49 protein-coding genes and 4 tRNA genes (1 of these 53 running past the window's edge) are annotated in these 57671 nt (G+C 56.4%); 46 read left to right on the top strand and 7 right to left on the bottom strand.

Features of this window, described 5'->3' with window-relative positions:
* The 13 genes from CE153_RS01100 to CE153_RS01040 all read left to right on the top strand — a co-directional run.
* Positions 1–95: the 3' portion of a pyroglutamyl-peptidase I gene (locus tag CE153_RS01100; RefSeq protein ID WP_099594860.1), read on the top strand. 595 nt of this gene lie to the left of the window's left edge; only the last 95 of its 690 coding nucleotides appear in the window; the start codon falls outside the window, past its left edge; its stop codon occupies positions 93–95.
* Positions 96–243: 148 nt separating this feature from the next.
* Entirely contained in the window at positions 244–1719 is a 1476-nt protein-coding gene (locus tag CE153_RS01095) for a cell division protein (protein ID WP_099594859.1), read from the top strand.
* A complete protein-coding gene (locus CE153_RS01090) occupies positions 1712–3052 on the top strand; it encodes a C1 family peptidase (protein ID WP_099594858.1) in 1341 nt (446 codons plus the stop codon). The genes CE153_RS01095 and CE153_RS01090 overlap by 8 nt, the downstream gene beginning before the upstream one ends.
* 176 nt (positions 3053–3228) lie before the next feature.
* A complete protein-coding gene (locus CE153_RS01085; protein WP_099594857.1) occupies positions 3229–4362 on the top strand; it encodes a 3-deoxy-7-phosphoheptulonate synthase in 1134 nt (377 codons plus the stop codon).
* 144 nt (positions 4363–4506) lie between these two features.
* On the top strand, positions 4507–5691 hold the full coding sequence (locus CE153_RS01080) for a 3-deoxy-7-phosphoheptulonate synthase (protein ID WP_099594856.1): 1185 nt from the start codon (positions 4507–4509) through the stop codon (positions 5689–5691).
* 60 nt (positions 5692–5751) lie between these two features.
* On the top strand, positions 5752–6459 hold the full coding sequence (gene mtnN / locus CE153_RS01075) for a 5'-methylthioadenosine/S-adenosylhomocysteine nucleosidase (RefSeq protein WP_099570990.1): 708 nt from the start codon (positions 5752–5754) through the stop codon (positions 6457–6459).
* Positions 6460–6641: 182 nt separating this feature from the next.
* The gene (locus CE153_RS01070) at positions 6642–7988 is read left to right on the top strand and encodes a sensor histidine kinase (RefSeq protein WP_099594855.1); all 1347 of its coding nucleotides are present in this window, start codon (positions 6642–6644) and stop codon (positions 7986–7988) included.
* A 64-nt stretch (positions 7989–8052) separates the two neighbouring features.
* The gene (locus CE153_RS01065; protein ID WP_099570988.1) at positions 8053–8757 is read left to right on the top strand and encodes a response regulator transcription factor; all 705 of its coding nucleotides are present in this window, start codon (positions 8053–8055) and stop codon (positions 8755–8757) included.
* 322 nt (positions 8758–9079) lie between these two features.
* Positions 9080–10210 (top strand): phosphate ABC transporter substrate-binding protein PstS, encoded by a 1131-nt coding sequence (gene pstS / locus CE153_RS01060; RefSeq protein WP_099570987.1) that lies wholly within the window; start codon positions 9080–9082, stop codon positions 10208–10210.
* A gap of 200 nt (positions 10211–10410) precedes the next feature.
* A complete protein-coding gene (gene pstC / locus CE153_RS01055) occupies positions 10411–11364 on the top strand; it encodes a phosphate ABC transporter permease subunit PstC (RefSeq protein WP_033500779.1) in 954 nt (317 codons plus the stop codon).
* Positions 11364–12359, top strand: a complete 996-nt coding sequence (pstA, locus tag CE153_RS01050; protein ID WP_180753356.1) for a phosphate ABC transporter permease PstA — start codon at positions 11364–11366, stop codon at positions 12357–12359. Before pstC ends, pstA begins: the two co-directional genes overlap by 1 nt.
* 41 nt (positions 12360–12400) lie before the next feature.
* The gene (gene pstB / locus CE153_RS01045) at positions 12401–13180 is read left to right on the top strand and encodes a phosphate ABC transporter ATP-binding protein PstB (protein ID WP_003836065.1); all 780 of its coding nucleotides are present in this window, start codon (positions 12401–12403) and stop codon (positions 13178–13180) included.
* A 330-nt stretch (positions 13181–13510) separates the two neighbouring features.
* Positions 13511–14404, top strand: coding sequence for a metal ABC transporter solute-binding protein, Zn/Mn family (locus CE153_RS01040; RefSeq protein ID WP_099594854.1), 894 nt, complete (start codon positions 13511–13513; stop codon positions 14402–14404).
* Between the two features lie 131 nt (positions 14405–14535).
* Here CE153_RS01040 and CE153_RS01035 read toward each other — a convergent pair whose 3' ends face one another.
* Entirely contained in the window at positions 14536–15924 is a 1389-nt protein-coding gene (locus CE153_RS01035; RefSeq protein WP_099570984.1) for an NCS2 family permease, read from the bottom strand.
* Positions 15925–16326: 402 nt separating this feature from the next.
* Here CE153_RS01035 and rplJ point away from each other — a divergent pair, with 402 nt between their 5' ends.
* From rplJ to CE153_RS01005, 5 genes are all read left to right on the top strand, one after another.
* Positions 16327–16848: a 50S ribosomal protein L10 gene (gene rplJ / locus CE153_RS01025; RefSeq protein WP_099570983.1), complete on the top strand. Its 522-nt coding sequence runs from the start codon at positions 16327–16329 to the stop codon at positions 16846–16848.
* A gap of 112 nt (positions 16849–16960) precedes the next feature.
* A complete protein-coding gene (gene rplL, locus CE153_RS01020; RefSeq protein ID WP_003836061.1) occupies positions 16961–17341 on the top strand; it encodes a 50S ribosomal protein L7/L12 in 381 nt (126 codons plus the stop codon).
* 264 nt (positions 17342–17605) lie between these two features.
* The gene (locus CE153_RS01015) at positions 17606–19027 is read left to right on the top strand and encodes an FHA domain-containing protein (protein ID WP_442861957.1); all 1422 of its coding nucleotides are present in this window, start codon (positions 17606–17608) and stop codon (positions 19025–19027) included.
* An 8-nt stretch (positions 19028–19035) separates the two neighbouring features.
* The gene (locus CE153_RS01010; protein WP_099594853.1) at positions 19036–22656 is read left to right on the top strand and encodes a helicase; all 3621 of its coding nucleotides are present in this window, start codon (positions 19036–19038) and stop codon (positions 22654–22656) included.
* A 74-nt stretch (positions 22657–22730) separates the two neighbouring features.
* A complete protein-coding gene (locus CE153_RS01005) occupies positions 22731–22934 on the top strand; it encodes a hypothetical protein (RefSeq protein WP_180753364.1) in 204 nt (67 codons plus the stop codon).
* Positions 22935–22962: 28 nt separating this feature from the next.
* Here the strand turns inward: CE153_RS01005 and CE153_RS01000 are convergent, their stop codons facing one another.
* The 3 genes from CE153_RS01000 to CE153_RS00990 form a co-directional block, all read right to left on the bottom strand.
* On the bottom strand, positions 22963–23652 hold the full coding sequence (locus tag CE153_RS01000; protein WP_099594852.1) for an SAF domain-containing protein: 690 nt from the start codon (positions 23650–23652) through the stop codon (positions 22963–22965).
* Between the two features lie 139 nt (positions 23653–23791).
* The gene (locus CE153_RS00995; RefSeq protein ID WP_099570980.1) at positions 23792–23974 is read right to left on the bottom strand and encodes an FmdB family zinc ribbon protein; all 183 of its coding nucleotides are present in this window, start codon (positions 23972–23974) and stop codon (positions 23792–23794) included.
* A 97-nt stretch (positions 23975–24071) separates the two neighbouring features.
* On the bottom strand, positions 24072–24734 hold the full coding sequence (locus CE153_RS00990) for a 5-formyltetrahydrofolate cyclo-ligase (RefSeq protein ID WP_099594851.1): 663 nt from the start codon (positions 24732–24734) through the stop codon (positions 24072–24074).
* A gap of 94 nt (positions 24735–24828) precedes the next feature.
* Here CE153_RS00990 and CE153_RS00985 point away from each other — a divergent pair, with 94 nt between their 5' ends.
* The 16 genes from CE153_RS00985 (at position 24829) to CE153_RS00910 (ending at position 39536) form a co-directional block, all read left to right on the top strand.
* Positions 24829–25452, top strand: a complete 624-nt coding sequence (locus tag CE153_RS00985) for a GNAT family N-acetyltransferase (RefSeq protein ID WP_236824424.1) — start codon at positions 24829–24831, stop codon at positions 25450–25452.
* 101 nt (positions 25453–25553) lie between these two features.
* Positions 25554–26753: a hypothetical protein gene (locus CE153_RS00980; RefSeq protein ID WP_099594850.1), complete on the top strand. Its 1200-nt coding sequence runs from the start codon at positions 25554–25556 to the stop codon at positions 26751–26753.
* Positions 26754–27006: 253 nt separating this feature from the next.
* Positions 27007–27300 (top strand): co-chaperone GroES, encoded by a 294-nt coding sequence (groES, locus tag CE153_RS00975; RefSeq protein ID WP_099570978.1) that lies wholly within the window; start codon positions 27007–27009, stop codon positions 27298–27300.
* Between the two features lie 480 nt (positions 27301–27780).
* A tRNA-Tyr gene (locus CE153_RS00970) sits at positions 27781–27862 on the top strand.
* A gap of 1 nt (position 27863) precedes the next feature.
* A tRNA-Thr gene (locus tag CE153_RS00965) sits at positions 27864–27935 on the top strand.
* A 5-nt stretch (positions 27936–27940) separates the two neighbouring features.
* Positions 27941–28014: transfer RNA gene (locus CE153_RS00960), tRNA-Met, on the top strand.
* Positions 28015–28066: 52 nt separating this feature from the next.
* Positions 28067–28237 (top strand): 50S ribosomal protein L33, encoded by a 171-nt coding sequence (gene rpmG / locus CE153_RS00955; RefSeq protein ID WP_003807891.1) that lies wholly within the window; start codon positions 28067–28069, stop codon positions 28235–28237.
* Positions 28238–28343: 106 nt separating this feature from the next.
* A complete protein-coding gene (locus CE153_RS00950; protein ID WP_099594849.1) occupies positions 28344–29543 on the top strand; it encodes an FAD-binding protein in 1200 nt (399 codons plus the stop codon).
* A 29-nt stretch (positions 29544–29572) separates the two neighbouring features.
* The gene (locus CE153_RS00945) at positions 29573–31069 is read left to right on the top strand and encodes an APC family permease (protein ID WP_099594848.1); all 1497 of its coding nucleotides are present in this window, start codon (positions 29573–29575) and stop codon (positions 31067–31069) included.
* A 30-nt stretch (positions 31070–31099) separates the two neighbouring features.
* Entirely contained in the window at positions 31100–31420 is a 321-nt protein-coding gene (gene fdxA / locus CE153_RS00940) for a ferredoxin (protein ID WP_003836048.1), read from the top strand.
* 79 nt (positions 31421–31499) lie between these two features.
* Positions 31500–32654 (top strand): succinyldiaminopimelate transaminase, encoded by a 1155-nt coding sequence (gene dapC, locus CE153_RS00935; protein WP_099594847.1) that lies wholly within the window; start codon positions 31500–31502, stop codon positions 32652–32654.
* A 102-nt stretch (positions 32655–32756) separates the two neighbouring features.
* Positions 32757–32948: a hypothetical protein gene (locus CE153_RS00930; protein ID WP_180753353.1), complete on the top strand. Its 192-nt coding sequence runs from the start codon at positions 32757–32759 to the stop codon at positions 32946–32948.
* 370 nt (positions 32949–33318) lie between these two features.
* On the top strand, positions 33319–35361 hold the full coding sequence (locus CE153_RS00925) for a right-handed parallel beta-helix repeat-containing protein (RefSeq protein WP_099594845.1): 2043 nt from the start codon (positions 33319–33321) through the stop codon (positions 35359–35361).
* A gap of 1 nt (position 35362) precedes the next feature.
* Positions 35363–36502, top strand: a complete 1140-nt coding sequence (locus CE153_RS00920) for a glycosyl hydrolase family 8 (protein WP_099594844.1) — start codon at positions 35363–35365, stop codon at positions 36500–36502.
* The gene (locus CE153_RS00915; protein ID WP_099594843.1) at positions 36499–38088 is read left to right on the top strand and encodes a glycoside hydrolase family 43 protein; all 1590 of its coding nucleotides are present in this window, start codon (positions 36499–36501) and stop codon (positions 38086–38088) included. The genes CE153_RS00920 and CE153_RS00915 overlap by 4 nt, the downstream gene beginning before the upstream one ends.
* Entirely contained in the window at positions 38085–39536 is a 1452-nt protein-coding gene (locus CE153_RS00910) for a carboxylesterase/lipase family protein (RefSeq protein WP_099594842.1), read from the top strand. Before CE153_RS00915 ends, CE153_RS00910 begins: the two co-directional genes overlap by 4 nt.
* 647 nt (positions 39537–40183) lie before the next feature.
* Here the strand turns inward: CE153_RS00910 and CE153_RS00905 are convergent.
* Positions 40184–40271: transfer RNA gene (locus CE153_RS00905), tRNA-Ser, on the bottom strand.
* Between the two features lie 234 nt (positions 40272–40505).
* Here CE153_RS00905 and dinB point away from each other — a divergent pair.
* From dinB to rpsI, 8 genes are all read left to right on the top strand, one after another.
* Positions 40506–41810, top strand: coding sequence for a DNA polymerase IV (gene dinB, locus CE153_RS00900; protein WP_099594841.1), 1305 nt, complete (start codon positions 40506–40508; stop codon positions 41808–41810).
* 67 nt (positions 41811–41877) lie between these two features.
* Entirely contained in the window at positions 41878–43242 is a 1365-nt protein-coding gene (locus CE153_RS00895; protein ID WP_099594840.1) for a CapA family protein, read from the top strand.
* An 81-nt stretch (positions 43243–43323) separates the two neighbouring features.
* Positions 43324–44313, top strand: coding sequence for a D-2-hydroxyacid dehydrogenase family protein (locus tag CE153_RS00890; RefSeq protein WP_099594839.1), 990 nt, complete (start codon positions 43324–43326; stop codon positions 44311–44313).
* A gap of 66 nt (positions 44314–44379) precedes the next feature.
* Positions 44380–45018, top strand: a complete 639-nt coding sequence (locus CE153_RS00885; RefSeq protein ID WP_099571169.1) for a YigZ family protein — start codon at positions 44380–44382, stop codon at positions 45016–45018.
* Between the two features lie 32 nt (positions 45019–45050).
* Positions 45051–45722: an AbrB family transcriptional regulator gene (locus CE153_RS00880; protein ID WP_099594838.1), complete on the top strand. Its 672-nt coding sequence runs from the start codon at positions 45051–45053 to the stop codon at positions 45720–45722.
* A 68-nt stretch (positions 45723–45790) separates the two neighbouring features.
* The gene (gene malQ / locus CE153_RS00875; protein ID WP_099594837.1) at positions 45791–47953 is read left to right on the top strand and encodes a 4-alpha-glucanotransferase; all 2163 of its coding nucleotides are present in this window, start codon (positions 45791–45793) and stop codon (positions 47951–47953) included.
* Positions 47954–48282: 329 nt separating this feature from the next.
* Positions 48283–48732 (top strand): 50S ribosomal protein L13, encoded by a 450-nt coding sequence (gene rplM, locus CE153_RS00870; protein WP_003836021.1) that lies wholly within the window; start codon positions 48283–48285, stop codon positions 48730–48732.
* Positions 48733–48752: 20 nt separating this feature from the next.
* Positions 48753–49244 carry a 30S ribosomal protein S9 gene (gene rpsI, locus CE153_RS00865; protein WP_099570970.1) on the top strand — a complete coding sequence of 164 codons (492 nt, stop codon included), beginning with the start codon at positions 48753–48755 and terminating at the stop codon, positions 49242–49244.
* A gap of 88 nt (positions 49245–49332) precedes the next feature.
* On the opposite strand, the gene glgX is transcribed toward rpsI, so the two are convergent.
* Positions 49333–51780, bottom strand: coding sequence for a glycogen debranching protein GlgX (gene glgX, locus CE153_RS00860; protein ID WP_099594836.1), 2448 nt, complete (start codon positions 51778–51780; stop codon positions 49333–49335).
* Between the two features lie 316 nt (positions 51781–52096).
* Here glgX and CE153_RS00855 point away from each other — a divergent pair, with 316 nt between their 5' ends.
* Positions 52097–52498, top strand: a complete 402-nt coding sequence (locus CE153_RS00855) for a VOC family protein (RefSeq protein ID WP_099594835.1) — start codon at positions 52097–52099, stop codon at positions 52496–52498.
* 170 nt (positions 52499–52668) lie between these two features.
* Here CE153_RS00855 and CE153_RS00850 read toward each other — a convergent pair whose 3' ends face one another.
* The gene (locus CE153_RS00850; protein ID WP_236824418.1) at positions 52669–53799 is read right to left on the bottom strand and encodes an ROK family transcriptional regulator; all 1131 of its coding nucleotides are present in this window, start codon (positions 53797–53799) and stop codon (positions 52669–52671) included.
* A gap of 217 nt (positions 53800–54016) precedes the next feature.
* On the opposite strand from CE153_RS00850, the gene CE153_RS00845 reads away from it, so the two are divergent.
* From CE153_RS00845 to CE153_RS00835, 3 genes are all read left to right on the top strand, one after another.
* Positions 54017–55285: an MFS transporter gene (locus CE153_RS00845; protein ID WP_099594833.1), complete on the top strand. Its 1269-nt coding sequence runs from the start codon at positions 54017–54019 to the stop codon at positions 55283–55285.
* Between the two features lie 73 nt (positions 55286–55358).
* Complete coding sequence (locus CE153_RS00840; protein WP_099594832.1) at positions 55359–56399, top strand: NAD(P)-dependent alcohol dehydrogenase; 1041 nt, start codon at positions 55359–55361, stop codon at positions 56397–56399.
* Positions 56400–56438: 39 nt separating this feature from the next.
* Positions 56439–57410, top strand: a complete 972-nt coding sequence (locus CE153_RS00835; protein WP_099570965.1) for a helix-turn-helix domain-containing protein — start codon at positions 56439–56441, stop codon at positions 57408–57410.
* The last annotated feature ends 261 nt before the right edge of the window (positions 57411–57671 follow it).

Below are 57671 nucleotides of genomic sequence, written 5' to 3'. Positions count from 1 at the left end.
CGATTGCGCAGCAAATCACCGCAGGCAACGATGTGATCCGCGAATCGGTGCGTTATTTTCTGCAGCCATCCTCAAGTGAGATCCTGCTCGGCTGAACGGCGTCGGCGTTTCCTCGAACGATTTCTGTGCTCTCTGTGAGAATTATGCAACTGCCGTGTGCCGAACGTTTTTCCTGCGCTAAAGTTCAAGACGGACAGGCGCGGGCAAGATGCGCGATGAAAGGGAATTCGTGAAAGGAATACCATGGTTGAGCAGTTCCCAATCGTGTTGAGGGGGTATGACAAGGAAAGGGTCGATGAGGCGTTCGCTTCGGCTCAGGAGACGGTGAACCGTCTGCGTGAGCAGGTCAAGACCGACGATCAGACCATCCTTGAACTGCAGGCACAGCTGCAGGAAGAGAAAAACAAGAAGGCCAACCCGAATTCGTTCGCATCTCTGGGCGCCAATGCGCAGCAGATGCTCGCCAGCGCGGAACAGACCAGCGCCGAGCTGCTTGACCGTGCCAAAAAAGACGCTTCCGCGGCACGTGCCACGGTGCAGCTGCAAGCCGAAACCCTGCTGAACAATGCCAAGCTCGACGCCAAGCGTATTCTCGACGAGGCTAACGCCAAGGCCGAAGCGGTGCTGTCGAAGGCTAACAACGATGCCGACACGTTGAGGTCCAACGCCCAGCGCGAAGCGAACCAGCTGCGTGGCGAAGCGCAGAAGGCCGTGGTGGCGCAGCGCCAGACCGTCGACTTGGAATTGACGAACTCTCGTGAGGAGCACGACAAGCGTCTCGCATCGGAGCGTGCCACGCAAGAGCGCGAGCTCGCCGACATGCGTGCCGAAGCCACTGAGCAGATTGCGGCACAGCGCAAGAACGCCAATGACGAGATCAACCGCATGAAGAGCGAGACCAACGACCAGATCGAATCCGCGTTGGCCGAAGCCAACAAGAAGCTGGCCGACGTGCGTGAGCAGGTGTCCAAGATGATGACGGACGCGCAGCGCCGTGCTTCGGAAATCACGGATACCGCCAAAGCCAAGGCGCAGGAGATCACCGACGAGGCCGAAGTGCATCGCACCAAGACCATCAGCCAGGTCAATGCCGAAGTCGAGCAGATCCGCGCCGATATTTCCGCCCAGCAGGATGAGGCCACGAAGAAGGTCAACGAGCTGCTCGCCGATTTGGACGAACGCCGTGAAACCGCCAAGAAGCAGTCCGACGAGCTGATCTCCGAAGCGCAGCATACGCGTGATGAGGCCGAGGCATACGCTTCCGACAAGCGAGACGCCGCCGACAAGCAGGCTGCCAGCATTCTCAAGCAGGCTACCGAAGAGGCCGACGAACAGGTCAACGAGCGTCGTGAGGCAGCTAAGAGCGAATTGGAGGGCGTGCAGAAGCGCATCGCCGACCTGCAGACCCGCGAAGCGCAGATCACGCAGCGTGTCAGCGAACTGCGTGCCATGTTTGCCAACGCGTTCTCCGGTTTCGGTGCGAACGGCCTGTCCGTGGTCAATTCCATCGACGGCGAACAGCATGATTCCGCAGCTGAAGCTGAAACTCCGGAAGAATCGTACGACGAGGGCGAGCCCGTTGAGAACGAACCGGAAGTGACCTTCGACGAAGACGTTGTCTCCGACGAACAGCAGAATAATGACGACTTTGAAGAACCGTCCGAAGACGAGCAGTCTGACCAGGGCGAGGAAGCACAGGAGGAGCAGAACAATGACTGACATCACGCCGTTGAGCGCTGATGCATTGGCAACGCTGGTTGAGGATTTCGAAGCCAGCGACCGCAACCGTATGGCCATGAACGCGGTCACCGCGGCGGGTATCAACAAGGTGGCGCGCAACTATGACCGCGCCCGCCTCATGCAGCGCAGATTCTCCACCATTGTCGACAATGGCACCGCCACCCATCAGGATCGTTCCGGCCGTTGCTGGCTGTTCAGCTCGCTGAACGTGGCCCGCTTCGTGGCCAAGAAGAACATGGGTCTGAAGGAATTCGAGTTCTCCCAGAACTATGCCATGTACTACGACAAGCTTGAGCGCGTCAACTACTTCCTGCAGGACGTGGCCGAACTTGTGAAGGCCGGCGAACCGTCCGACTCCCGTCTGATTCAGCATCTGCTCGCCGACGTGATGGGCGACGGCGGTCAGTGGACCATGGCCATGAACGTGTATAAGAAGTACGGTGCCGTTCCGAAGGATCTGTTCCCGGAAACCGAATCCTCCAAGAACACCGGCGAAATGAACGTGCAATTGCGTCGCCTGCTGCATACCGCCGTCGCGCACATGTATGCCGATCCGGCTTCGATTGACTCGGTGATCGCCGAAGCGACCGCTGCCGGCCACCGCATTCTGACAATCCACTTGGGTGAGCCGCCGAAGAGCTTCGACTGGGAGTGGACCGACAAGGACGGCGAGTTCCACCGTGACGGTGAGATCACGCCTGTGGAATTCTGGCAGAAGTACGTCGGTTCCGCCGATTTGGAAAGCTACGTGTGCCTGGTCGACGATCCTCGTCAGGAGCATGCGAAGGGCAAGAAGATCGGTATCGAGCACTTGGGTAATGTGGCCGGGGGAGACCCGACCGAATACCTGAACGTGCCGAACCAGTTCATGAAGGATTGCGTGCGTCAGATTCTCGAAGAGCAGGGCATTCCGGTATGGTTCGGTGCCGACTGCCACCCGATGATGGATCGTGAAAACGGCGCTTGGGCCACTGATCTGTTCGAATATGGCAAGGTGTATGGCGTTGATTTCGACCTGAACAAGGAAGATCGTGTGCGTTTCGCCGATTCCGCAATGAACCATGCCATGGCGTTCGTCGGTGTGGACGTGGCCGAAGACGGCACGACCACCCGTCGTTGGCGCGTGGAGAACTCCTGGGGAGACAAGATCGCAGACAAGGGTTACTTCACCATGAGCGACGACTGGTTTACCGAATACGTGTACGAGGTCGCTGTGCCGAAGGCGCTGCTCCCTGCCGAATATCAGGCCGCTCTTGACGAGCCGGCCACCATGCTCCCCGCATGGGACCCGATGGGCGCTCTGGCTGACTGATACGTAAACCGACAAGCCGATTGACGAATGCCGACTGCATGGGACTTCGCAAAAAGTCCAGCATGCAGTCGGCATTCGTGTTATTCCACCTTTATCCGTTAAGGTAACTTCGGTGATTGTCATTCATGCCAAGCATGCCTGAGGCAGGTATGTAGATATAGGGAGGAGCAGAAGAGATGTCAGGTCTTCGCGGTCCAGATAGTTCGAAGGATGCACAGTTGTTGGACAACGCTGTGTTTCCGGAGACCGTGGATGTCAATATTCGACAGTTGGACCCGATTCCCGCTCCCCGATATTTTCTGAAGGAAATCCCGCTTACCGACGAGATGAGCGATCTGGTGTTGAAGTCCCGTCAGGAAATCCGTGACGTGCTGAACGGCAAAGACGATCGTTTGCTCGTCATCGTCGGCCCCTGCTCGATTCATGATCCGAAAGCCGCACACGAATACGCCGCAAAGCTCGCGGCCGTCAAAAAAGAGCTGGAAGACCAGCTGGTCATCGTGATGCGCGTGTATTTCGAAAAGCCGCGCACCACCATCGGGTGGAAGGGACTGATCAACGATCCTGATCTCGACGGCCAGTTCAACATTCGTAAGGGCATGTGGCTTGCACGCAAGGTGCTGGCCGATGTGCTGAGCCTTGGACTCCCGGCAGCCACGGAATGGCTTGACCCGATCACCCCGCAGTACATCTGCGACCTGATTAGCTGGGGTGCGATCGGCGCTCGCAACACTGAAAGCCAAGTGCATCGCGAGCTCGCTTCGGGCATGTCGATGCCGATCGGCTTCAAGAACGCCACCGACGGTTCGATCAAGCCGGCAGCGGACTCCTGCTTCGCGGCCGCCTTCGAGCATCATTTCCTGTCCATCAATCTTGACGGACGTGTGATTTCCGCCGAAACCAAGGGCAATCCCGATTGCCACCTGGTGTTGCGTGGCTCTTCGCACGGTCCGAACTACGACGCCGAATCCGTGGCGAAGGCGTTGGCCGGTCTGAGGGTTTCCAAGGCTTCCGGCCCGAGCGAACACGGCCTCGTCATCGACGCGGCGCATGGCAACTGCGGCAAGAACGAAGTGCGTGAAGCTGAAGTGGTCGAAAACATCGCATCCCGCATCGCAGCAGGCGAACAGGGCATCAGCGGCATTATGGTGGAAAGTTTCCTGAAGGCCGGCAATCAGAAGCCCGCTCCGCTCGACCAGCTGGAATACGGTAAGTCCATTACCGACGCCTGCGTGCCGTGGGAACGTACCGAACAGTTGTTGCGCACGCTTGCCGAAGCGGTCGAAAGCCGTCGCAAGCTTGCCGAATAATCGCAAATAAGCGTAAATAAGCTAAATAGAAAACCGTGCGAAAACCGCGTAATCTGCGTGATCGCACGGTTTTTGCATTGTGATTGCTATTCTTGGGAAAGATAGTGATTTGGAAAGATAGTGATTTCCAAGGAGAGCAGTGAGATGCAGCAGCAGCTGAACACGCCTGAAGAGCTTCGTGCCATCCGTCAGGCCATGGATGAAGGTAAGAATCCGCTGGTGGTTACGGATGTGCCACGGTGGGAAGATCAGGTTGGCATCAGCCGCATTGTAAACCGCCGAGTGCTTGAATTTGAGGTGCTTCCCACACCGGCGCAAGTGTTGGGCGATCTGCCGCTCAGCGATCAGGCTCAGGAAATCGTCGCCTATTCTCGAGATGAGATTCGCGCCTGCCTATATGGTCAGGATGATCGATTGCTGGTGATTGTAGGCCCATGTTCCGTGCATGATCCTGCGGCAGCGCTCGACTACGCCCGTCGTTTGGCCGCGTTGAAAGACGAGTTGGGCGGCGAATTGCTGATTGTGATGCGCGTGTATTTCGAAAAGCCGCGTACCACAGTCGGTTGGAAGGGCCTGATTAACGATCCCGACATCGACGGCAGCTGCAATATCAAGAAGGGCTTGCTGTTGGCCCGCCGTACACTGCTTGGCGTATTGGACGCCGGTTTGGCTACGGCCACGGAATTCTTAGAACCAACCAGCCCGCAGTACATTTCCGATGCGGTCAGCTGGGGTGCGATCGGCGCTCGCAACACCGAAAGCCAAGTGCACCGTCAGCTCGCGTCGGGCATGTCGATGCCGATTGGCTTCAAGAACGCCACCGATGGTTCCATCAAAGCGCCGACCGATTCATGTTTTGCTTCGGCTCAACAGCACACGTTCTTCGGTGTCGATCACATGGGTCGCGCGGCCGTGGTCAAAACGCTCGGCAACCCCGACTGCCATGTGGTGTTGCGTGGTTCGAGCAGCGGCCCGAACTATGACTCCGAATCCGTGGCGAACGCCATGAAGCTGATCCGTGAGGAAATGCCAGCTGAATCCGCGGCCGCGCACGGCCTGATCGTGGACTGTTCGCATGGCAATTCCGGCAAAGACGAGCATCGTCAGGCCGAAGTGGTGCGCAATATCGCAAGTCGCATCGCCGACGGTGAAGAAGGCATCACCGGCATCATGATGGAAAGCTTCATCGAAGGTGGCAGCCAAAAACCGGCGCCGCTTGCCGAACTGACTTACGGTCAATCCATCACCGACAAATGCTTGAGCTGGCAGACCACGGAACAGCTGCTGCGCGAACTTGCGCAAGCCGTGGGCAAGCGCCGCTGGAAGTGAGCGAAGCAAAAATAATCGAAACCGAGCGAAAAGCGTGAAGCAATCGAAAGGAACGGACGTATGAGCACAATCGCCATCATCGGCGCCATGGACGAGGAAGTTGCCAATATCGCATCCGCATTGAGTGACATCACCGTAACGGAGGAAGCCGGCGTCAGTGTGACGCGCGGCGCCATCGAAACCAACAAGGGCACGCGCGTCAACGTTGCGGCAACGGTTGGCGGTATGGGCACCGTCAATATCGCCGCCACTACGCAGCATCTCATCGACGCAGACCAGCCTGACGCCGTGATCTTCTCCGGCATTGCAGGCAATCTCAACACGCATTTGCACATCAACGACGTGGTGCTTGGTGGCACGCTGCGCTACCTCGACACTGACATGCGTCTCGTCGGCCAATGGAAGCCAGGCACTGCGGATCAGCCGGTGGAGGAATTCCACTCCGACGGCCGTCTGATTGAAGTCGCCGATAAAGTGCTGACCGATCTGAATGTGCATCACATTACCGGCATCATCGCCACCGGCAACTATTTCGTGGATGATCCGAAGAAAGTGGAGCTGGTGATTCGCGAAACCGGCGCGGACGCGGTCGAAATGGAAGGCGCTGCAGTGGCGCATGTCGCGGCACGCAATGACCTGCCCGTGCTGGTCATTCGCGCGTTGAGCGACAATGCCGACACGGATTACGTGGAATTCAAGGAATTCGACATTTCAGAATATGCCGACACTGCGGCGAAAATCGCAGTGAACATCGTCAAGCGCATGTAGTCGCAACACAGCCCGTCCAGCGCATCGACTGCTGGACGGGCCGTCTCATATTTCGATATGGCGAATCTCATGAAAGTGAACTGCAGGGAAACTTCCGATGGCGTAAGGGAATCACGCACGGAAATCGCTTTTCGGAACCGCTACTGTTGAAGAAGAATGACGGATTATCGGAAGGTTAACGTATGACGCTGGAGCACGTGGCGATGGCGATTGTGGTTGTCGCCGTCGCTGTGGTCGCCTTTCTGCTGGGGCGTGCCCGGGGCGTGCAGCTCAGGGAGGATGAGATCGATCCGAACGATCCAAGCCTGTTCGGCGCGCAGAAAAACATGTCGCTGTTCGGTCCGCGCGTGCCTGTGCAGTCCACGGAACGTCAGCTTATTGCCGTCATGCCGGAGGCGTTGATCGTCGTCGATTCGCTGGCATCGGTCAAATATGTGTCCCCGGGCGCGCAACGTTTCGGCATTGTTGAAGACCGTGCGGTGACGCTTGCCGAAATCCGCGATATTCTGCGATTGGTGTCGACCGACAGCGTGGTGCGTGAGCGTGAATTGTCGATTCCGTTGGATCGCGCCGCCCGTGCGGCCGCGAAGAACACCGACGGCAAGGGCATTGAGGCAGGCAAGTTCCGTCCTTCCGACACGCTGTATCTGCATGTGCGCGTCGGTCAGATTTCCGATGATCTGTTTGCGATTTTCATTTCCGACATGAGCGAGCAGCGTCGTTTCGAAATCATGCGTCGTGATTTCGTGACGAACGTTTCGCATGAATTGAAAACCCCGGCAGGTGCGATTTCTCTGCTTGCCGAAACGATTGGCGATGCTGCAGATGATCCCGATATGGTGAAGTATTTCGCTGGTCGTGTGTCCAAGGAATCCGAACGATTGACGGAATTGGTGCATCGCTTGATCGACTTGCAGAAGGCGCAAAGCACGGCCGCGGTGCTGAATGCGGAACGGCTTTCCGTGCTTGCGTTGGTACGCGAGGCGATTGTCGAAAACCAAGTGAAGGCCGAATCGAAGCATATCAATCTGGTGCTTTCGCTGAATGGCAAGCAGAAGCTGGTGTACGTCGAGGGTGCCGTAAACGCTGTCGATGAGGATGATGTGTTCATCAACGCCGATCATGAAACCATCAAAACCGCGGTGAAGAATCTGGTGGAGAACGCCGTCAACTATTCTCCGGAACACACCACCGTCGCGGTCGGTGTCGGCAGTGGCGATGGCAAGGTCGCAATTCGTGTCGTAGATCAGGGCATCGGCATTCCGGAATCTTCGTTGGACCGTATTTTCGAGCGATTCTACCGTGTCGATCCCGCGCGCTCCCGCGAAACAGGGGGTACAGGATTGGGTTTGGCCATCACCAAACATTGCGTGCAGGATTGCGGAGGCACTATCGCCGTGTGGTCGCGTGAGGGTGAAGGTTCGACCTTCACCATCACCTTGCCCCAAGCACAATCGGAGCAAGACGAGAAATCTGCGAAATCTGAAACCGCGGAAATTAGTGAATCAGAGCAGCTTCCAATCGAATAATTCAAGAAAATAACCAAATCAGTCAACGTTCCAATCAACAAGAGCACACAGAGGAGAAGCATTGATGACGCGCATTCTGATCGTCGAGGACGAGGAATCGTATCGAGAGCCGCTGGTCTACCAGCTCACCCGCGAAGGCTACGACGTGTCCGCCGCGGCCACCGGTGAGGAAGGACTGGAACTTTTCACCAAAGGCGGCATCGATCTGGTGCTGCTCGATCTGATGCTGCCCGGGCTCGACGGCACCGCGCTATGCCGCAGAATTCGTGAACAAAGCCGTGTGCCGATCATCATGCTCACCGCGAAAAGCGCGGAAATCGACAAGGTGGTCGGTTTGGAAATCGGCGCGGACGACTACATCACCAAGCCGTACTCATTCCGCGAGCTGCTGGCGCGGGTGCGTGCGGTGCTGCGACGTAACCAGATGGTGGCCGACGCGACGGAAACCTCCGATGGCGATATTCCGCTGATCTGCGGCGACATTTCCATGAAGATCGGCCAGCATGAGGTGATGGTGCGCGGAGAGAACGTGTTCTTCCCGCTGAAGGAATTCGAGCTTCTCGAATATCTCATGCAGAACAAGGGACGTGTGATGACCCGCCACCAGCTGATCGACCGCATTTGGGGGTCCGATTACGTTGGCGATACCAAGACGTTGGATGTGCACGTCAAGCGTGTCCGCTCCAAAATCGAGGAGGATCCGGCGCATCCGAAATATCTGACCACCGTGCGTGGTTTGGGCTACAAAATCGACGTTCCTGCGGAATAAAGCGAAAATATCGCAATGGCTGAAAATATATATTATAAAATGCTGCGATTCCAGTAATCATCGCAAGTTGCCGAAGTGTTGATTATCGATTAATAACTGAATGTAAAACCGTTGCATCACAGTGGTCGCCGAAGATCGGTGAATGGAAATGACGAAAACGTCCGAAGTGTCGTAGAGTGTTCATCTTCCGTTCACCGATTTTGGTTATGCAGGCCCCAAACCACCAATAGGCTTGACATTGTCATGAAGAACGATGGCGACAACAGAACATGAAATATCAGAAACATGCGCCATCAGAAGGTTGACAGAGGGAAAAAGAATAATGCGTAATTCCATTCTCGTACGTTCCATTGCAGCTGTGTCCGGCATTGTGATGCTGGCTTCCGTCGCGGCTTGCGGCGACAACACTGCTTCCACCACTGATTCTTCAGCCAGCACCAACACCAAGACCACCGAGACCGTGTCCGGCAACTTCTCCGGCGCTGGAGCTTCCTCCCAGCAGGCTGCTGTGGAAGCTTGGATCGCCGGCTTCCAGGGCACCAACCCGGATGCCAAGGTCGCTTACAACCCGTCTGGTTCCGGCGCTGGCGTTTCCACCTTCCTGACCGGCGCCACCGCATGGGCCGGCTCCGATGCCTCCCTGTCCGATGACGAGGTCGAGCAGTCCAAGAGCGTGTGCGCTTCCGGCAACGCCTTCGACATCCCGGTCTACATCTCCCCGATCGCAGTGGTCTTCAACCTCAACGGCATCTCCGGCAAGGGCAAGACCCTGAACATGGACGCCGACACCATCGCCAAGATCTTCGACGGCAAGATCACCAAGTGGAACGATGACGCCATCAAGCAGCAGAACCCGAAGGTTGACCTGCCTGATCTCGACATCACCGTGGTGCACCGCTCCGACAAGTCCGGCACCACCAAGAACTTCCTGAGCTACGTCAAGGATGCCGCTGGCGACGCTTGGAGCTATGAGCCCGGCGAGAACTGGCCGAACGAGGTTGGTCAGGGCGCCAAGGGCACCTCCGGCGTGATCTCCACCGTGCAGCAGGCTGACGGCACCATCGGCTACGCCGACGCTTCCCAGGCTGGCGAGCTCGGCACCGTTGCAGTGAAGGTCGGCAACGATTACGTGCCGTTCTCCGCTGAAGCCGCCGCCAAGGTCGTGGACGCCTCCCCGCTCGACGAATCCGCCACCGGCGACAACCGTGTAGTCGTCAAGCTCGACCACAACACCACCGAGGCCGGCGCCTACCCGATCGTGCTTGTCTCCTACGACATCGCCTGCCCGGCATACAAGGATGCCAACACCGCCAAGTTCGTCAAGTCCTGGCTCACCTACGTGGTCAGCGACGAAGGCCAGAAGACCGCTGCTTCCGCAGCAGGCTCCGCCCCGCTGTCCGACACCATGCGCCAGAAGGTCCTCAAGTCCATCGACGCCATCGAAACCAAGTGAGCTTTGATACAGTAAGCGATAAGCTCTCGGTGAACGGCAACTGACCGTCTGTTTCAGGCCGCAGCCGCAACATGAAAGCGGGTGCGGCCTGAAACGGTACCTGTAGATGAAACGGAAATCGTAACCATCGAACGTCATCATCGCCAGTCATCGAACGTCATCGTAGACCTGTTCAAGCAATCGCAAGTTAAGGAGAACCCGTGAGTTCGCAAAGCAAAACGGCACAGCAGCCGGTAAGCGGCAAAAACGCGGACAAGGTGTTCAAGGGCGTGGCCTACGCCTGCGGCATCCTGATCCTCGTGGTGCTCGCCGCCGTCGCGCTGTTCCTGCTGTTCCGCGCATGGCCGTTGATCGGCGGCGATCAGCAGGCCAATAGCGAAACCATCAGCAACTTCACCGGCGGCAAGGCCTCCAGCTTCTGGGGCTACGTCGGACCGTTGCTGTTCGGCACCGTGCTGATCTCCGCGCTGGCACTGTTGATTTCCTTCTTCGTGTCGGTCGGCATCGCACTGTTCATCTCGCACTACGCGCCGAAGAAGCTCGCCACCGCCTTGAGCTATGTGGTCGATCTGCTTGCCGCAATCCCGTCCGTTATCTACGGTCTGTGGGGCGGCTTGGTGCTGGTGCCCGCCATCTACCCGTTCTGGAATTGGGTGGCCAAGTATCTTGGCTGGATTCCGCTGTTCGCAGGTCCTGCCGCCAATCCTTCCCGTACCGTCGCCACCGTGGCCGTGGTGCTCGCAGTCATGATTCTGCCGATCATCACCTCCATGTCTCGCGATATCTTCCTGCAGACCCCGCGCCTTCAGGAAGAGGCCGCGCTCGCATTGGGTGCCACTCGTTGGGAAATGGTCAAGCTCGCGGTGCTGCCGTTCGGCAAGTCTGGTGTGGTGTCCGCTTCGATGTTGGGCTTGGGCCGTGCTCTTGGCGAAACTATGGCCGTGCTCATGATCCTGTCTCCGGGCCTCAACTACTCCATCAAGCTGCTGCAGGCCTCGCAGAACCAGACGATCGCAGCCAACATCGCCGCGCAGTATCCAGAAGCCAACGATCTCGGCGTGTCCGTGCTGATCGGCACCGGCCTGGTGCTGTTCCTCATTACTTTCGTGGTGAATTTCATCGCCCGTAAGCTTACCGAGAAAGCGAGTGCGTGATGACCGCAGTGAATAACAACGCTTCTCCGATGGACGGTGCCCCCGTCATCGATTTCGACAAGTTCAAGCCGACGCGTTCCTTTACCGCTGCACGTAAGCGCAAGGATCTCGCGATGCGCGTGCTGATCGCGCTTGCATTCATTGTGGCGCTGATTCCGCTGTTCTCGGTGCTGCTCACCACCATCGTCAACGGTGTCAAGAGGCTGAATCTCAACTTCCTGAGCTATAACATGACCGGCGTGGTCGGTGGCAATCCGACGCCGTCCGGTGGTTACGGCGGTATTCAGCACGCCATCATCGGTACGCTGGAAATCACGTTCGGCGCTATGGTCATTTCCATTCCGATCGGTCTGATGTGCGCCGTGTACTTGGTGGAATATTCCAACCGTGGCAAGCTGTCTCGCGTCATCACCCTGCTGGTCGACGTGATGAGTGGTATTCCGTCCATCGTCGCAGGTTTGTTCGCATTCTCGATGTTCACGATTCTGATTGGGCCTGGCACCATCAACGGTTTCGAAGGTTCCGTGGCACTGTCGCTGCTGATGCTGCCGACCGTGGTCAAGTCTTCTGAAGAAATGTTGAAGATCGTGCCTCACGATTTGCGTGAAGCGTCGTATGCTTTGGGTGTTACCAAGCAGCGCACGATTACGAAGATTGTGTTGCGTACCGCTTTGCCGGGCATTGTTTCCGGTGCGATTCTCGCCGTCGCACGTGTGATTGGTGAGACCGCTCCGTTGCTGATGACCGCAGGCTACATCGCCTCCACGAACGTCAACCTCTTCTCCGGCCAGATGACCACCCTTCCGGTGTACGTCTACCAGGAGTATTCCAAGCTCAACGCGAATTGCCCGGCTTCCGCCGACGCTTCCTGCGTGACCACCATCCCGATGGAACGCGCATGGGCCGCGGCTCTCGTGCTGATCCTCATCGTGCTTATCCTCAACCTTATCGGTCGACTCGTGGCGAAGATCTTCGCTGTCAAGTCGGAACGATGAGCGGTAGTCTTACATACAGAAACAACATATAAGGAACCAAAATGGGACAACGTATTGATGTCAATCATCTGAACATCTACTACGGCGACTTCCTGGCCGTTGAAGATGTGAACATCAACATCGAAGCCAACAAGGTCACCGCTTTCATCGGACCTTCCGGCTGTGGCAAGTCCACGGTGCTGCGCACTCTCGACCGCATGCACGAGATCATTCCGGGCGCTCACTGCGAAGGCGAGGTGCTGCTGGAAGGCAAGAACCTGTACGACAAGGACATCGACCCGGTTGCCGTGCGTCGTGATGTCGGCATGGTGTTCCAGCGTGCGAACCCGTTCCCGACCATGTCCATCCGCGAGAACGTGCTCGCTGGCGTGAAGCTCAACAACCGTAAGATTTCGAAGTCCGATGCGGACGATCTGGTCGAGTGGGCTTTGCGTGGCGCCAACCTGTGGAACGAGGTCAAGGATCGTCTTGACAATCCGGGCATCGGCCTTTCCGGCGGTCAGCAGCAGCGTCTGTGCATCGCCCGCGCCGTGGCCGTGCACCCGCAGGTGCTGCTGATGGACGAGCCGTGCTCCGCTCTTGACCCGATTTCGACGCTGGCTGTCGAGGATCTGATCAACGAGCTGAAGAACGACTACACCATCGTGATCGTGACGCATAACATGCAGCAGGCTGCTCGTATTGCCGATTACACCGCCTTCTTCAACCTGAAGGCCGTCGGCCAGCCGGGTCACCTCGAGTACTTCACTGACACGACCACCATGTTCAATAACCCCCAGAACGAAGAAGCCGAGCGCTACGTATCGGGACGCTTTGGCTGATCGGCAAAGCCGATCTGCCAAAGCGTAGCGTTGACCCAGTGGGTCAACGCAAGCGAGCTTTAGCAAGCCGGCAAATTATGTTTCGCTTTGCGAAGCTCCTTAATTGCACGCGGCTGATCGGCAGATCATCTCTTACTCCCGCTTGTGGGGAATTGTCGTACGAATGTGCGGTCGAAAGCGGTTACTTCGCTAACCATTTCGATTCCGTTCGTGGCGGCCGTTCCCTGAGCGGGAGTTTTTGTATGTGATGCTTGGTCACGACACGCTCTATTGATAATGATTCTCAATTTAGGTTATGATGGCGTTGTATCACGTTAGAGAGGATCTATCATGCATCGTATTGCGAGAATCGCGATTGCCGCACTTGCTTCTGCAGGAATGCTTGCGTCGGTTGCTGCGTGCGGAAGCGGCCAATCAACATCCGAAAAAAGCGGAACCATCGAAGTGGTCGCTTCCGTAAATCAGTGGGGTACCGTGGCGAAAACTCTGGGCGGAGACAACGTCAACGTAACCAGCATCATCAATTCCACTAATGTGGATGCGCATGATTATGAGCCGACAACGTCGGATATCGCCAAACTGCAGAAAGCGCAAGTCATCATCGTCAATGGAGCCGGATACGACGCGTGGGCGGTCAAAGCGGCGCAATCCACCAAAGCCACTGTCGTCAATGCCGCTGAAGTCGGTGGTGTGCAGGATGGAGACAATCCGCATGTATGGTTCTCCGCCGACGTGCGCAAAGCCATGGCGCAAGCGATCACCGACGCCTATGCGAAGGCCGATTCCGCAAAAAAGAGCGATTTCGACAAGCTGAACGATCAATGGATGACGGAGGAAGGTAACGTCGAAGGCAAAATCGCCGAAGTGAAACAGAAATCGGATGGATTGGCGTACGCGGCAACGGAATCCGTGGCAAGCTATCTGGCGGAAGACATGGGTCTGGCCGACGCGACGCCAAGTGGGTACGCGCAAGCCACCGCGAACGAAAGCGAGCCGACACCAACGGATATCAAACAGTTCACCGATGCGCTGAAGGCGGGTGAAATCAAGCTTTTGGTCGTCAATACTCAGGAGGAAAGCGAGCTGACGGGCAAAATCACGAATGCCGCGAAATCCGCAAACGTGCCAATGGTTAATCTGACCGAGCAAATGCCGGAACAATACGATTCCTTGACGGCCTGGATGGAAAGTCTGGTTGACGCCTTCTCGAAAGCCATCGCATAAGACGGTTCACTAAAAAGTAGTACGAAAACAAGCGATACAACAATAGGGGCGACTCCGCAGCGAAAGCGGAATCGCCCCTATCGTATTTTCAAATCAGTTGTTTAAATACCGATTTGAGCTGGCGTTCGAAACTACAGGATCGCGGTGATGACGAAGTCCAGAATGAACAGCAGCGACACGATCCAGATCACCGGATGCACTTCCTTGGCCTTGCCCTTGCAGGTCTTGATCAGGCAGTAGGTGATGAAGCCGCCGGCGATGCCGTAGGAGATGGAGTAGCTGAACGCCATGAACACGGAGGCGAAGAATGCCGGTACGGCCTCGGAGATATCGCTCCAGTCGATTTCCTTCAGCGAGGATGCCATCATGCAACCCACCACCACGAGCACGCCTGCGGTTGCGGCGGATGGAATGGCGGAGATGACCGGGGAGAGGAAGGCCGACAGGGCGAAGCAGATGGCCACGATCACGGAGGTCAGGCCGGTGCGGCCGCCGGCTGCGATACCTGCGGAGGATTCCACATACGTGGTGGTGTTGGAGGTGCCGCAGATGGCGCCGATGGAAGTTGCGATCGAATCGGCGAACAGCGCCTTGTCCATCTTGGAGGAGAAGCCGGAACCATTTTCGAGGGCTTCCTCGTCTTCCGCGGAGAAGATGCCGGTGCGGCGGCCGGTGCCGATGAACGTGCCGATGGTGTCGAAGGTGTCAGACATGGAGAATGCGAAGATCGTCAGCAGAATGATCGGCAGCTTCGACACGTCGGAGAACAGAGCGGGGAAGCCCTCGGCGCTGAAGATCGCACCAAAGGTCTGCGGCAGCTGGGCGAAGGTGTCGCCGATGGAGATGGAGTTGGCCATGGTGGTCTGACCCATCGGGATGCCGACGATGGCGGTGACCGCGATGGCGATCAGCATGCCGCCGCGCACCTTGAGCACGGTGAGAATGATGGCGAGGAACAAGCCGATGATGAACAGCCAGATGGTCGGATTGTTCATGACAGCAAGGCCCGGGGTTGCCTGCACGGTGTCGCCGTTCTTGGCGTCGGCCTTGGTGGTGAAGGTGAAGAAGCCGACGTTCAGGAAGCCGACATAGGCCACGAACAGGCCGATGCCGCCGCCGATGGCGTTCTGCAGCACTTCCGGAATGGCCTGGATGATGATCTTACGAATCTTGGTGACGGTGATCAGAATGTTGATCAGGCCGCACAGGAACACCATGCACAGGGTCTGCTGCCAGGTGAAGCCGAGGCCGAAGCAAACGGTGTAGGTGAAGAACGCGTTGAGGCCCATGCCGGCGGCCTGAGCGTACGGAACGTTGGCGAACAGGCCCATGACGAGCGTGCCCGCAATGGCTGCGATGATGGTTGCGAGGAACACGCCACCCCATGGCATACCGGTCTGCGACAGGATCTGCGGGTTGACGATGATGATATATGACATTGCGAAGAACGTGGTCAGACCGGCCATGACCTCAGTGGACACGGTGGTGCCGTTCTCCTTCAGATGGAAGAATTTTTCCATTTTCTCTATCTCTATCTCTTGGGTTGGTAGGAACGTTCCGGCTGGTGCGCGGCGCGTTCCGGCGAGAATTGCGACTCGCCTCATGGAATCGTGGGATTCCAAACAAGGCCTAACCGTAACACCTGAGTAAGTCATGAGGATTCGTGAAGTGCGACACGCCCGAATGATCGTAAGTCCAAGCATGGCCGTAAGTTATTCGTCTGTAAACCACAGACCGTTGGTTGGGGCGCATAAGCGCTCACGAAGTTTGGTTCGCCAAGCCAACGCAGGTTGAAGAACATACGCCCACCAAGGGCTTTCCGCTTAGCGGTCGAATGTTGCTCTGCCTGCGTGCAGGGCTTTTTTATTGCCCGGCGAAACGTTCCTGCTTCACAGTCAATGGTTGACTAAGGAAGGAACGCCATGAAGAGGCCCGAAAAGGAAGCGGTGGTCGCCCAGCTTACGGATAAGTTCCGTGAAGCTGACGCTATCTACCTGACCGAGTACCGCGGGCTTACCGTTCCGCAGATCTCTGAACTGCGCGAAAAGCTAGGCCGCGATACTTCCTACACTGTGGCTAAGAACACGCTGGTCCGCATCGCAGCCAAGGAAGCTGGCATCGAAGGTCTCGATGAGATCCTCGCCGGCCCGACCGCTGTAACCTTCGTGAAGGGTGACTTCATTGAAGCTGCGAAGACCCTGCGTGACTTCGCCAAGACCAATAAGGCACTGATCATCAAGGGCGGCTTTGCTGATGGCACCGTCTACGATGCTGAAGGCGCCAAGAAGCTGGCAGACCTCAAGTCTCGCCCGCAGCTGCTCGCCGAGTTCGCCGGCGACATCAAGGCTACGATGTCCAAGGCCGCGTACCTGTTCAACGCTCTGCCGACCAAGGCTGTGCGTACGATCGATGCGCTCCGCGAGAAGCAGGAAAAGGCCGCCTGATTTCATTGCGGTTAGCCGCGTGAATGATAGTGACCATAAAAGAAAAAATAATTGTTTTAGGTGGCGGTCACCTCTTCAATCAAACCGTCGCCAAGAATGAAAGGAAGCCATTATGGCTAAGTACACCAACGATGAGCTGCTCGAAGCTTTCGGTGAGATGACCCTGGTTGAGCTCTCCGAGTTCGTCAAGGCTTTCGAAGAGAAGTTCGACGTCGAGGCTGCCGCTCCGGCTGCTGTCGCCGTTGCCGCTCCGGGCGCTGCTGCTCCGGCTGAGGAAGAGAAGGACGAGTTCGACGTCATCCTCTCCGCCGTTGGCGACAAGAAGATCCAGGTCATCAAGGCCGTCCGCGCTATCACCTCCCTGGGTCTGGCTGAGGCCAAGGCTCTGGTCGACGGCGCTCCGAAGGCTGTCCTGGAGAAGGCCAAGAAGGAAGACGCTGAGAAGGCTAAGTCCCAGCTCGAAGAAGCCGGCGCTACCGTCGAGCTCAAGTGATTCGCGCGGCTTGAAGCCGCATATCACGATTTTGAGTAGAAACCCCGTTCGCCACAAGGCGGCGGGGTTTCCGCATATTCACGGGATTTTCTTTCGCTGACAATCCAATAAAACCCGATTTGAGCGTGAACGCTTCCATATCGTGCCATACAATGGGGGAAATAGGCGAAAGTTGTCAATTAATCGCGTCATAATCCTGAAATACGTGGCAAGGGCATGACACAATGGCAGATAGTGTTGTGTGTGAAAGGAAGGCCGACAACGGTGAGCGAAGATCAACGAACGGCGCAGCAGTGGACCGTCAAGGTTGATGGAACCGAACTCAAGAAGCTGGGCAACGGCGACAGCGTGGAAATCGGCCGTAAGCCGTTACGCCCTCTGGTGGATGATGGATTCGCACGACTCGACATTATGGACGCAAATAAATCCATGTCGAAACGGCATGCCATTTTTTCAGTCGATGCGCAGGGCAATGCTTCCGTGCGTGATCTCAATTCGACCAATGGTTCGTTCGTAGTGGCCGATAATGGTCAATTGATGCGTCTGCCGGTGGATGAGGATTTCAGACTGCCGTTCGCGCCGATGACGTTGCAGTTCGGCGACGTGCGCGTCACCTTCGAACACGGCAGCGAGCAGTCCGTTCCCGAAACCGAAAACAATGCGTCCGCTCCGGTTTCCAACCTGTTCTCCTACGCGGTGTCCGACGAGGTGCCGCAGGAGCCTGATGCGGCGGATATGTCAGTCGATGATATTCTCAACCTGCGTGCCGGCGAACCGACCGCATTGTTCAACGCGCGCAATGTTGCTAATCGCGTTAATTTCATGCAACACGCCGAGCATCAGTCTTTTGCTCCCGTACGTTCCAATGAGCCGGATTATGGAGATCTGCCATCCGTTTCGCTGGTGCAGCATAACGTGGTCGCAGACAATACTCCGCGCGACCTGTTCGCGGATGCCGTGGCGGAACAGCATGCCGCGGAAGAGGCCGCCAAGAAGAACGCTGCGGAAAACGAAAATGAAGTGAATCAGCCGGAATTCGTGCAGGAAACCGCATTGCCGACTCGAACCGCAACAGGCAACGAAACCGAGCATGACACGATTCCCGTGAGCAAGCTGTTCAGCGCGCGTCCAAGCAAACCGATTATCGTGGCGTTGCCGGCTGAAGAAAACAATATGCCGGAACATATGCCGGAACAACAGACGGAGACATCGCACGAGCAGTCCAACGACGAAATAGTGGAACAGGCTGCCACGGTTGCGCAACAGGCAAACGAAACTCCAAGCCAGGAGGAAACAGCGCCGCAGCAGGCCGATGATGAGCGTTTCAGACCACATGCTGCACAATCGCAGGTTGCGGATGAACCGTCGCCGGACGAAACCAGCGTGTTCAAGCCCACTTTCGAACCCGGATCAGTGTTCGACCGTGTTTCCAAGGGCGAGCTCGCCAAGCAGGAGCAGACCATCGAAGTTGACGGGATGACTTCGGACGATGCCAAGCGCACCGACGATTTCACCGTGCAGTTCGAGATGGCGCGTCATCCGGAACTGCTGCCATTCCTTGCCATGAACCCGTCGCTGTATGACGATCTGTATGCATGGCTGGGCGCATTGGGTAATACAGACATCGACGCGGCCCTGTCACATAATCCGGGGTATGCGGAATACCGTAAAGCGGTAGGGAAGTGAGCCAACACATGAGCGAAAGCAATGAGAACGTCACTGAGCTGGATCGTATTCGTGGGTGGCGTGAGAAGTACCGTCTTGGCCTATCGCCGTCGCCGCTTGAGGATGTGACGCAGCTGAGCGCCCAGCTTGATATGACGCACGCGCACCCGTCCGGCATCGCACAGCTGTTCGCCAGCGGGCATGTTCAGCTCAATTCCTTGTTCCGTGACAACGGCATGTTGCGCGCCGCTGGTCGTCGCGTGGAACGTGTGCTTGACGACCGTGAGGCGAAAAGCCGCGTCAGCGGCGTGGGTGAATTGTCTTTGGTGGTCGGCGTGGCCATCTGGAAGGGCAATCAGATGCCGGTGCTCATGTACCCGGTCGAAGTGCGCAAAGAAGGCCGTAATATCGAAAACGGTACGGTGATCGCATTCACAGGGCGTGTGCGTCTGAACGCGGCTTTCGCGGCCGTGCTGCGTGAGAACAACGTCGTATTGGATGAGGCCAAGCTGTTTGACGGTTCGAACTATGAGAGCGGCACGCCAGAGACGTCCGCGGTGTTCGCGGCCATCACGGATCGTGCGGCCAACGCGTTCCCCGATTTCGAGATTGAACGGCACATTATTCTCGGGTGCTTTATGGATCCGGCGTCGCAGATGCTGGTGGAAAGCCAGAAGATCATCGATCAGTTGGCTCAAGGCCCGACTGGCAATACCGCTTTGGACGCTTTGGCTGGAGACAGGGCCGCCGCGGAAGCATTGGAGGGGGCTGAGATTCCGGAATACAGTCCGTTCGATGCTGATCCGCATGGCGAGTATGAGGTCGGCGATATCGACAATACCGTCCGATACGCTTCGCAGCTTGCGTCCGCGGGCCATTCGCTGTTTGTGGATAGCCCGATTGCCAACAATACCGCCGAGCAGGCTGCCGCGATCGCGTCCCGTTGCGTGATGAACGGACGTTCCGTGCTTTATGTGCCGTGCGTGACCGATCAGAAACGTCGATTTGTGCAGTCCGTTGCCGCGAATGAGATGAGCGGACAGTTGTTGGATATCGCCGATGATGGTGCCAATGCGGCGATTGATCGTCAGTTGATTGCCGCGGTCGGCTTCCAATCGGGTGTGGCTTCGTCCCGTTTTGATCAGATTGCCGATGAATTGGTTGGTGTGCGCTCCCGTTTGACCCGTTATCTGGGTGATCTTCACGGCGTGAGCCCGGAGTGGGGCGTATCCGCCTACCAGACGATTCAGAATCTCGCGCAGATCGCGGCGCTACCCACCCATCCGACCACGCACGTGCGTTTGAGCAAGCAGACCGCGCATTCCATTGCAGACAAGATCGAGGATTGGGCTGCGAAACTGCAGCGTGCGGGTGAACTTGGCGAATACACCATCACGGAGAACGATACCGCATGGTACAAGGCTTCGCTGTATTCCGAGGAGGAAGCGGTGAGCGCATACCAGCGTGTGGTCGAACTGTTGCGCAAGGTGCTGCCCGCCACCCGTGAGCAGGTGGCCAGCACGGTGCAGACCTGCGGATTCCCGATTCCAACGACCGCGCAGGAGTGGGGCCGTCAGGTCATGGTGCTGAAGAACCTGCGACGAGTGCTTGACGTATTCCAGCCGGAAATCTTCGAACGTGACATCGCATCCATGATCGAGGCGACCAAGCCGAAGGCCGAGCGCAAGGCCGAAGGCAGTTCCATGGGATTCTGGGAGCGTCGCCGCCACATCAAGGAAGCCAAGGGCATGCTGCGCGTCGGCGCACAGGTGGAGAACCTGCACGAGGCGTTGCTTGTGGTATCCAAGCAGGCCGATCAGTGGCATATGTTCGTGCCTCATGGCGGTTGGCCAGTACTGCCCGCCAAGCTGGACGATATCATCGAAACGCAAGAGAATCTCAATCGTGACATGACCGCGTTGAATGCGGTGCTTGCCACAACCCCGCAGGGAGGCAATCTCGAAACCGTTGATTTCAACCAGGTCGAAGAGCGTTTGAAGGCCCTGTATGACGACAAGCAGGCGCTCGACAATCTGCCGGAGCGCGCTCGCTTGGAACGTGACTTCCACTCGGTCGGTCTTGACGAGCTGGTTGAGGATCTGAACAATCGTGGTATTCCCAACGATGCCGTTGCAGGAGAACTGCAGTTGGCATGGTGGACCACGGCGTTCGAGGATATTGTGAAATCCTCCGCCATCATCTCCAACCAAGATGGTTCGGCATTGCAGAGCGCTGCGGAACGCTTTGCCCAAGTCGACGTGGAGCACGTGCGTTCGGTCGGGCCGATGGTGGCGCAGGAATCCATGCGTCGCCTATGCGACATGCTGTTCTCGCGTACGCAGGAAGCCAATCTGCTGCATACCATGCTTGCCGGCTCCCGTAATGTTTCGTTGAATCGCCTGCACAAGGAGCATCCGCAGATTCTCGCAGCGGCGAAACCGATTCTTGTTGCGACGCCCGCCACGCTAGCGGCGATTACCGATCCGGCGCCGTTGGCTGACGTCGTCATCATCGATGCGGCCTCGCATATCCAGTCCATCGAATTGCTGAGCATCATTAGCCGTGCCAAGCAGGTGGTGGTGATCGCACATCGTGAAACGGTCACATCCGATGGTCTGAAGCGTCTTATTGCGCTGCTGCCGAGCGTGAAAATCGCCAATCGTCCTGTTCGACGCGCTCCGAAACTCAATGCGTTCCTGGAATCGGAAGGCTACGGTTCCGTACCTTTCGACGTGGCAAAAGAAGGCGCACAAGGCGAGATCGCCTACCATTTCGTGGCTGACGCCAACGGTGTGCCGGTCATCACTTCGGGGCTGGTGGAAAGCAGCCAGCAGGAGATCGACGAGGTGATCAGGCTGATCACCAAGCGTGCCGCCGGTTTTACCATTGTGCCCGCATCATACATGCTTACAGTGGTGACGCTTACGCATACGTTCCGCACCCGACTGGGGGCAGAGCTCAAGGCCATCGCCAACAAGAACAAGGCCATGGGCATGTTCCTTCGCCATGTGCGCATCGTGGACATTTCCGACGTGGCCGGTGCGCATGCCACTGACGCGATTCTTGCGATGTGCTATGCGAAAACCTCCCATGGGCGACTGCTGCAGCAGTTCGGAGCGTTGGAATCCGAAGGCGGGCGAGGCATGTTGTTGGACGCATTGGCCGTGCCGGACCGCCATCTTGACATCGTGTCCGCGTTCTCGTCGTCCGACATGGACGACGAACGTCTGCACCAGGCTGGTCCGAAGATGCTGAAGACCGTGCTTCGTTGGGCGGAGCAGCTTGATGACAGCGTGGTGCGTCCCGCCGTCAAGATGACCGGCTCGAACGTGCTTCTCAACGATCTTGCCGATCGCATTCGAGCCCGTGGACTGAATGTGGCCGTCGATTATGGTTTCGACAATGGATCCAAGCTGCCGCTAGTGGTCGGTCTGAACGACAAGCCGTTCGCGTTGGCGGTGCTCACCGACGACGCGCAATTCATGGGATTGCAGTCCACCAGGGAACGTCACCGCGTGCTTTTGCAGAACATCGAATCGCTTGGCTGGTCCGTTATGACCGTGTGGAGCGTCGGCGCGTTCGTGAATCCAGACAAGGAAGTGGACCGCATCGTGGCACGCTTGAGCGACCTGTATCAGGAGGTCAAATGATCGTCCAGATGAGCGTCGACGAGCATTCTCCGCAGGAGTCTTCCCAGGAAACCGACCAGTCTGCCGTTCGCGTGGTGTCCGGCTATTGCGCCACTCGCCGAACGGCACGCAAGCACAAGCGTGTGGTCCGCCAAGGCACGGAGCTGTTCGATGCGGACGGCGTTAAGCTCGAACCGTCCGATGTGCTCACCGAACGTCAGCGCAATGCGGACGACGACAAGCGTATTCTGGGCGAATTGCCGCCGCATTGGGGCGTGTTCTCCGAGCGGGGACACTGACATTCGCCTGGGATTCGCCTCGCTGTCATCACGAACTGACGATGGCGATAATCGCGCTGTATTCTTGGGCCTGCAGAACGGTCGCCGCTTCATGAGGAGGCATGGCAAACACCGCAAGGGTGTTGCCGTCCGCATCGCGCGAGGGTTTTGCGGTCAGGATCGCGCCCGAGCATAGTTCGCGCAACGTCACGGCATCCGTATCCGGTGATGTTTCCGGTGTCGCCTCGCCGAATATCGTGGCGCTGGAAAGCGTCGCGATATCGCCAAGCGACAGATTGTCGGCGGAACTCGCCAATCGCACTTCGATCGCCGTGTATCCTTCGGGAACAACGGGAGAGGCACGCGCCATGGTCGACGTGACGATGCCGCCTTCCGCAACGTCCACTTGGGCGATTAGCCCGACGGCATCGTCGCAATCCTGGAAAACGTTACGTAAGGCCTCGTCATACGGAAGATCGCGCAATGCGAGCGAATCCGCGGTAATCACGCTGCCTTTCGCAATGGTCTGCGCGGCGACGACAACCGGTTGCGTGGAAATCGTCAATCGCACGCACTGCAGGGCTGCGAACATGGCAAGTCCGGCACAGACCGCGGCGAGCAGCCGGTGCAATCGCGCGTTCCTTCGTCGCCGATAGGGCGCAGTCCGCGTGCCGTCGGTTGTTCGCCTGCCATCCGTGCCCTGCAGACGTTGCAACAAATCATGGAAAAAGGTCACCATGCATGCATGATGACCTTACGAATAGTTGTTGCGCAAGCCGGATCAAGGGTTGTGGTCGGAGGATGTGAGTTATCCACAGGCTTCGGCGTGTCGCCTTGTTTTCCAAGGGGTTGAGCTTGTTTGAATTATGTGATTGAGCTCACTTGGATTTATCGGTGCGGTAGAAACCAGATCCCTTGAATTCGATCGGCGGCGCGGAATACACCTTATGGACCTGTTCCTCGCCACATTCGGGGCAGATGGTGATCGGATCGTCGGTGAACGACTGCTGCTCGGTGAAATCGTAGTTGCAGTTCTTGCAACGGTAATGATAAGTAGGCAAAGTATCCTCGCTTCAACCAGATTCTCAAATTTCTTAACGGGACATATCCTAGTACGCTCCCTGAGACGGCCGCATGAACGTCTTATTCACGAATGGTTTATTGGCGAACCTCCGTGAATCCATTCGGCGTAAGTACTCCATTGACGGGAATGTCGTGCGCCTCATGCGGCACTGGCTCGTCGGTCGGCTCCCAAGGCCAGCAGACCGCCACCACGCGCGCTCCGATTGCACGGTATTCAAGCGCCCGGTCGTACCATCCTCCGCCGCGCCCCAAACGGAATCCCTCATGATCGACGGCAAAAGCGGGAACGATGATCAGTCCAGCGTCTTTCAACGCTTCGGGCCCACATGCGCTGTTGCTGGGTTCCTGCGGACGATGCGTGTTGATGGAGCCGTCGCTGTTGGTCTGATCGTGCAGATCGTGGATGCTGTCAAGCTCGCTCCAACCAATATCCGTGCCTTTTCCAAGCCGTGGAACGAGTATGCGGCAGTTTGAATCGAAAAGCGTCTGCAGCATCGGTGTCATCGACATTTCGCTGCCCATGGATGCGAATGCGGCCACCGTGGTGAATGAATGGATGAGATTCGCCTGCCGTGCCTGTTCGGCCAGTTTTCTGCCGGCTTCCAGCCGTTCCTCAGGGTTCGTCCGTCTTCTTCTTGCGATTGCGGTCTTGCGCCATTGCCTTTTCAGCTCGCGTTGTGCTAAGGCTTCGTCACGCGTGCCGTCGCCTGCGGCATCGGTTTGCATATTCGGGGTCATATCGCATGTTCTACCACGGGATGGTTGCGCGAAAACGAAAATGTTATGCGCATGGCAGAATGAAGGCGTGACGATTTTGCAATCTTTGCGCGGCATGATGCGTTCGGAATCCAATGCCATCGATGTTCCGCGTTTCATCCAATCGCATGGGCTTCACGTTCCCATAATTCTGCGGCCGCTGACCTTCGACGACTGCGATGAATGGAACGACGTCCGTTGGCGTAATGACGACTGGCTGAAGCCGTGGGAATCCGGAGACCCGTTGCATGGCGCGTCGATGTCGTTCAATGAGTGGGTGCGCGCGATGCGGCGCAACGAGCGAAACGGTACCGGAGTGGTGTTCGTCATCGAGCATCATGGGCGTATCGTCGGCCAGATTTCGTTGGGAGCGATCTGCTACGGCGCCATGCGTACTGGCGTGGTCGGCTACTGGATCGACGAGCGTTGCGCAGGTCGTGGATATGCTCCTATGGCCGTCGCGTTGTTGGCTGATTGGGCGATGTTCGACCCCTCCGGACCGCAATTGCATCGTATGGAAATCGACCTGCTTCCCGAAAACGAGCGTTCCCGCAAGGTCGCGCTCAAGGTGGGAGCATGTTATGAGGGTGTGCGCAAATCGTACATGTTCGTTAACGGACAATGGCGTGATCATGAATCGTATGCGCTGCTGCCGGAGTGCGCACCAAACGGTTTCACCGCACGGTTGATGGGCGAGTGAGTCGTTGGAGAGGCTCGACACGCACTTTCGACGAACATGTTCGAGACACGCGGGGGCGTGTGCCCCGAAGAATGTCGGAATGTCTCCTATTCTTGTGAGTTATGGGTTATGAATCGTTAAGCACGGTTGTGGTGCTTGCGATTGTGATTATTCTCATGGCTTTCTGGCTGCCCAAACGGACGGTCAAAGGCATGAAGCGGGTAATCGAGCACCGAGAGGACCGCTTTTCGCCGTCGCTGCATCTGGTGGATGCCGACAGTGGAACGCGATTCTCCGATAAGACCGCCGCAAAGGCGAAAGGGGCAATAATGCAGTCCAACGAGACGCATGAGGGCAAGCTGACCGACGAAAGGATTGCGCATGTCCGTGCCCTTCGTCGTGCCGCGATCCGCAGAAGACGGATTATTGTTGTCTCGATGCTGGTGATCACAATCGCCGTGTTGGTGTGCGCGTTTGTGTTGCATTTCAGTCCGTCGTTCGCTTTGATTCCCGCCGCGTTGCTTGCCGGAGTGCTCGCTTTGGGGGTGAGGGCCGCCAAGCAGGCCGCAGCGTGGGAGCACAAGGTCGCCAAGTATCGTTCCAAGATGAGGAAGCGGGCTATGGCGGAGCGCAAGCGTGCCCAGGAGGAGCAGGCGGAACGCGCTCGTTTGCAGGCGCAGGAGCTTGCTGAAATTCGTAGGATTGCCGAATCTCAAGTGCCGACCGATGTCATGCCGGAAGGTGAGATTCGTCAGGCGATCGATCGTGGCAAGGCCGACCATGATGCCGCCGTAAGCAAGCGCAAGGAGGAATCCGAAGCGAAATCCGCTGCGGAACCGAACGTTGTGGATGCGCAGGTCGTGTCGGATAAGAAGAACGGTCTGTCCATCCACGATGAGCGTGATGAAATCGCCAAAGCCGAGGGCGCGGATGCATACGATACGGATTCGTCCGCCGTGGCCGGTGCGTCGCAGGATCTGATTTCGTTTTCGCTGGGCGCGCCGCGTAATGGCAATGATATCGCGCCAGCCGCTCCGGAAAGCATGGAGATCAAATCCACCCGTCAGGTGGCCAAGGCTGTGCCTCCGGCTGAGAGTGCGGTTTCTGGCAATGTCGAGCCGTTGATTGTGCCTTCCGACGCGATGAGCAGCATGGATGCCGACGAGGCGGCCGCCCGCGTGGAGGCCGGCGTTCATCTGCAGGACGTGGATGCTGTGGGATTCCACGACTCCGAGGTCAGCGCCGACGTTGAGGCTCCCAGCGTCACCTCCGATTCCTTGGGTGTGGGTTTGGCGTCCATCATGGCCCGTCGTGGGGCATGACGGAGGGAAGCGAACGCGCGAAACGCACGAAACGTGCAAACAAGCGTAAAGAACATCAGCCTGAAACCGTATGGTTTCAGGCTCTTTTCGTAGATTTAGCTCTCGGCGTTAGCACTCGAGTTGGCAGAGTGCTAATAATCGCGCTAGGATATGTTTCAGCGCGAAAGGACGACGCCGTAAGTGATCGTCAGCCTCTTGCAAGCGGGTCCCGGCGCGGTAAGTAACGATTTCTCTTAGAAAGAGGAGGTCCACAGTGTCGATCTCACTCACACCGTTGGAAGACAAGATCATCGTCAAGCAGGCGGAAGCCGAAACCCAGACCGCATCCGGTCTGTTCATTCCGGACAATGCCAAGGAGAAGCCGCAGCAGGGTGAAGTCCTGGCTGTTGGCCCGGGCCGTCGTAACGATGCCGGCGAGCGCATTCCGGTCGACGTCAAGGTCGGCGATAAGGTGCTGTACTCCAAGTATGGCGGCACCGAGGTGCACTATCAGGGTGAGGATTACCTGATCGTTTCCTCCCGCGATATTCTGGCCATTCTCGGCTGAGCGTAGCGCGTAGCTGTTTGAAGACCCCGTCAGCGGACGATTGGTGAACAATCGTTGCGGTGACGGGGTCTTTTTTACCTTCAAGCACTCGAAGTTTCTGCAATGGGATGCGTGTCGGCCGTCCAGGTGTGCAAGGTGTGCGATTGTCTGCGCAATGGCGATTGCGATATCGACGATGATTCTACGCATCGCATGCCTCGAAGGTTGCGTTTGACGCTGCGTGCGCTGTTCCCGACATCGCTGTTTAGTCGGTCCAGGGAGGAGGGCCGGAAGAAAAACTCATGATTTTTCCTTCCGGGAAGTTTTTTCGTGAGAATTTGCCCTGATTTGCGCACATATGCGGCTGATAGCTATGAAACGTTGGAATTCCAACGATTGTGAGCATTTCTGGTTTCCGCGACACGCCGTATTTGCGTTAATCGCATGGTCTGTGGCATACTAAACGGGTTGCCGGTTCGGGTTCAACCAAACAGGCAGCACGGCGGATTTCCCAAGCGGTCAAAGGGAACTGACTGTAAATCAGTCGCCTCGTGCTTCAGTGGTTCGAATCCACTATCCGCCACGCCTCGATAGCTCAGTGGTAGAGCACTTCCTTGGTAAGGAAGAGGTCGTGAGTCCGATTCTCACTCGAGGCTCTCATGGCGGGATAGCTCAGCTGGCTAGAGCGTACGACTCATAATCGTAAGGTCAAGAGTTCGAGTCTCTTTCTCGCTACAAAGGTCGACGGAACGTCGGCATAGCAACGAACCACAAGAGGTGAACTTAGATGGCAAGCAAGAGCGCCGACATTCGTCCGGGCATCACGCTGGCATGCACCGAGTGCAAGGAGCGTAACTACATCACGACGAAGAACCGCCGTAATACGCCGGATCGTCTTGAGCTGAAGAAGTTCTGCTCCCGCTGCGGCAAGCAGACCGTGCATCGCGAGACCCGCTGAACGAGTTCAAAGTTTTCAACCCGACCAATTGGTCGGGTTTTTTGTTTTTTCCGGAACCCTCTTAGCACTTTTCCAACTGCCTTCCCCGCACGCTAAGCTAATCACCATGACCAATTTCGCAGATCTCACCACTATCGCCGTAGGCGGACCAATTGCATCCTTTATCGAACCGACTTCGCGTGTCGGCGTTATCGAAGCCGTCGAGGATGCCGACGTCAAAGGCTTGCCGTTGTGCGTGATCGGAGGCGGATCCAACATGCTCGTGGCCGACACACCGTTCAATGGCGTCGTGGTCCGTGATGCGCGACGCGCCGTAAGTGTGCTTGATGAGGCAGCGCCTGCCGAAAACGACGAAAAAATCGTGCATGTCAACGCCGAAGCCGGCTGCAATTGGGATGATTTCGTTGACTACTGCGTCGGACTTGGCTTGGAAGGCGTGGAAGGACTTTCCGGAATTCCAGGCACCGTCGGCGCGTCGGTGGTGCAGAATATCGGCGCATACGGACAGGAGGTCGCATCCAGCGTCGAAAGCGTGGAAGTCTGGGACCGCAAAGACAAGCAGATCAAAGAGCTCACCAATCAGGAACTGCATTTCGGGTACCGTATGAGTGCGCTCAAAGCCAGCATGTACAGCGCTCCGGCAACGCCTGCGGCCGACTTCTTCCCGACACCGCGCTACGTGGTACTGTCCGTAACCTTCGCGCTGCATCACAGCGCAACCGGCGTGGTAGGCTACGGGCAGCTTGCCAAAGCATTGGGCGTGGAAGTGGGCGAACGCATGTCGACAACGGATATTCGTCACGCGGTATTGAAAGTACGTGCCTCCAAGGGCATGCTTGAGGATTCCCACCGTTACCTGACCGAGGCCATGCGCGGCACCAAAAAAAGCGAACTGGTCGCCATTGCCCATAATGCGCAACGCACACAGGCAGGCAATGACGAACCCGACTACAATCGCCATAGCTGCGGCAGCTTCTTCATGAATCCAATTCTGAGCGAAGAGCAGGCGGCCAGACTTCCCGAAGACGCGCCTCGATTCAGTGCGACCCTGCCGGATGGCACGTCAGGAGTCAAAACATCCGCAGCATGGCTTATCGATCATGCAGGCTTTCATAAAGGCTACAAAATCAGCGAAAACGCTACTGCGGGACTGTCCACCATGCATACGTTGGCATTGACCAACCGAGGAGGAGCTTCGGCAGCCGACATCGTGAAACTTGCCAAAACCGTGCAGGATGGTGTCGAACAGACGTACGGCATCCGTCTCATTCCGGAACCGGTCGTCATCGGCATGAGCCTCAAGTAAACGTAAGAACGAAGGGAGAGGGAAACATAATGAACATATTACGTAAGAAATCCGTCGAACAGACATTGGCGGAAACGGGGGAGTCGGGGCGCTCCCTGAAACGAGACCTGACCTGGTGGGATCTGGCCATTATGGGCGTGGCAGTGGCCGTCGGCGCGGGCATCTTCTCCATCGGCGCCCAGGCGGCAGCCTTCCATGCGGGCCCAGCCGTGATCATCAGCTTCCTCATCGCCGGCGTGGTATGCGGTGCGGCCGTAATGTGCTACGCCGAATTCGCGTCCATGATTCCGGTTGCGGGATCTGCCTACACCTTCACCTATACCACTGTCGGTGAGATCGTCGCATGGGTGATCGGCTGGGATCTGATCCTTGAAATGCTGATGGCAGGCTCCGTCGTATCCAAATATTGGGGCGTCTATCTCAACGATTTCTTCCGACTTGTCGGATGGAACATCAATACCAACGTCACCTTCGGATCATTTAATTTCGATTTCGCGCCAATCATCGTCGTGGCCTTCTTCACGACACTCTTGGTATGCGGCACGAAAATCGGCGCACGCGTAGACGGCGCGCTCACCATACTGAAAATCGCCATCGTGCTATTCGTCGTGATCGTCGGCTTCTTCTACGTCAAAGCCGAAAACTTCACCCCATTCATCCCACCGAGCGAACCGGCAGCCACCACCGGATCCGGCTTGACCGCAACCATGGAACAGCCATTATGGCAGTGGGTCACCGGCATGACCCCCAGCATCTACGGCATCACCGGCATCATCTCCGGCGCGGCCCTCGTGTTCTTCGCGTTCCTCGGCTTCGATGTGGTCGCCACCACCTCCGAGGAAACCATCAACCCGAAGAAGAACGTTCCGCTGGGCATCGGCGTGGGCATGGGACTGATCATCGTGCTCTACACCCTCGTCGCCATCGTCACCACCGGCATGGTCTCCTACAAAGACCTCGCCAAGCAGAAAGACCCGTCGCTCGCCACAGCATTCGAAATGGTCGGCGCTGACTGGGCCGCCAAAATCATCAGTTTTGGCATTGTGATCGGTCTGGCCACCGTGGTCATGGTGCTGCTGCTCGGCCTGACCCGCGTGGTGTTCGCCATGAGCCGAGACGGCCTGCTGCCGCGCCCGCTCAGTCACACAGGCAAGCACGGCACTCCAGTACGTCTGCAGATTGCCGTCGGCGTGCTCATGGCACTCATCGCAGCCAGCTGCAACGTCAGCATCCTTGCCGACATGGTGAACATCGGCACACTGTCGGCATTCACCCTTGTTTCCATCTCTATTCCGATCATGCGCAAGAAGCGCCCCGATCTGAAGCGAGTCTTCAAAATCCCCGGCAATCCATGGGTCCCTATCCTCATCGCGCTCGCCAACATCTGGCTCATGCTCAACCTGAGCGTGCTCACCTGGATTCGATTCGTGGTCTGGCTTGCGGTCGGCTTCTGCATCTACTTCGGCTACGGCTACCGCCACGCCCGACTCGGCACGGGAGAGCTGGAAGTTGGCAATCAAGAGTAATCTTGAGCGGTAAGTGTTAAGGAGGTAACCATGCCATACGTTGTCGCTCAGCCGTGCGTCGATGTCAAAGACAAGGCCTGCGTGGACGAATGCCCGGTCGATTGCATCTACGAGGGCTCCCGTTCCCTGTATATCAATCCGAACGAATGCGTGGATTGCGGCGCATGCGAACCGGTGTGTCCGACCGAAGCCATCTTCTATGAAGATGATCTGCCAGACGAGTGGGCCTGGTACAAGGATGCCGCAGTCAGCTTCTTCGCTGAAGTCGGCGATATGGGCGGCGCTTCCGCAGCCGGCCCGATCGGCAAGGATCCGGAGCAGGTAGCTGCTCTGCCGCCGCAAAATCAGTGATTGGCATTTGAACGCGGCCTTTTCCCGTTGGAAGAGGCCGCATATTTTGTTTATAGAGGGTTATTAAGGAGTTTTCACGATGGGCTTTCATGAGTTTTCTTCGCCATACGATTGGTCGCGTATCGCAGCATACAAGCGCACGGCAAAGGCCGCGTTCGGAGGCATGATCGACCTGTCCGTGGGGTCTCCCGTCGATCCCGTGCCCGATTCGGTGCGCAAGGCGCTCGCAGTGGCGGCGAATGATCCGAATGCGTATGGATATCCGGTTACTGCAGGTACTGCCGATCTACGTGCTGCGATTGCTGAATGGTTTTCGGTGACCCGCGATGTTGATTTGAAGGCGATTCATGCTGATGTGGTGCCTACCGTTGGTTCCAAAGAGGGTGTTGCGTTGATGGCGTCGCTGTTGCATTTCGGCGAGGATGATGTTGTGGTGCAGCCGAAGGTTTCGTATCCGACGTATGAGATCGGCACGCAGTTGGCTGGGGCGCAGGTGCTTAAGGTCGACGATGTGGCTGATGTCGCGTCGTGGCGCAATGTGCCTGGCGTCAAAGCGGTGTGGGTGAATTCCCCTTGCAATCCGACGGGCGAGGTGTATTCGGCTGAGCAGATGGCTGGCATTGTCGCAGCTGCGCGTGAGATCGGCGCGGTGGTGCTTTCCGACGAATGCTATGCGCTGATGCAGTGGAGGGACGCCGTGAATGGTGCTGAAGGTGATGCTGATTCTCTTGCGTCGACGCCGTGCGCGCTGCGTGGCGATGTGTGTTTGGGCTCCGCAGAGGGCGTGCTGGTGCTTTATTCGTTGAGTAAGCAGAGCAATATGGCTGGGTATCGTACCGCGTTCATTGCCGGAGATGAGTCTTTGATTGCGTCGATGAATGCATATCGCAAGCAGATTGGTCAGATTATTCCCGGTCCGGTGCAGGCTGCGATGGCTGCCGGATTGCGTGATCTGGAATCCGTCAAGGTTCAGCATGCGCGCTATCGGGAACGTCTCGGCGTGTTGGTGGGCGCGTTGCGTGCTTACGGATACTGTACCGACATGCCGGAAGGTGCGTTGTATGTGTGGGTGAGAGCCAAGTCGGGCGATTGCTGGACCGATATGGAACAGCTTGCCAAAATCGGCATCATCGCCAGCCCCGGCGAGTTCTATGGTGCGCCGGAATATCTGCGCTTCTCCGCCACCGCCAGCGACGGGGCAATCGCTTCCGCCGCTGAACGCTTGGCGTGCTAAGCCGATATGCAAGAGGGCTTCCGGCAATTGCTGGAAGCCCTTTATCTGCGGAGTCAGAGGGAGTCCAACGCCCATGCGTCTTATGGTTATGCGCAGCTGTTGATGTCGCTGATCCAGGAGTGGCGTGCGCTGTTCAAGCGTCCGGAACTACCATTCATATTCGCCCAATTGCCGAACTATACTTTGGAACCCGATTGCGATTGGTCAAGGCTGCGTGATGAGCAACGGCGCGCTTTGACGTTGTGGAACACGGCGATGGTGGTAACGGAACCGGGCGTGCGAGTGGCGCAGTGAGAGAGCTCTCCCCAGTACAGTGTCAGTTTGTCGGACAATGAAGCATCGATGATAACGCTATTGCCGGGGACGTCGTAAATAGTTTTCGCAGTTAATTGTGTTTGGGCGGAAGCCTGTAATTTTCTGCTTTTGGAATACTTAAATCTATTCGAAAGTTTCGTAAATATTTGCATATAGAACTTTCGTAACAAAAATTTTAAGTATTTAGTTAAGTGACTTGACTTTCTTGAAAGTCAAGTCATATAATCAAGCGATGCTTTGACTGAAATGCTAAAGCATTTACGAAACATGAAGATGTGTGTTCGTGCATGTCGCCAAAGGAGAAAGACTTTGTATTCCCACATCCGATATTGGATAAGGAGATTCAGCAATGAAGTTTGAATACCATGTCAAACCAACCGGCAGCGATGCTGCGTGCGGCGACGTGGAGCATCCGTTCGCCACGATTTCCAAGGCCGCGCAGATGGCCTCTCCGGGTGATACGGTAATCGTGCATGAAGGCGTATACCGCGAACAAGTCGATCCGAAACGCGGCGGTCTGAGTGAACATGAGCGCATCACCTACTGCGGAGCCGAAGGCGAAGCACGGCCGGTTATCAAAGGCTCGGAATGCGTGCAGGGCTGGACGGAATTGGCCTATCATCCGCATGTGTGGACGGTGATGCTTGATAATACGATGTTCGGGGATTTCAATCCATTCGCGACCCCGATTTTCGGTGACTGGCTGGAAATGCCCAAGTTCGGCGAGGATCCGGACAAACATCTTGGCGATGTGTATCTCAACGGTGTTTCCTTCTTCGAATCGACGACGTTGGAAGGCGTATACGATCCGCAGCCGCGTGATACGGATGAGGATTTCGCGTTGAAGATTCCCTGCCCTGTGCCGGATGTGGACCGTACACGTTATGTATGGCATGCCGAAGTGGACGAGAATGCCGGCACCACAACGATCTGGGCGAATTTCCAAGGTGCCGATCCGAATGAGGAACTGGTGGAGGTCAGTGTTCGTCGCACATGCTTCTTCCCTTCCCACAACCATGTCAACTACATCACCGTGCGTGGCTTTGAAATGGCGCAGGCCACTGGAGATTGGGCGCCGCCTACCTCGCAGCAGTGGGGCATGATCGGCCCGAACTGGTCGTATGGCTGGATCATCGAAGACAACGTGCTGCATGACGCCAAATTCTCCGCGGTGTCATTGGGCAAGGAAATCTCATCCGGCGACAACGAGTGGGCGAAAACCGAGCGCAAGACCGGTTACCAGTACCAGTTGGAGGCCGTGTTCAAGGCCCGTCGCATCGGCTGGGAAAAGGGGCTGATCGGCGGTCATATCGTACGCAACAACGACATCTACGAGTGTGGACAGAATGCCATCGTCGGACATATGGGCAGCGCATTCTGCCGTATCGAGCATAACCATGTCCATCACATTGCGTTGAAGCGTGAATTCTTCGGATGGGAGGTCGCTGGCATCAAATTCCATGCCGCATTGGATACGGTCATTGCCAACAACAACATCCACGACTGCTCGCTGGGCATGTGGATGGATTGGCAGACGCAGGGCACGCGCATCACGCGCAATGTGTTCCACGATAACGTCCGTGACCTCATGATTGAAGTGAGTCATGGGCCGTATCTGGTGGACAATAACGTTTTCGCCTCGCCGGTGATGTTCCAGAACTGGTCGCAAGGTGGTGCCTTCGTCAACAATCTGATTTGCGGCGGCATTGAACCGCATACCGTCCCCGACCGTTCTACGCCGTATCACTATCCGCACACCACCGAGGTGGCCGGGTGCGCTGTGGTATCTGGCGGCGATGAGCGTTGGCTGAACAACATGTTCGCGCCGCAACCGGTGAAACCGACCGTCGGTGAGTATGGTTTGTCTGCCTACAGCGATTGCCCGATGTCGATGCATGAATACTTGGAACGCCAGCGGGCCATGTGGGCAGATCCTTCGCAGGGTGGTGGCGAGCGCAATCCTCTGCAGTCTCTATACGCGGGTGGCAACATCTATCTGTCCGGCGCACAGGGGCTGAACAAGCAGGAAGGTGCGGCCGACGATTCGGAGCGCATGCAGGAGGACGCCCCGTTCTTCGGCGGCACCGCCTCCACGAGCGTTGCGTGTGATGAGCCCATGCCGGTGACATTGGTCGAAGAACCCGATGGACTGTACCTGCAGTGCACTGTGCCACAGGCCGTCGCTGATACCAGGATGCAGGTCGTCACCAGCGATATGCTCGGCGTGCCTCGCATCGCGGAGGAACGCTATGAACAGCCCGATGGCAGTGACTATGTGCTGGACACCGACTTGCTGGGACAAGCTTTGACGGCAACGGAACGTAAGGCCGGGGCGTTGAATGGTCTTGTCTCCGGAGAGAATCGCATCCAAATCTGGGAATGGAACAACTGATATGACAAATGCAACCGATACCAGCAAGACATTGGGCGAGTCCATGTTCGCACAGTGCGGATATGCCCAGGACGCCATCGATAAGCGCGTGTCACAGGTCTGGCATGAAATTTTCGAAGGTCCGAACAAATTCTATTCGGAGAACGACGAAGGTCTTGCCTATGTGATGGACACCGGCAACAACGATGTACGTACCGAGGGTATGAGCTATGCGATGATGATCGCCCTGCAATACGACCGTAAGGACGTATTCGACAAGCTGTGGGGCTGGGTAATGCGTCACATGTACATGGAGGACGGTCATCATGCGCATTATTTCGCATGGTCGGTCGCGCCGGACGGTACGCCGAACTCGAATGGTCCTGCACCTGACGGCGAGGAATATTTCGCGATGGATCTGTTCCTCGCCTCCCGTCGCTGGGGTGATGGCGAGGATATCTACGAATATTCCGCATGGGGACGCGAGATCTTGAGATATTGCGTTCATAAGGGCGAACGCTACGACGGCGAGCCCATGTGGAATCCCGACAACAAGCTCATCAAGTTCATTCCGGAAACCGAGTGGAGCGATCCGTCCTACCATCTGCCGCACTTCTATGAAGTATTCGCCGAAGAGGCCGACGAAGAAGACCGTCCATTTTGGCATGAGGCAGCTGCCGCAAGCCGTCGCTATCTGCAGGCGGCCTGCGACGAGCGGACCGGCATGAACGCTGAATACGCGGATTATGACGGAAAGCCGCATGTCGACGAGTCCAATCATTGGCATTTCTATTCCGACGCCTACCGTACTGCGGCGAATATCGGACTGGATGTAGCCTGGAACGGTCCGCAGGAAGTGCTGTGCGACCGCGTCGCCGCGCTGCAGCGATTCTTCCTGACCCACGACCGTACTAGCGTCTACGCCATCGACGGCACCGCCGTGGACGAGGTCGTGCTTCATCCGGTCGGATTCCTGGCCGCGACCGCGCAAGGCGCACTTGCGGCGGTGCATTCGGCCCAGCCCGACGCGGAGCATAATGCCCGTGAATGGGTGCGCATGCTGTGGAATACGCCGATGCGAACCGGCACGCGTCGTTACTATGACAATTTCCTCTATGCTTTCGCCATGCTGGCGTTGAGCGGAAAGTATTGGTATGAATGATGATTACCTCAACTAATCCTATGGTCTACACGGATTTTCCTGATCCAGACATCATCCGGGTCGGGGACGTGTATTACATGGCCACTACGACTATGCATTTCACACCCGGGTGCGATATTCTGCGCAGCTATGACCTAGTGCATTGGGAATTCATTGTGCACGCATTGAATATCGTGGCGGATACCCCTGAAGAACGTTTGGAATGTGAAGGTGCCAACGCCTACGGTCGAGGCATGTGGGCGCCGTCACTGCGTTACCATCGGGGCACCTGGTATGTGTTGTTCGCCGCCAACGATACGCATGCCAGCTATCTGCTGACGGCGGACGATCCATGCGGCCCATGGCGAAAGCGTGAGCTTGACGGCTTCTATTACGACAGCGGACTGTTCTTTGACGACGATGATCGAGCCTATGTCGTACATGGGCAGTCGACATTGCGCATCACGGAGTTGAATCCTGAATTAAGCGGGCCGATGCCGGGTGGGCTCGACCGGGTCATCGTACAGGACGATCCGCAGGCTGACCTTGGTTATGAGGGCAGTCACCTGTACAAGCATGATGGACGCTATTACGTCTTCACCTGTCACTTCCCGCAAGGCAAGGGCAAAACAGAAGCCTGCTTGATGGCCGAATCCTTGGATGGCGCTTTCGAAGTGCGTGAAATTATCGACGACGACCTGTCCTTCCATGGTTACGGAGTCGCGCAAGGCGGTATGGTGGACACTCCGGACGGCGACTGGTATGCATTCATGATGCAGGACCGCGGCGGTGTGGGACGCGTGCCGATACTGATGCCGATGCGGTTCGGCGAGGACGGATTCCCCGTCGTCGGCGAGAACGGCAAAGTGCCGCAGTCGGTCAGCGTGCCGGCTGCAAGCTGTGCCGAACCTGTCACGCCCATCAACGGCAGCGAATTCATAGCCCGGCATAATGCCGAAGGCGGAGTCGATGCCAACTGTTTGCAGCCATACTGGCAGTTCAATCACATCCCACATAACGAATACTGGTCACTGACGGAACGTCCGGGAGCATTCCGCCTGCATTCCGGACGCATCAGCTCGAATCTCAATCATGCATGGAACACGCTGACGCAGCGCACGATGGGGCCGGTGACGGTGGCCGAAGTCACCGTCGACGCGTCGACATTGCATGATGGCGACTTCGCCGGATTGGCGGCGTTCCAAGGATGCTATTCCTACATCGCGCTTATGCGAAGGAACGGCCGCACGATGCTGACCGTCCAATACAAGCCGGCGAATGACGATTCCATCTTCTCCGACGATGATTGGGACAGTCCAGCCGTAACGGATGCGGAAATCATGGCGGATGCGGATTGCATACGCCTGCGCGCGGTATATGATTTCACCGATTGCAAGGATGAAGTGACGTTCTTCTACCGCGATGCGGATACGCCGGAATCCGAATGGTGTCCATTGGGGACAGCGCACCGGATGATCTTCAAAATGGATCATTTCACAGGTTGCCGTATCGGATTGTTCCTGTATTCGACAAAAGAGACTGGTGGAATCGCCGATTTTTACGACTTCGCGTATTCGACGCCGGATACGAAGGAAAGAGAGCAATGAAGCGACAGGTCATAGTGGCGCAGGGAACTGTCGAAGGCTTGGCGGCTGAAGATCAGGGCATCACCGTGTTCCGAGGGGTCCCGTTCGCCCAGCCTCCCGTCGGCGGTCTGCGCTGGCGTGCGCCGCAGCCGGCCCTGCCATGGGATGGTGTGCTGCAAGCCTTCGATTTTGGGCCTACCGCGATGCAGCCGACGCCGGGTGCCTCCGATGATTTCTATGATCGTGAATGGGGCACCGATCCGGCCGTGCCGATGAGCGAGGATTGCCTCTACCTGAATATTTGGACTCCGGCATTACGCGGATATGGCGCGGATAGCATGGTAGCCTCCGAAAAGCTGCCGGTCATGGTCTGGATCTACGGCGGAGCCTATCAATGCGGCGGCACATTTGAAAAGGAATTCGACGGCACACGTCTCGCCGCGAACGGCGTCGTTGTGGTCAGTGTGGCCTATCGTCTGAATGCATTTGGGTTTATGACGCACCCTTTGTTGCATGAGGAGGCCGTAGAACGCGGCGATGGCGAATCATATGCGAATTTCGGATTCCTGGATCAGCGTGCCGGAATCCAATGGGTGAAGGAAAACATCGCGAAGTTCGGCGGAGATCCGGAAAACATCACGGTTTTCGGCCAATCGGCCGGTGCCGCCAGCGTCTTGGCCCAGATCTGCTCGCCGATGAATCATGGCCTGTTTCAGAAAGCCATCATGCAATCCGGTGCAGGCTTAGGGTATTTCAATGCGCGGCAGGACACGCTGGAGCATGCGCAGGCCAACGGAATCCGTCTGTTCGAAGCATTGGGTGTCTCCACGCTGGAGCAGGCCCGTGCAATCCCGGCCCGAACGGTATTGGAAGCCGCCGAGTCCCTGCCTGTTCCACCGGACAGCGGACGTGAAGATGACTGGTCGATGATCGTCAATTGGGTGCCATGCGTGGACGGCCTGTTCCTTCCCGATCAGGAGGAGCGTATCGTCGAGGGCTGCAAGGCCAACAACGTCGACATGCTGGTCGGCAACACGACCAATGAGTTCATCGCTTCGACTGAAGATGGGAAGCCTGTGCATGTCGGCCAGCTCGGCAATCTCACGTTGATCCGCAAATGGACCGCAAGCGGTGGGACCGCGCCATACTACTATCATTTCGATGTCGCTATGCCGGGGGATGATGCCGGAGCCTTTCACTCGTCCGATCTGTGGTTCTCCTTTGGAAGCCTTGCGAAATGCTGGCGTCCGTTCGTTGGATGGCATTACGATCTGGCAAGGCGAATGGGGCTGTACTGGACCAATTTCGCCGCCAATGGCGATCCCAACGGAACGGACCGTGACGGAACGCCGCTTCCTGTATGGGATCCTTGCATCGGTGAGGAATGCCCCGCCATGCATTTGTGCCAAGAACCGGGCATGCGGACGGATTGGCTTACCGAAACGGATCGAAAAGCATTTGGCCTGTGACGGCATGCCGTTGATGTATAAATACTGATATGTAAACAGGGACGGTCTTTGCGGATCGTCCCTGCCGCATAATGATTTGCCGTTGCGCGTGCAGGAGGATTTCGAGACTGATTATCCGACTTTTCACCGTTTCTGTCGTCTGGTTCGTCGGTGGCGTCTCGCGGAGGCTCGGGCCATTAAAGACCCTGTTCGGCGTCGGGCGGATATCACGCAGTCGGTAGGAGCCTTGCCGTTTATCTGCTGTTTGAGCATGTCGGTCATGGCGTCGCCCATGTGTATCGTCGCGTTGGATGCCGCCGTCGGATTTGTATTCGATCCACGAGGGAAGGAAAGAGGTTTCCATGTAGTCGCAGAACAGCACTCTACGGCGTTCTATGGCGGTTTCCTCGCGTTTCCGGTCGGCTGGGCTACCCCAAGTTGGATTTCGGCTTTGTCGGCTTCTACGAGGGCTTTTTCTTTCCGGTGTGCATAAATCCAGTATGTCTTGTTGGGTACTCAACTCGGGTACCTTGCTGGGTACCGGAAATGTTGACATTGGCGTACATTTCCGTACATTCTCTGTTTGCGCCGTATGCCTTGAAATCGTTGGTATTTCACCGTTTTGGCATGAAAAAAGGGCCTCCGGATTTCTCCGAAAACCCTCAAGGCGGAGTCAGAGGGATTCGAACCCTCGAGCCGCTAAAAACGACTAACACCTTAGCAGGGTGCCCCTATCGGCCACTCAGGCATGACTCCACTGTTTTACCGTTTTCACGGCGCAACAGCATGTAACTATACCATCTATCTGCGAGCGAAACACCATATCTCGAAAAAAAGATGGAAGAACGTTGGAGCATCAAGGAAAAATCCGTGCTGTATGCATGTGTGTGCCTTATGGAATCGCAACTGTCGACACGCCGGTTTCATAAGATAAACTGCGATATTCGAACATTTGTTTCAGTAGAACGTGAAAACAGCTATCATGGAATCATGAGTACCGCACCGAGAATCGCAGCAGCCAAATGTGACTGGGGTCATGACGAGGCTGGATGCACGGTGCTGCATATCGACATGGATGCTTTCTACGCGTCTTTGGAAGTGGCTCGGCATCCGGAGTACCGCGGCAAGCCGGTGGTCATCGGCGTGGGCAATCGTTCGGTGGTGTCTGCGGCCAGCTATGAGGCGCGGCAATACGGCATCAACTCGGCCATGGCAAGTTCCAGGGCTCAAAAGCTATGCTCGAACGGAATTTTCCTTCCGGTCGACATGCGCTACTATCGCGCGATGTCGCATCGCATTTTCAAGGAAGTATTCAGCCGGATTACCGACCGCATCGAACAGGTATCGGTCGACGAATGCTATATGGACGTTTCCGGAGCGTTGCTGCAGTGGGGCAGTCCCAGTGCCATTGGGGCGTGGATACGTGAACAGGTGGCCTTGCGCTACAACATCACCTGTTCCGTCGGCATCGCGGCGAACAAGCTGGTCGCCAAAATGGCATCCACCAATGCCAAGCCCAACGGCATGTTGATGATTCCCGTGGCGCGGCATGCACAATTCGTGCAGATGATGCCATTGCGTGGCATTCCCGGCATCGGACCTTCTCTGGAAAGGCGTCTGAACGCGTGGGGCGTCAACTCGGTCGCCGACCTTGCACGCATGAGTCTCGAATCTCTGGAACAGGCCACCGGATCTGCTCTTTCCGCACACGGCCTGTATCAGGCGGCCCGAGGCCTGGACGATAGGCCCGTCGTGCCATACACGCAGGAAAAATCGATTGGTGCGGAACGTACCTTCGAAGCTGACACGCAAGACATGCGGCAGGTGTGTTCCATGCTTCGCTGGTGTTGCGATGACGTGGCTACGTCGTTGCGTAAACGTGGTTTCCTCGCACGCAAGGTCATGGTCAAACTCCGATTTCCGGACTTGAGTTATGCGACGAAAGGACGCACGTTGGACTGCCCTACGGACGCGGCGAGCGTGCTTTACCCGCAATGCGTCGACCTGCTGCTCGTCATGATGGGCATGGCCCCGGAGTCCGTGCATGCCGTCTCCCTTGCCCGACCAGTGCGTTTGGCGGGAATGAGCGCCAGCGGACTTGTACTTGCCGAAGAGACCGCGATCCAGCCCTCACTAGATGATCTGCTGGAAGAAAAAGAAGCCGAACGGCATGAGGCTGTTCAAGCAAAATCTGCGCAAATGCAGACCCACGCAAAACGTTTGCGCGGCGCGGAAGCGGCACTGGATGCGGTGCGTCAAAAATACGGCAACAACATCGCCAGCTTCGGAGTGTAGAAGCTAGGGTGCATCCGTTATTCTTGAATTGAAGAGTTGAGAAGGTCTAGGGGAAGGCAGGGATGCCATGAAATACAGGAAAGAGGCAGTGCACGCAACTAACACGGAAGTGCTTGCGGCAGGTCGGCGCAAGCTCGCATTCGCGGCATTGGCCGTGCTTGCCGTCGCGCTTGTCGCGGGAACATGGCTACTGGTGCATGGCCTTCAATCAAAGCAGAGTGATGCCGATGCGAAGCCGGCAACAACGGTGAGCGAGCCAAAAACGGTTGAAAAGAAACAAGTGACCGAACCTGTGGAGCATCATGGCAATTCCTCGGATTGCCCCGATACCGATTGCATCGCCATGCTTGTCAACGGTGATTTGCTATTCCATGAGGGATTGTGGAACCAGTATGCCGGCGCCAACACCGCGGCCACCGACGGCACCGCATTCGATTTCACCGGTCTGTTCGAGCCGATGCGCAAATATATCGACGCTTCCGACATCGCCGTATGCGAATTCGAAACACCTATTGCACAACGTGGCGGTCCATATTCCGCCTATCCGATTTTCAATATTCCTGCGGAAGTGGCAGATGCCGCGAAAAATGTGGGATATCGTGCCTGCACGCATGCTTCGAATCATTCTTGGGATCAAGGTGCCGACGGCATCGCACGTTTGTGGGACACGCTTGAACAGGACGGCATAGCGCAAACCGGTTCCTATAAAACCGAAGAGGATTCGTATAAGCCGCTGGTCATCGATTCGCCGACGGGCGGCGGCAAAATCGGACTCGTTGCGGGAACCGTGTCGTTGAACGCGCAAACGCCCGACTACGACTGGCGTGTGGATCGCCTTCGCGAATCCGGAGATCCGAACCATCAGGCCGATATCGACAAGGCCGTGGCCAAGGCGAAGGCCGCTCGGGAACAAGGCGCCGACGTGGTGGCCATGGCCATGCATTCCGTGCAGGAATACTTGGATTACGCCGATTCCTGGCAGCAGGAGGAAGCGCACGAGCTAGCTGATACGGGTGCATTTGATGTGATCTATGGTGCCGGTTGCCATTGCGCGCAGCCGATCGAGAACTATAACGGCACTTGGATCATCTACGGTTTGGGCAATGCCGTAACCGAATCGGCCAATACGGCAGACACCATCGTAAACAACCAGGGTGTGACCGCGCGTATTCAATTCGCAGGCAAAAAAGGTGTGGCGGGCTCGTGGCGCGTCAACCGTATCGACTGGGTGCCCAGCGCCAATGAGACGCAAGGCAAATACCAATGGTGTTCGCTGGCAAGCGACCATCCGGACGGCACCTGTTGGGATGAAACGCAAGACGCGAATGTGCGCCAACGCATCTGGGACGTGCTCTACTCCATGGGCGCCGACCAAAACGTGGTCAAGGAATGGAATATAACCGCAGAGCGGGCAAGTTCATCTGGTGAATAGTTTTCCGTGGCACAATATGCCTCGTACCGTTGGTTGAAAACGTGGAAGAACCGCTTGAACGTACAGTGTGAGGTGAAAGACATGGATGAAATCTACGAAACCCAGCCGGAACGCACCGATCTGCCGCTGGTGGTTATGCCTGTCATCATCGAATCGATGATCGAACCGTTCGAAAAGAACTTCGAGCTGTTCAAAGACATTGCCCGCGTACGCATGTACAAGGATTTCACGCTCGATGAAGACACCATCGTCGCGCGTTGCGCCGAAGCCGACGCCATCATGGTGGTCGGATTCCACTGCACCGACTCAATCCTCGACCGTCTGAACGCCAAATGCTACGCTTTCGGCGGCACCGGCGTGGCCAGCTACATCAATCTAGACAAAGCAAAGGAACGTGGCATCCGCGTATGCAACGTGGTGCACTACGGCGACCATGCCGTAGCCGAACACACCATCGCACTGCTCATGGAACTCGCCAGGCAGGTCGGCAAGCTCGACAGGCAAGTCAAAGAAGGCAACTGGGGTGGTGCCGACGGCTACGAACTGTACGGTAAGAAGCTTGGCATCATCGGCCTTGGAGGTATCGGCCAAACCGTGGCGCGTATCGCCGGAGCGTTCGGTATGAACGTGTCCGCATGGAACTCCCACGTTCCCGAGCGGGTGTTCACCGATCTGAACGTCACTCCGGTTGACGACATGAACGAACTGATTGCCGGATCTGACGTGGTGTCCATCCACCTGCCGTTGTTGGACTCCACAAAAGGCATCGTCACCGCACAAAACCTTGAAGCCTTGAAACCGGGAACCATGTTCATCAACACGGCTCGCGCGGAAATCATCGAGCCGGGCGCGCTGCTCTCCAGACTCCAGCGCGGCGACATTCCTGCGGCACTTGACGTGTTTGACCATGAGCCGCTCGCTGTCGACGATCCGCTGTGCTCGATTCCAGGCATCATTCTCACCCCACACACCGCCTGGCGTACCGACGGCGCATATGTGGGCATCACCGAACAGGTGGTCCAATCGGTCGCTGCTTACTTTAAGGGCGAGGATTTCAACGTCGTCGTGTGAGCGATCGTACGAAGCGGTATAAGAAAAACGTACGGACGGTCGGCGTGATTAGGTAGGTTGAAAGACATGCAGACCATACTCGATTCCGCCGATCAGCCCGCACATGATGCGTTCGTCGAGAAGAAATCGGAATTCATTGGCGACGCCTGCCATATCGATTCCTTGGATGAGGCGATCGCGTTTGTGCAGATGATTCGCGATCAGCATCCGAAAGCCCGTCATGTTGCCTATGCTGCGGTGTGCGGCGGTTCCGACGGTCGTTTGGCCGAACGTATGAGCGATGACGGCGAGCCGTCGGGTACGGCCGGCAAGCCGATTCTCGACGTGCTGCGCGCCAACGAGATGACGGATTGCGCGGTTGCCGTCACCCGGTATTTCGGTGGGATCCTATTGGGTTCCGGTGGCCTGATCCGTGCATATTCCACGGGCGCGTCCATTGCCGTCAAAGCGGCGACCAAAGCGAAAATCGTGCCGTGTAGCGAATATCAGGTAACGCTCGACTACTCACAATTGGGCAGTTTTCAGAATCTTCTCGCCTCGGTGCAGGGTGAGCAGGCGGACGCGCAGTATACCGATCGCATCGTATTGGCGGTTGTCGTGCCGCAGGAGCAATCGCAGCAATTCGAATCGCGTGTGGTTGAAACGTTCAATGCAACCGTGACTCCGCAAAAAACGGGAACTTCCAATCGTCCGGTGAAAATGTGAATCCCGGAAGGCAATGGCGTAAGGTGGAAACTATGACCGATGCTGAAATCAAGCAAGACGGCAATGCCGAGAACGAATCCGCACAATCGCAAGGCCAGAAGATTCCTTTGGATTTCGAGCCTCTGACCGCGACCTACGAGCGTTTGCGGCATTCCACGGATGCCGCTGAACTGAGTGAATTCGCGCGCCGGCCATTGCCTGACCGTTCCGAACAGGCTGCGTTCTCGCGCGCCACGGCACTGCTGGAGGCTGTCGCAGGCAATGCACATACGCCGTTGGAAGATCGTGTTTTCCTTGCGGAAACCATGCCGTTTCCGAATATTCTCGTTAAACTGTCCACCGACGAATCCATTGAAGTGCGCAAAGCCGTTGCCGGCAATGCCAATGATAAGAATTGGCTGGTGGGGCGTCTCACCAAGGATGAGTCCCTCGAAGTGCGCGATGTCGCGTTGCGCAACAAGCGGACATCTTGGAAGATGAGGCTCGAAGGTGCGCAGGATCCGGATATGGATTCGCGAACCCTTGATTTTTTGGGATCCTTGGGAACCGAGATCGAGCCGAATGCTCCGGCGGTGCTCGCTTCCATGGTGCGCAGGGCCGTTGCGTTGAACCCGAATGCATCCGATCAGATGCTGGAAAAACTTGCGCAGGATGCGTCGGGAGAAGTGAAAAGGGCTGCTGAAAAGCGTCTTTCGGAAAAATAGTTGCATACGTTGTCATGTTGTGAGATTCTTGCGCGTGGTGTGTGTGATTGGGGCATAGACTGTTGCTTATGACAGAACAGACCGAAAATGCAACGCGTCTAGCCCGTCCGCTCATTCGTCTGGCAAAGTTGGTGGGTGTCGCTACCAGTTATGTCGGTATGAGCCGTGATTACCACGAAATCGAAGACGATGTTCTTGTGGCGGTGCTCAAGGCGCTTGGAATCGACGCTTCCAACGATGATGCAATCGAACAGTCCATCGCCGCCATTCAGCGTGAACGTAACATCCGAATCATTCCTCCGACCGTGCTGCACATTGTCGGTAAGAAAAGCAAGATAGAGGTTCATGGCGGCGCGCTTGACGTTCCCGAAGCTTCCATCACGTTGGAAGATGGCGAGACGTATGCCGGCAAAATCGAGCATGAGGGCGGCAACGGTGCCGCGGTTGAGGTCGATGGCGGATTTGTGTGCACATCGTACCTAGTGCTTCCGGAAGACCTTCCCGAGGGATATCACACCCTTGAGGTCACCGTGGGCGGCAAGACGGAGTCTGCAACCGTTATCAGTGCTCCGGAGAAGATCGAACTGCTCGACGAGATGAAGGAAGGCTCCCTGTGGGGCTGGATGAGCCAGCTCTATTCCATCCGTTCCAGCGGTTCTTGGGGAATCGGCGATTATGAGGATCTGAAGGCCCTGCTCGTCGAATCCAAGAAGAAGACCGGTGCCGACTTCATGCTGATCAACCCGCTGCATGCCGCCGAGCCGGTGCCGCCGATCGAGCCGTCTCCGTATCTGCCGATTTCGCGCCGTTTCATCAACTTCAGCTATATTCGTCCGGAATCCATGCCGGAATATGCCGCGCTTTCGCCGGAAGACAAGGCGAAGGTCGACGCGCTGCACGAGCAGGTCGAGCCTCTCAACGGCGATGCGCAGGTTTTGGACCGTGAAACGATGTGGCGCACCAAGATGCAGGCGTTGTGGATCATCTACAAAGCAGGTCTTTCTGTACAGCGTCAAGCTGAGTTCGATCGGTATCTCGCCGAAGTGGGCGATGAGATCGAATCCTATGCCACGTGGTGCCTGTGCTACGACAAGTGGGGCGCCTCCAATGGCAGCGACGACGATTGGGTGCGTAAGTACAATCGTGATTCCGAAGAGGTCGCGCAGCTTCGCGCGCAGTATCCTGACACGCTCGAATTCTACCGTTGGCTCGAATGGGTCGCCACCGAGCAGCTGCATGCGGCCCAGCAGGCGGCTCGTGACGCAGGCATGAAGATCGGCATCATCGCCGACATGGCGGTGGGTGTGCACCCGGCCGGTTCCGACGTGTGGTGGAATCCTGAACGTTTCGCCAAGGGTGCCACGGTCGGCGCCCCGCCAGACATGTTCAACCAGCAGGGTCAGGATTGGAGCCAGCCGCCGCTGAACCCGATCGCCCTTGATCAGACCGGTTACAAGGTGTACCGAGACATGGTGCATGGCATGTTCTCCAATGCGGGCGCGGTGCGTATTGACCATATTCTTGGCTTGTTCCGCTTGTGGTGGATTCCGGAAGGCAAGAAGGCCATGGACGGCACCTACGTGCATTACGATTCTGACATCATGCTCGGCATTCTCGCGCTGGAAGCGTCTCGCGCCGGTGGCGTGGTCGTGGGCGAGGATCTTGGCGTGGTTCCGGCTTATGTGTCCAAGTCGCTGTCCGAGCACGGCATTCTCGGTTGCGCAGTGGAATGGTTCGAACAGTTCGACGGTGTGTTCCGTGCGCCGAAGGATTGGCGTCCGTATGCGCTGGCTTCCGTCAACACGCACGATTTGCCTCCGGCGGCAGGCTACTTGGAGTATGGGCATGTCAAGCTGCGCGAGCAGTTGGGATTGTTGTCCGGTCCGGTCGAGGAATTCAAGAAGTCCGCGGAAGCCGAGCATAACGCCATGCTGAACATGCTTGTCAAGGAAGGCTATCTTGACGCTGACGTGCTGGAAGACGAACTTGCCAACGAAAACGAAATCGTCGACGCCCTGTACCGCGGTCTTAAGGGATCGCCATGCAAGCTGATGGCAGCATCCATCGTCGATGCGGTCGGTGAAAAGCGTACGCAGAACCAGCCGGGAACCAGCAACGAGTATCCGAATTGGCGTATTCCCCTGGCTGACGGAGATGGCAATGTCGTGCCGCTGGAAGAGTTGTTCGGCAATGCTCGACTGCAGGAGATCGCGGCGATTATGTGCGGCTGATCGCATTTGGCAGCAGCTTTTAGATATATAAAACCGGCGATATGAAACGGAACGTCCATTTGTGTATCGCCGGTTTTTCGTTGCTGTGCAAAAAGGGGTATTTTGCGCTGATTTTGCTATGCGATGTGTCGCAAATGTCAAGGCTGGCGATATACTAGTAGATTGTTGTGTTTCCCTACGGGGTCCTTCAAAGCGCTTTTCCCACTCGCCATCGAGGACTTTCAGGGAGCCCACGGATAATGAGACCTGAAAACGGCATCATTCTGCGCTTAACCAACGCATTGATGTTGATGGAAGGTCCGGAACACAATATATAGAAAAGGTACATCGTGAAAACTTTCACTCCGAAGCCAGCTGATCTGACTCACGACTGGTACGTTATCGACGCCACCGACGTGGTGCTCGGCCGTCTCGCTTCCCAGGCAGCCATCCTGCTGCGTGGCAAGAACAAGCCGACCTACGCTCCGCACGCCGATTCCGGCAACCACGTGATCATTCTCAACGCCGATAAGATCGCTCTGACCGGCAACAAGTTGGGCAAGGAACTGTACATGCACTCCGGTCGTCCGGGTGGCCTGCGTCGCGATAGCTACGGCAAGCTGCTCAAGACTAACCCTGAGCGCATCATCAAGTCCGCTATCAAGGGCATGCTGCCGAAGAATCGTCTGGCCAAGGTCCAGCTGGATCGCCTCCACATCATCTGTGGCACCGAGCATCCGTACGCTGGCCAGAAGCCGCAGGTTTTCGAGATCGCTCAGGTCTCGCAGCAGGCTAAGTGAACCGAAGGGAGATAAGAAACATGGCTGAAAACACCAACGACTCCGCGGTTCTCGAGACCGAAGAGGAGCTCACCTCGTACACCACCGAAACCAACGCTGGCGCTGGCACCGGTACTTCCGCTATCGCTCCGGGCTACGGCACCGGTCGTCGCAAGGAAGCCGTCGCTCGTGTTCGTCTGGTTCCGGGCACTGGCAAGTGGACCATCAACGGTCGCACTCTGGAAGAGTACTTCCCGGCCAAGCTGCTGCAGCGTGAGGTCAACTCCCCGATCGTGCTTCTCAAGCTCGAAGGCAAGTTCGACGCTATCGTCCTCGTTGACGGTGGCGGCACCACCGGCCAGGCTGGCGCAATCCGCCTGGGCGTTGCCCGCGCTTTGAACGCCATTGATCGTGATGCGAACCGCGCAGCCCTGAAGAAGGCTGGCTTCCTGACCCGCGACGCTCGCGTCGTGGAACGCAAGAAGGCCGGTCTGCACAAGGCACGTCGCGCTCCGCAGTTCTCGAAGCGCTAAAGCTTTACGGCTTATACGAAACCCCTCGGAAATTCGTTTTCCGAGGGGTTTCTTGGTATTTGAGCGATTCAAGCAGCTCTTGATGGAATCAAGCGGTCGGCATCTGCTTCATCGCACTGATACTCAACGCCGGAAGCGTCCACAATGTCGGATCGTCTTCCGACAATCCATCGTCGGCGGATTGCAGATTTGCTTCATCGTCTTGCGTCTGCCAGTACATCATATTGATGCGGTGCAGATGATTGCGCAATCTGCCTGCCGGCTTGTTTTCCGACTCCTCGTCGAATTCCGACACCCGTTCGATGGATGTTCCCAAACCGGGATATTCTCCAACAATCTCAGCCGAGGACCAGACCATCTCCCATTCAATGCCTTTCGGAAGATGGAAACGCGTAACTTCGTCAGATCCATTGATCAGAATTAGCAGGGTCGGCTCGTCGGGGGAGAGCAGCTGCATGGCGAACGAGCGTACGGAAGGATTCGTCCAATCCGAATCGTTCGGCATCTGCCCGTCCGGAAGATACCAATGCACGCGATCGGATTTCTTCAGTAAACCGATTTCGCTCAGGCGAGTGAAGAAATCCTCATGATTGTACAAATCGAGGGATTTCCGCAATGTGATCAAGCGTGACATTAGATTGAATTGCTTCAATTCCGGCGTTTGCTCGGTGCTGTACAGCCAATCCCAATCAAGCCATGTAGTGTCGTTGTCTTGCGTGTAGGCGTTGTTGTTGCCGTTTTGCGAATTGCCGAATTCGTCGCCGGCGAGCAGCATTGGCGTGCCCAACGACAGTAGGAGCGTGCCCAGCAGGTTCATGATGGCGCGCTGGCGCTGCCGTACGATGATTGGGTTGCTGCTGGGGCCCTCGTGGCCGAAATTGACGGAATGGTTGTCGTTTGTTCCGTCGTGGTTGTTTTCGCCGTTGGCCTCGTTGTGTTTGCTCTTGTACATGGTCAGGTCGGCGGTGGTGAAGCCGTCGTGGCAGGCCACATAGTTCACGGAGGCGGTCGAACCGCGGCCGGGGTCGGTGGCGAACAGGTCGGAGGATCCACATAGTCGTGTGGCCATGTCTTGCATGGTCATTTCGCCGTGTTCGCCGCCGCGCGCGCGATTCACATCGGTCAGCCAGAATTTGCGTGTGCAATCGCGGAAACGGTCGTTCCATTCCGCGAAAGGAATGCCGAATTCGCCGGTACGCCAGCCGTTCGGGCCGCAATCCCATGGTTCCATGATCATTTTGAGATTGCCGAGCAGCATGTCGGAGCGCAAAGCGTACAGGAATGGATGGTAGCGGGTGAATTCACCGTCGAGACGTGCAAGCGTCGCCGCGAGATCGAATCGGAATCCGTCGATGCCAATGCGTTTGGCCCAATAGCGCAACGAATCCACGGCGAACGTGGTGACGTGCGTGTTGGTGAAATCAAGCGTATTGCCGCAGCCGGTGGTATCGTACAGGCGACTCATCTTGTCTTTGGTGCGTCGATAGTACGACAGATTGTCAAGTCCACGCCAACATACGGTCGGTCCTTCCGGTCCGGATTCGCAGGTGTGGTTGTAGACCACGTCCATAATCACTTCGAAACCGGCCTCGTGCAATGCGCGCACCATGTCAATGACTTCCTGGCGTACGGCGGCGGCGCCGGCCTCCTGCGAGCGTTTGGTGGCATATGAGGCTTCCGGTGCGAAATAGCCAAGCGTCGAATAACCCCAATAGTTGACGCGTCCACGTTCCTGCAGGAAGAGTTCGGACTGTTTGGCTTGGATCGGCAGCAGTTCGATGGAGGTGACTCCTAGATCCTGCAGGTAGGAAAGCGTCGCCGGATGCGCCAATCCTGCATAGGTGCCGCGAAGTTCTTTGGGCAGCCATGGCGCATTGGCGGTGAAGCCTTTGACATGCAGCTCGTAAATCACGGTTTTGCTCCATGGCACATGCGGATGCGACGGTTCGCCATCATGCTTGTTGGCAGCGCGGTCGTCTATGGCTACGGAAACGGGAACATGGCCTACGGAATCGATGGTGCTCATCGGTCCGAAGGGGGAGCCTTTGACCTTGCCGTTGACGATTTCGCATTCGTAGGCGAATGCGCCCGGATCGAGTTTCATCGATCCTTCGATGCCTTTGGCGTATGGGTCAAGCAGCAGCTTGTAGGGGTTGAAACTCACGCCATGATCGGGATCCCATGGGCCGTTGACGCGGTATCCGTATTGCATGCCGTCCCATGCTTGTGGCACGTGCACGTACCACAGTCCGTAGTTGGGACCGTCCATGCGGAACAGTGTTTCACGAAGATTGAACGAGGGAATGCGTCTGGTGCAGATGCGCTGTTTTTTTGCCTGATCGATGAAGGTGAGTCCCGGCTCGTTGAACAGACGGACTGCATCGGCATAAAAGGCACTTGGTTGATCGAGGGGTTCAAGAACGCAGAACCATACCTGATCGGCGGTTTCGGAGCGGACGATGGCGTCGGCGCCACCGTCATCGGTGAAATAGAGACCTGGTCGGGTTGCGTAGCGGTGCAAAGGTGGGTTCTTCATAACCTCATTCTAAACACTTTGAAATTATCTGTTGGCTTGCTATGTCGAGGCTGTCGACGCTCGTGCCGGTCTGATCCAGCCGTGAGCTTGAACTCGAGCAGGTGCAGGACTTCCTCGACGGCAAAAATCGCCGCCGCTTCCAAGGCTGTCGTCAAAATCGGTGCCTGACGTTGTTTATTCGTCCTGAACAGCTTGGAATTAGCGAAAAAGTATCACGACATGACGGCAAATGCGCCGCCGACATCGCCGCATAGCGCATATCCTAATCACAAAAGGGAAAAATCAATCGTATTCATCGTTATCAGGAGGTATTTTTATGGCGAAAGCAATGTCTGAATTCACTACCGATCTGCAGCATTCCGGCATGCCGGCGAAGGATCTCGACGAAACCATCGAATTCTATACAAAGAAGCTTGGTTTCGAACTGGACGGACTGTTTCATAACGGCGAAAATCGTTGCGCATTCCTGCGTTACGGCCATCTGACCATCGAAACGTGGGAGGGTGATCCGGCTCCGCTGACCACTGGTGCCATCAACCATTGGGCATTCGACACTCCCGACATCGAAGCCGCATTCGAAAACGCGAAGGAACTCGGGCTGAATTTCAAAGATAATGAAATCCAGCATATCGACAGCTTCTGGGAGCATGGCATCCGCTACTTCAACGTGTACGGACCGAACGGCGAAACCATCGAATTCTGTCAGATTGTCAAATAACTATCGTTAGATGATTACCGTCAAATAATCGTTGAAAACAAATACAACAAACGAAACAGACGGAAGCAAACAAAGAAGCGTGTGCTGAACCTTATATACGGGTTCGGAACACGCTTCTTTTTGTTATGCAATCGATGCGATTAATGCGATTAATATGTGCGCAAAAGCGGTCACATATCGCATAGTTCGCGTACGTACGGCTCCACAAAACGCAGGGCCGCGCCAATAATGTCTTGATGGTCGAGCGCCATTCCCTTGCGCAGGGCGAAATCCGTGGTGCCGAATGGCGTATGTTCCACCACGCGTTCGCGTAGTCCGGCCATATCGTCATCATCGAGATATTGTGCTGCCTCACCGCTGATGATCACGTCACCGGCCAGTACCGAGCGAATATTCGTTACCGCCAGCGCCACATAATCCAGCCATTGCGAGAATCGTTTGCGATGCTCCTGCTCGCCTTGTTCCAACACCGAAAAGAAGCCGGGCAGGCTTTCGCCGTCTTCCATCAGCGTTTCCGGCGAGCAATACGTATCCATGCAGCCCTGTTGCCCGCAGTAGCAGGTGTTGCCTCCTGGAATCAGCGTCATATGTTCGATTGAGCCATTGCATTGGTTCGGCCCCTGGTAGAGCGATCCGTCTACGATGACCGCGCCTCCTGGGCGTCGCTCGAGGTAGATGCAGACGGCATCCTTCAGATTGTGGTCGAACCAAAGTTCCGCCATGGCAGAAGCGTCGAAATCGTGAATCATCAGCGACGGATAGTTGAGGCCGTGGCTGAGTTCGCTGAGTTTCAGGCCGGTGTTGTTCATGATTTTGCCGAAGGTGATCGACTGCCCGTCTACCGATACGATGCCTTGCATGCAGAAGGCCACGCCTAGCACCGTGCTGCCTTGTTTCGCCAGTTCCTGCGCGAAACCGTTGATGATGCCGTTCATGCGCTGGTAGTAGGCGTCGTTGTTGCGATAGGGGAGTGTGCGCTGTCTGGTGGCCACGGATTTGCCGTTCAGATCAATGGCGATGGCCGTGATTCGTGTGGTTTGGATTCGCACGCCGATAGCCACACTGGAGTGTGCCGCGAATTCGTAGATTTGCGCTTTGCGTCCACCGGTGGATTGCTGCATCTCGCCTTTGACGATGAGCCCGTCGGCCTCCATGGCGCGCAGATTCTGCGTGATGGTTGGCAGGCTGAGCCCTAATTCGTGTTCGAACATCTGTTTGGTGGCTGAACCTTGGGTATAGATGAACGCGGTCATGGCCTTGAGATTGGCTTCTTTGACTGATAGGGCGGATTGGGCTTTCACTGGTTGATCCTTCCTACGCAACTTCTTTTTCAAGACTACTTCATAAAAGTCCTTTCCTTATGTCTCGTGTTGGTCTGAGATATCAGGTATTGCAAAAAAGTATCAAAAATAGCTGTGCATAAAGGATTTTCTGCCACTTTTCTGCGTCGAAAATATGTTTATCAACAAAAAAGTTGAGACGGTGACAACGACGTTCTACCAAGAAAAGAGACATGTTATGAAGATAGGTCTGCCGCGCACGCTATTGGCCGGCTTGGTCGCCATAGCGGTGTTCATGACTGGCGATGGCTTTGAATTGACTTTTTTGTCCAAATACATCGTGGACCAGGGATTCAGTTCTTCACAATCGTCGCTGATGTTCACCATGTACGGGCTGATGGCTGCGCTTGCTGGCTGGGCGTCCGGTGTGCTAGCTGAAATGTTCGGTGCCAAACGCATCATGCTTATCGGCGCGAGCGCCTGGGTCGTTTTGCACCTGCTGTTCGTTGGTGTGGCGCTGCCGAGCGGCGTCTATCCGCTGATGTTAGGAGTGTATGCGTTGCGGGGTGTTGGCTACCCGTTGTTCATCTACTCGTTCGTGGTGTTGATGGCGCAAACCATCGATACTGCCAAGCTCGCGTCGGCCATGGGGTGGTTTTGGGCCGCCTACTCGTTCGGCATTGGCGTGTTCGGCGCATATTTGCCGAGTTTCACCATTCCGCTGGTGGGCGAGTACTACTCGCTGTGGCTTTCGTTGCCTTTTTCTATAGCTGGACTGCTGATTTGCCTGCTGATGGTGCCGAAAAGCAAGAGTTCTGACACCTCTTCCATGAGTAATGCAGACAAGCTGCGCGAGCTTAGTCGAGGAGTCACCATTCTGGTGCATAATCGCCAAATCGCTTTGGCTGCGGTGGTGCGTGTGATCTGCAATCTGACATTGTACGGCTTTCCCGTCATCATGCCACTCTACTTGGCCACTACCAACAATGGCGGCGGCGCTTGGTTTAAGGTTTCGCAATGGAGTCAGATTTGGGGATTCCAGTTTGTGGTCACCATTTTCGGCAATGTGTTCTGGGGTCGTATGGGCGATTCGCATGGTTGGATGCGGCAAATGCGCTGGTTTGGCTGCTGGTTCTGTGTGATCGGCACGCTGGGCATGTATTACATTCCGCAGTTTTTCGGGACGAATATGGTGCTTATGTGTGCTGATGCGGTTGTTCTTGGATTGGGAATTTCCGCTTTCGTTCCTATGGGAGCCGTGTTCCCTGCGTTGGCGTCGGAACATAAAGGTGCTGCGATTTCCGCGCATAATCTCGCTTCCGGTCTGACTACGTTTTTCGGTCCGCTGATTGCGACGGTGCTGATTTCCACTATCGGATTCGGCGGCGTGTGCTGGACGTATGCGATCTGCTATGCGATCGGATCGTTGGTCACGCTCGGCATTCATCCTCATCAACCCGGATTTGACGATCGTGGCCATCGCATTACCGCGATCGAACGTAACTAATCGCAATTGAATATCAATTGCTCAATCATCATTTTTCTCAAAAAAACATCATTATCCACAAAGGAGAATAATCATGAAGGCAGTCGTTCTCGAAGAGCAGGGCGTCATCAATGTGCGTGAGGTGCCTGACGTCCCCGCACCTGGTCTAGGCGAGCTGAAGATCGCGCCACATACCGTTGGTGTGTGCGGTTCCGACCTGCATTATTACACTCATGGTCGCGTGGGTAAATATGTGGTGGAGCAGCCGATGATTCTCGGTCATGAGGCTTCCGGCACGGTGGTTGAGGTCGGTCCTGGCGTCGAAGGCTTCAAGGTGGGCGATCGTGTGGCCATGGAGCCCGGCATTCCGGATATGAGTTCGCGTGCCAGCAAACTGGGCATGTATAACGTCGATCCTGCGGTGCGTTTCTTTGCCACTCCGCCGATTGATGGCTGCCTGTGCGAAACGGTGAACCATCCTGCGGCGTTCACCTACAAGCTGCCCGACAATGTGAGCTTCGGTGAGGGTGCGCTGCTTGAACCGTTGGCTGTGGGCATGTGGTCCGCCACCAAGGCTCGTATCAAGCCGGGCGATGTCTGCGTGGTCACCGGATCAGGCACGGTCGGCATGCTGACCGCGTCGTGCGCGTTGGCGGGTGGCGCTTCCAAGGTGCTGATCTCTGATGTGTCGGCAATCAAACTGGCGATTGCGGCTCAGATTCCAGGTATTATTCCGGTGGATCTCACCAAGGAGGATCTGGTGGAGCGCGTCCGCGAGGAAACGGGGGGCTGGGGTGCTGATGTGGCTTTCGAGTGCTCGGGCTCGCCGAAGTCATACGAGACATTCTGGAAGCTGATTGCTCCCGGTGGCGCTGCCGTTATCGTTGGCATTCCGGTCAATCCGGTGGCTATCGACATTACGGAACTGCAGGCTACCGAGGTGCGCATTGAAAATATCTTCCGTTATGCCAATGTGTATCAGAAGGCCATTGACCTCGTGGCTAACGGTAAACTGAATCTGAAGCCATTCATCACCGACACCTATGCGATGGAGGATGCCAAGGCGGCGTTCGATCGCATGGCCGAGGGGCGTCCTGGAGACATTAAGCTGCAGATTACTGTGAATAACGACTGACGTTACGCATGTTACGGAACGACGAAAGGGGTCTATGCCATGGGCGCTGTTGCACAAGTCAACGATAATCGGCATGGGAAGGCGGCTTTGGCTCAGACCTCTTTTGGTGGATTCGTGCCGAAAGGTGGAAGTTCGAACGATTCCGGCGTATTGGAGATCATTGTGCCGGACGCGCAGGCTTCGGTGCGTTGGGCGAAGCATGGCTACCCAAGCTCGTTGGCGAAATGGCATCATCATCCTCATATTGAAATTCATCTGATTCGGGAAGGTACCGGATTGATGATGGCGGGCAATGCCGTTGTTCCGTATGAGGCCGGGCAGGTTGCATTGATTGGTTCGAATCTTCCGCATAATTGGGTGTCCGACATCGCTCCGGGGGAGCGGCTTCGTCAGCGTGATGTGGTGTGCCATGTGCGTCCGGAAACCATGCGTCTGCTGATGTCTGGATTTCCGGAAACGTCTGGTTTTGCAATGGTGTTGAGGCGTGCGGAGCAGGCGTTGGTGCTGAGCGGTGAATCCGCTCGTCAGGCCGGTTCGATTCTGGAAAGCATGGAGGAACATAGTCTTGCTTGCCGTGTTAGCGATCTGATTCGTGTGTTGGATGTGTTCGCGCATGCCCCCGCAGATGAATCCTATACAGTGGTTGCGTCCGGATACGATCCGGCTGTATGCAGCGGTGCGGAACGTGTGGTCAACGATGCCATTGAGTACATTTCATCGCATCTGAGCGGTGAAATTAGCCTGGATTTGGCCGCTCATCAGGCCGGAATGAGTGTTTCGGCTTTCTCTCGTCTGTTCAAAAGGGCCGCAGGAATAAGGTTTTCGGATTTTGTTCGACGATTGCGTATCGGGCATGCATGCAGATTGCTGACGACCACGAATCAAAGCGTCGCGTCGATTCGTCGTGCTTGCGGATATGGCAACGCTTCGAATTTCAATCGTCGCTTCTTTGAAGAAACGGGCGAAACTCCTACTGGCTGGCGGAAAAAATACATTGGACGAACAAGATAAGTAAATCGACTTTGTAAAAGTTTGATATGATTGATATCATATAGAAAATACTTTTATAAAAGATGAGGAGGTGAGACTTGAGAAAGTGTGTGTGATTTATGATAAAAAGCAACAAAAACGCTCAAAATGATGTTTTTAAAGCTTTTTGATTTCATAAAAGAACGCAATCTAAACATTAAATGAACAGAATATAACATTTCTCTTGCGACACGACACAGTGGAAGATCATATTGCATACTCACTAAAGTGTGTCCTAGGTCA

The sequence above is a fragment of the Bifidobacterium sp. N4G05 genome, assembly GCF_002742445.1.
Taxonomy (GTDB): domain Bacteria; phylum Actinomycetota; class Actinomycetes; order Actinomycetales; family Bifidobacteriaceae; genus Bifidobacterium; species Bifidobacterium hominis.
Note: the sequence above shows the minus strand (reverse complement) of the source record. Positions and strands in the feature narration are given on the sequence as shown.

Excerpts from the sequence above, each read along its gene's own strand:
- CE153_RS00880 (WP_099594838.1), top strand. The coding sequence starts at position 45,051 with ATGACCGATGCTGAAATCAAGCAAGACGGCAATGCCGAGAACGAATCC.
- CE153_RS00835 (WP_099570965.1), top strand. The coding sequence starts at position 56,439 with ATGGGCGCTGTTGCACAAGTCAACGATAATCGGCATGGGAAGGCGGCT.
- glgX (WP_099594836.1), bottom strand. The coding sequence starts at position 51,780 with ATGAAGAACCCACCTTTGCACCGCTACGCAACCCGACCAGGTCTCTAT.
- malQ (WP_099594837.1), top strand. The coding sequence starts at position 45,791 with ATGACAGAACAGACCGAAAATGCAACGCGTCTAGCCCGTCCGCTCATT.
- dapC (WP_099594847.1), top strand. The coding sequence starts at position 31,500 with ATGGGCTTTCATGAGTTTTCTTCGCCATACGATTGGTCGCGTATCGCA.
- CE153_RS00925 (WP_099594845.1), top strand. The coding sequence starts at position 33,319 with ATGAAGTTTGAATACCATGTCAAACCAACCGGCAGCGATGCTGCGTGC.
- CE153_RS00990 (WP_099594851.1), bottom strand. The coding sequence starts at position 24,734 with ATGACCCCGAATATGCAAACCGATGCCGCAGGCGACGGCACGCGTGAC.
- CE153_RS00855 (WP_099594835.1), top strand. The coding sequence starts at position 52,097 with ATGGCGAAAGCAATGTCTGAATTCACTACCGATCTGCAGCATTCCGGC.
- dinB (WP_099594841.1), top strand. The coding sequence starts at position 40,506 with ATGAGTACCGCACCGAGAATCGCAGCAGCCAAATGTGACTGGGGTCAT.
- CE153_RS01070 (WP_099594855.1), top strand. The coding sequence starts at position 6,642 with ATGACGCTGGAGCACGTGGCGATGGCGATTGTGGTTGTCGCCGTCGCT.
- CE153_RS00980 (WP_099594850.1), top strand. The coding sequence starts at position 25,554 with ATGGGTTATGAATCGTTAAGCACGGTTGTGGTGCTTGCGATTGTGATT.
- rpsI (WP_099570970.1), top strand. The coding sequence starts at position 48,753 with ATGGCTGAAAACACCAACGACTCCGCGGTTCTCGAGACCGAAGAGGAG.
- CE153_RS00985 (WP_236824424.1), top strand. The coding sequence starts at position 24,829 with ATGATGCGTTCGGAATCCAATGCCATCGATGTTCCGCGTTTCATCCAA.
- CE153_RS00840 (WP_099594832.1), top strand. The coding sequence starts at position 55,359 with ATGAAGGCAGTCGTTCTCGAAGAGCAGGGCGTCATCAATGTGCGTGAG.
- pstB (WP_003836065.1), top strand. The coding sequence starts at position 12,401 with ATGGGACAACGTATTGATGTCAATCATCTGAACATCTACTACGGCGAC.
- CE153_RS00895 (WP_099594840.1), top strand. The coding sequence starts at position 41,878 with ATGAAATACAGGAAAGAGGCAGTGCACGCAACTAACACGGAAGTGCTT.
- rplL (WP_003836061.1), top strand. The coding sequence starts at position 16,961 with ATGGCTAAGTACACCAACGATGAGCTGCTCGAAGCTTTCGGTGAGATG.
- fdxA (WP_003836048.1), top strand. The coding sequence starts at position 31,100 with ATGCCATACGTTGTCGCTCAGCCGTGCGTCGATGTCAAAGACAAGGCC.
- CE153_RS01065 (WP_099570988.1), top strand. The coding sequence starts at position 8,053 with ATGACGCGCATTCTGATCGTCGAGGACGAGGAATCGTATCGAGAGCCG.
- CE153_RS00930 (WP_180753353.1), top strand. The coding sequence starts at position 32,757 with ATGTCGCTGATCCAGGAGTGGCGTGCGCTGTTCAAGCGTCCGGAACTA.
- CE153_RS01040 (WP_099594854.1), top strand. The coding sequence starts at position 13,511 with ATGCATCGTATTGCGAGAATCGCGATTGCCGCACTTGCTTCTGCAGGA.
- CE153_RS00885 (WP_099571169.1), top strand. The coding sequence starts at position 44,380 with ATGCAGACCATACTCGATTCCGCCGATCAGCCCGCACATGATGCGTTC.
- rpmG (WP_003807891.1), top strand. The coding sequence starts at position 28,067 with ATGGCAAGCAAGAGCGCCGACATTCGTCCGGGCATCACGCTGGCATGC.
- CE153_RS00945 (WP_099594848.1), top strand. The coding sequence starts at position 29,573 with ATGAACATATTACGTAAGAAATCCGTCGAACAGACATTGGCGGAAACG.
- CE153_RS00920 (WP_099594844.1), top strand. The coding sequence starts at position 35,363 with ATGACAAATGCAACCGATACCAGCAAGACATTGGGCGAGTCCATGTTC.
- rplJ (WP_099570983.1), top strand. The coding sequence starts at position 16,327 with ATGAAGAGGCCCGAAAAGGAAGCGGTGGTCGCCCAGCTTACGGATAAG.
- CE153_RS00845 (WP_099594833.1), top strand. The coding sequence starts at position 54,017 with ATGAAGATAGGTCTGCCGCGCACGCTATTGGCCGGCTTGGTCGCCATA.
- CE153_RS01085 (WP_099594857.1), top strand. The coding sequence starts at position 3,229 with ATGTCAGGTCTTCGCGGTCCAGATAGTTCGAAGGATGCACAGTTGTTG.
- mtnN (WP_099570990.1), top strand. The coding sequence starts at position 5,752 with ATGAGCACAATCGCCATCATCGGCGCCATGGACGAGGAAGTTGCCAAT.
- pstA (WP_180753356.1), top strand. The coding sequence starts at position 11,364 with ATGACCGCAGTGAATAACAACGCTTCTCCGATGGACGGTGCCCCCGTC.
- CE153_RS00910 (WP_099594842.1), top strand. The coding sequence starts at position 38,085 with ATGAAGCGACAGGTCATAGTGGCGCAGGGAACTGTCGAAGGCTTGGCG.
- CE153_RS01095 (WP_099594859.1), top strand. The coding sequence starts at position 244 with ATGGTTGAGCAGTTCCCAATCGTGTTGAGGGGGTATGACAAGGAAAGG.
- CE153_RS01090 (WP_099594858.1), top strand. The coding sequence starts at position 1,712 with ATGACTGACATCACGCCGTTGAGCGCTGATGCATTGGCAACGCTGGTT.
- CE153_RS01035 (WP_099570984.1), bottom strand. The coding sequence starts at position 15,924 with ATGGAAAAATTCTTCCATCTGAAGGAGAACGGCACCACCGTGTCCACT.
- pstS (WP_099570987.1), top strand. The coding sequence starts at position 9,080 with ATGCGTAATTCCATTCTCGTACGTTCCATTGCAGCTGTGTCCGGCATT.
- CE153_RS01000 (WP_099594852.1), bottom strand. The coding sequence starts at position 23,652 with ATGGTGACCTTTTTCCATGATTTGTTGCAACGTCTGCAGGGCACGGAT.
- CE153_RS00915 (WP_099594843.1), top strand. The coding sequence starts at position 36,499 with ATGATGATTACCTCAACTAATCCTATGGTCTACACGGATTTTCCTGAT.
- CE153_RS00890 (WP_099594839.1), top strand. The coding sequence starts at position 43,324 with ATGGATGAAATCTACGAAACCCAGCCGGAACGCACCGATCTGCCGCTG.
- CE153_RS01010 (WP_099594853.1), top strand. The coding sequence starts at position 19,036 with ATGAGCGAAAGCAATGAGAACGTCACTGAGCTGGATCGTATTCGTGGG.
- CE153_RS01080 (WP_099594856.1), top strand. The coding sequence starts at position 4,507 with ATGCAGCAGCAGCTGAACACGCCTGAAGAGCTTCGTGCCATCCGTCAG.
- CE153_RS00950 (WP_099594849.1), top strand. The coding sequence starts at position 28,344 with ATGACCAATTTCGCAGATCTCACCACTATCGCCGTAGGCGGACCAATT.